Annotated in this window: 60 protein-coding genes and 3 pseudogenes (2 of these 63 running past the window's edge); 22 read left to right on the top strand and 41 right to left on the bottom strand. The window is 67.8% G+C overall.

Going from position 1 to position 54,810, the window contains the following annotated elements:
* Window positions 1-733: the 5' portion of a TetR/AcrR family transcriptional regulator C-terminal domain-containing protein gene (locus HDA39_RS36665; RefSeq protein WP_337926046.1), read on the bottom strand. 242 nt of this gene lie to the left of the window's left edge; the window shows 733 of its 975 coding nt (coding positions 1-733); its start codon is at window positions 731-733; the stop codon falls past the left edge of the window.
* Window positions 734-913: 180 nt separating this feature from the next.
* On the opposite strand from HDA39_RS36665, the gene HDA39_RS36660 reads away from it, so the two are divergent.
* Both HDA39_RS36660 and HDA39_RS36655 read left to right on the top strand, forming a co-directional pair.
* On the top strand, window positions 914-1,543 hold the full coding sequence (locus HDA39_RS36660; protein ID WP_184803163.1) for a GPP34 family phosphoprotein: 630 nt from the start codon (window positions 914-916) through the stop codon (window positions 1,541-1,543).
* 31 nt (window positions 1,544-1,574) lie between these two features.
* Entirely contained in the window at window positions 1,575-1,967 is a 393-nt protein-coding gene (locus tag HDA39_RS36655) for a hypothetical protein (RefSeq protein ID WP_184803161.1), read from the top strand.
* 15 nt (window positions 1,968-1,982) lie between these two features.
* Here HDA39_RS36655 and HDA39_RS36650 read toward each other — a convergent pair whose 3' ends face one another.
* Window positions 1,983-2,642, bottom strand: a complete 660-nt coding sequence (locus tag HDA39_RS36650; protein WP_184803159.1) for a trimeric intracellular cation channel family protein — start codon at window positions 2,640-2,642, stop codon at window positions 1,983-1,985.
* 49 nt (window positions 2,643-2,691) lie between these two features.
* Window positions 2,692-3,378, bottom strand: coding sequence for an alpha/beta fold hydrolase (locus HDA39_RS36645; protein WP_238356241.1), 687 nt, complete (start codon window positions 3,376-3,378; stop codon window positions 2,692-2,694).
* 131 nt (window positions 3,379-3,509) lie between these two features.
* Here HDA39_RS36645 and HDA39_RS36640 point away from each other — a divergent pair, with 131 nt between their 5' ends.
* Complete coding sequence (locus tag HDA39_RS36640) at window positions 3,510-4,160, top strand: GntR family transcriptional regulator (protein WP_184803155.1); 651 nt, start codon at window positions 3,510-3,512, stop codon at window positions 4,158-4,160.
* 115 nt (window positions 4,161-4,275) lie between these two features.
* Entirely contained in the window at window positions 4,276-5,019 is a 744-nt protein-coding gene (locus HDA39_RS36635; RefSeq protein ID WP_184803153.1) for an SDR family NAD(P)-dependent oxidoreductase, read from the top strand.
* Window positions 5,020-5,129: 110 nt separating this feature from the next.
* Here HDA39_RS36635 and HDA39_RS36630 read toward each other — a convergent pair whose 3' ends face one another.
* The gene (locus tag HDA39_RS36630) at window positions 5,130-6,101 is read right to left on the bottom strand and encodes an aldo/keto reductase (RefSeq protein ID WP_184803151.1); all 972 of its coding nucleotides are present in this window, start codon (window positions 6,099-6,101) and stop codon (window positions 5,130-5,132) included.
* Window positions 6,102-6,210: 109 nt separating this feature from the next.
* Here HDA39_RS36630 and HDA39_RS36625 point away from each other — a divergent pair, with 109 nt between their 5' ends.
* A complete protein-coding gene (locus HDA39_RS36625; protein WP_202893231.1) occupies window positions 6,211-6,810 on the top strand; it encodes a TetR/AcrR family transcriptional regulator in 600 nt (199 codons plus the stop codon).
* A gap of 5 nt (window positions 6,811-6,815) precedes the next feature.
* On the opposite strand, the gene HDA39_RS36620 is transcribed toward HDA39_RS36625, so the two are convergent.
* The 4 genes from HDA39_RS36620 to HDA39_RS36605 are packed head-to-tail and all read right to left on the bottom strand — an operon-like array spanning window position 6,816 to window position 12,448.
* A complete protein-coding gene (locus HDA39_RS36620; protein WP_184803149.1) occupies window positions 6,816-9,515 on the bottom strand; it encodes an apiosidase-like domain-containing protein in 2,700 nt (899 codons plus the stop codon).
* Between the two features lie 52 nt (window positions 9,516-9,567).
* Entirely contained in the window at window positions 9,568-10,338 is a 771-nt protein-coding gene (locus HDA39_RS36615; protein WP_184803147.1) for an ATP-binding cassette domain-containing protein, read from the bottom strand.
* Complete coding sequence (locus tag HDA39_RS36610; RefSeq protein WP_184803145.1) at window positions 10,335-11,363, bottom strand: ABC transporter permease; 1,029 nt, start codon at window positions 11,361-11,363, stop codon at window positions 10,335-10,337. Before HDA39_RS36610 ends, HDA39_RS36615 begins: the two co-directional genes overlap by 4 nt.
* Window positions 11,360-12,448, bottom strand: a complete 1,089-nt coding sequence (locus tag HDA39_RS36605) for a sugar ABC transporter substrate-binding protein (RefSeq protein WP_184803143.1) — start codon at window positions 12,446-12,448, stop codon at window positions 11,360-11,362. Before HDA39_RS36605 ends, HDA39_RS36610 begins: the two co-directional genes overlap by 4 nt.
* A 183-nt stretch (window positions 12,449-12,631) precedes the next feature.
* Between HDA39_RS36605 and HDA39_RS36600 the strand changes: the two genes are divergently transcribed.
* Together HDA39_RS36600 and HDA39_RS36595 are read left to right on the top strand one after the other, a co-directional pair.
* On the top strand, window positions 12,632-13,768 hold the full coding sequence (locus tag HDA39_RS36600; RefSeq protein ID WP_184803141.1) for a glycoside hydrolase family 99-like domain-containing protein: 1,137 nt from the start codon (window positions 12,632-12,634) through the stop codon (window positions 13,766-13,768).
* A gap of 10 nt (window positions 13,769-13,778) precedes the next feature.
* Window positions 13,779-14,813 carry a LacI family DNA-binding transcriptional regulator gene (locus HDA39_RS36595; RefSeq protein ID WP_184803139.1) on the top strand — a complete coding sequence of 345 codons (1,035 nt, stop codon included), beginning with the start codon at window positions 13,779-13,781 and terminating at the stop codon, window positions 14,811-14,813.
* Between the two features lie 382 nt (window positions 14,814-15,195).
* Here HDA39_RS36595 and HDA39_RS36590 read toward each other — a convergent pair whose 3' ends face one another.
* On the bottom strand, window positions 15,196-16,095 hold the full coding sequence (locus HDA39_RS36590) for a sigma-70 family RNA polymerase sigma factor (protein WP_337926045.1): 900 nt from the start codon (window positions 16,093-16,095) through the stop codon (window positions 15,196-15,198).
* A gap of 110 nt (window positions 16,096-16,205) precedes the next feature.
* Complete coding sequence (locus HDA39_RS36585) at window positions 16,206-16,814, bottom strand: flavodoxin family protein (protein ID WP_184803137.1); 609 nt, start codon at window positions 16,812-16,814, stop codon at window positions 16,206-16,208.
* Between the two features lie 172 nt (window positions 16,815-16,986).
* On the opposite strand from HDA39_RS36585, the gene HDA39_RS36580 reads away from it, so the two are divergent.
* The 4 genes from HDA39_RS36580 to HDA39_RS36565 all read left to right on the top strand — a co-directional run bounded on the left by HDA39_RS36580 (window position 16,987) and on the right by HDA39_RS36565 (window position 19,643).
* Window positions 16,987-17,973: an iron-containing redox enzyme family protein gene (locus tag HDA39_RS36580; protein WP_184803135.1), complete on the top strand. Its 987-nt coding sequence runs from the start codon at window positions 16,987-16,989 to the stop codon at window positions 17,971-17,973.
* Window positions 17,974-18,303: 330 nt separating this feature from the next.
* Window positions 18,304-18,816, top strand: a complete 513-nt coding sequence (locus HDA39_RS36575) for a pyridoxamine 5'-phosphate oxidase family protein (protein WP_184803133.1) — start codon at window positions 18,304-18,306, stop codon at window positions 18,814-18,816.
* Window positions 18,813-19,274, top strand: coding sequence for an SRPBCC family protein (locus tag HDA39_RS36570; protein ID WP_184803131.1), 462 nt, complete (start codon window positions 18,813-18,815; stop codon window positions 19,272-19,274). The genes HDA39_RS36575 and HDA39_RS36570 overlap by 4 nt, the downstream gene beginning before the upstream one ends.
* 150 nt (window positions 19,275-19,424) lie before the next feature.
* Window positions 19,425-19,643 (top strand): hypervirulence associated TUDOR domain-containing protein, encoded by a 219-nt coding sequence (locus HDA39_RS36565; protein WP_184803129.1) that lies wholly within the window; start codon window positions 19,425-19,427, stop codon window positions 19,641-19,643.
* 215 nt (window positions 19,644-19,858) lie between these two features.
* Here HDA39_RS36565 and HDA39_RS36560 read toward each other — a convergent pair whose 3' ends face one another.
* The 3 genes and pseudogenes from HDA39_RS36560 to HDA39_RS44175 all read right to left on the bottom strand — a co-directional run bounded on the left by HDA39_RS36560 (window position 19,859) and on the right by HDA39_RS44175 (window position 21,884).
* Window positions 19,859-20,692 (bottom strand): sigma-70 family RNA polymerase sigma factor, encoded by an 834-nt coding sequence (locus HDA39_RS36560; RefSeq protein ID WP_184803127.1) that lies wholly within the window; start codon window positions 20,690-20,692, stop codon window positions 19,859-19,861.
* A 512-nt stretch (window positions 20,693-21,204) separates the two neighbouring features.
* Window positions 21,205-21,387, bottom strand: a pseudogene (locus HDA39_RS41990) (DUF427 domain-containing protein); the annotation flags it as partial.
* 356 nt (window positions 21,388-21,743) lie between these two features.
* Window positions 21,744-21,884, bottom strand: coding sequence for a hypothetical protein (locus HDA39_RS44175; protein WP_420488807.1), 141 nt, complete (start codon window positions 21,882-21,884; stop codon window positions 21,744-21,746).
* Window positions 21,885-21,972: 88 nt separating this feature from the next.
* On the opposite strand from HDA39_RS44175, the gene HDA39_RS36545 reads away from it, so the two are divergent.
* The 3 genes and pseudogenes from HDA39_RS36545 (at window position 21,973) to HDA39_RS42815 (ending at window position 23,995) form a co-directional block, all read left to right on the top strand.
* The gene (locus tag HDA39_RS36545) at window positions 21,973-22,410 is read left to right on the top strand and encodes a hypothetical protein (RefSeq protein WP_184803125.1); all 438 of its coding nucleotides are present in this window, start codon (window positions 21,973-21,975) and stop codon (window positions 22,408-22,410) included.
* A 106-nt stretch (window positions 22,411-22,516) separates the two neighbouring features.
* Window positions 22,517-22,861, top strand: a pseudogene (locus HDA39_RS44170) (bifunctional DNA primase/polymerase); the annotation flags it as partial.
* 276 nt (window positions 22,862-23,137) lie between these two features.
* Window positions 23,138-23,995: a hypothetical protein gene (locus HDA39_RS42815; RefSeq protein WP_238356239.1), complete on the top strand. Its 858-nt coding sequence runs from the start codon at window positions 23,138-23,140 to the stop codon at window positions 23,993-23,995.
* Window positions 23,996-24,193: 198 nt separating this feature from the next.
* Here the strand turns inward: HDA39_RS42815 and HDA39_RS42810 are convergent, their stop codons facing one another.
* The 5 genes and pseudogenes from HDA39_RS42810 to HDA39_RS36520 form a co-directional block, all read right to left on the bottom strand.
* The gene (locus HDA39_RS42810) at window positions 24,194-24,466 is read right to left on the bottom strand and encodes a hypothetical protein (RefSeq protein ID WP_238356238.1); all 273 of its coding nucleotides are present in this window, start codon (window positions 24,464-24,466) and stop codon (window positions 24,194-24,196) included.
* Window positions 24,467-25,073: 607 nt separating this feature from the next.
* Window positions 25,074-25,466: pseudogene (locus HDA39_RS44165) on the bottom strand (AlbA family DNA-binding domain-containing protein); the annotation flags it as partial.
* Between the two features lies 1 nt (window position 25,467).
* Complete coding sequence (locus HDA39_RS36530) at window positions 25,468-25,749, bottom strand: hypothetical protein (RefSeq protein ID WP_184803119.1); 282 nt, start codon at window positions 25,747-25,749, stop codon at window positions 25,468-25,470.
* An 82-nt stretch (window positions 25,750-25,831) separates the two neighbouring features.
* Window positions 25,832-26,281 carry a hypothetical protein gene (locus tag HDA39_RS36525; protein WP_184803117.1) on the bottom strand — a complete coding sequence of 150 codons (450 nt, stop codon included), beginning with the start codon at window positions 26,279-26,281 and terminating at the stop codon, window positions 25,832-25,834.
* 54 nt (window positions 26,282-26,335) lie between these two features.
* Window positions 26,336-27,760: a hypothetical protein gene (locus HDA39_RS36520; RefSeq protein WP_184803115.1), complete on the bottom strand. Its 1,425-nt coding sequence runs from the start codon at window positions 27,758-27,760 to the stop codon at window positions 26,336-26,338.
* Between the two features lie 424 nt (window positions 27,761-28,184).
* On the opposite strand from HDA39_RS36520, the gene HDA39_RS36515 reads away from it, so the two are divergent.
* On the top strand, window positions 28,185-28,547 hold the full coding sequence (locus HDA39_RS36515) for a hypothetical protein (RefSeq protein WP_184803113.1): 363 nt from the start codon (window positions 28,185-28,187) through the stop codon (window positions 28,545-28,547).
* A 29-nt stretch (window positions 28,548-28,576) separates the two neighbouring features.
* Here the strand turns inward: HDA39_RS36515 and HDA39_RS36510 are convergent, their stop codons facing one another.
* On the bottom strand, window positions 28,577-28,813 hold the full coding sequence (locus tag HDA39_RS36510) for a hypothetical protein (protein ID WP_184803111.1): 237 nt from the start codon (window positions 28,811-28,813) through the stop codon (window positions 28,577-28,579).
* 373 nt (window positions 28,814-29,186) lie between these two features.
* Here HDA39_RS36510 and HDA39_RS36505 point away from each other — a divergent pair, with 373 nt between their 5' ends.
* Window positions 29,187-30,134 (top strand): hypothetical protein, encoded by a 948-nt coding sequence (locus tag HDA39_RS36505; RefSeq protein WP_184803109.1) that lies wholly within the window; start codon window positions 29,187-29,189, stop codon window positions 30,132-30,134.
* A 333-nt stretch (window positions 30,135-30,467) separates the two neighbouring features.
* On the opposite strand, the gene HDA39_RS41980 is transcribed toward HDA39_RS36505, so the two are convergent.
* The gene (locus tag HDA39_RS41980) at window positions 30,468-31,016 is read right to left on the bottom strand and encodes a hypothetical protein (protein WP_202893228.1); all 549 of its coding nucleotides are present in this window, start codon (window positions 31,014-31,016) and stop codon (window positions 30,468-30,470) included.
* Window positions 31,017-31,402: 386 nt separating this feature from the next.
* Here HDA39_RS41980 and HDA39_RS36495 point away from each other — a divergent pair, with 386 nt between their 5' ends.
* Window positions 31,403-32,566: a competence protein CoiA family protein gene (locus HDA39_RS36495; protein WP_184803107.1), complete on the top strand. Its 1,164-nt coding sequence runs from the start codon at window positions 31,403-31,405 to the stop codon at window positions 32,564-32,566.
* 69 nt (window positions 32,567-32,635) lie between these two features.
* Here HDA39_RS36495 and HDA39_RS36490 read toward each other — a convergent pair whose 3' ends face one another.
* The 13 genes from HDA39_RS36490 to HDA39_RS36430 form a co-directional block, all read right to left on the bottom strand.
* Window positions 32,636-33,121: a hypothetical protein gene (locus HDA39_RS36490; protein WP_184803105.1), complete on the bottom strand. Its 486-nt coding sequence runs from the start codon at window positions 33,119-33,121 to the stop codon at window positions 32,636-32,638.
* A gap of 374 nt (window positions 33,122-33,495) precedes the next feature.
* A complete protein-coding gene (locus HDA39_RS36485) occupies window positions 33,496-34,041 on the bottom strand; it encodes a hypothetical protein (protein WP_184803103.1) in 546 nt (181 codons plus the stop codon).
* Window positions 34,042-34,557: 516 nt separating this feature from the next.
* A complete protein-coding gene (locus HDA39_RS43960) occupies window positions 34,558-36,156 on the bottom strand; it encodes an MGH1-like glycoside hydrolase domain-containing protein (RefSeq protein WP_184803101.1) in 1,599 nt (532 codons plus the stop codon).
* 72 nt (window positions 36,157-36,228) lie between these two features.
* Window positions 36,229-36,405, bottom strand: coding sequence for a hypothetical protein (locus HDA39_RS36475; RefSeq protein WP_184803100.1), 177 nt, complete (start codon window positions 36,403-36,405; stop codon window positions 36,229-36,231).
* Between the two features lie 9 nt (window positions 36,406-36,414).
* Window positions 36,415-37,206, bottom strand: coding sequence for an ATP-binding cassette domain-containing protein (locus tag HDA39_RS36470; protein WP_184803098.1), 792 nt, complete (start codon window positions 37,204-37,206; stop codon window positions 36,415-36,417).
* Entirely contained in the window at window positions 37,203-38,171 is a 969-nt protein-coding gene (locus tag HDA39_RS36465; protein WP_184803095.1) for an ABC transporter ATP-binding protein, read from the bottom strand. The genes HDA39_RS36470 and HDA39_RS36465 overlap by 4 nt, the downstream gene beginning before the upstream one ends.
* 6 nt (window positions 38,172-38,177) lie before the next feature.
* Window positions 38,178-39,674, bottom strand: coding sequence for an ABC transporter substrate-binding protein (locus HDA39_RS36460; protein WP_184803093.1), 1,497 nt, complete (start codon window positions 39,672-39,674; stop codon window positions 38,178-38,180).
* A gap of 68 nt (window positions 39,675-39,742) precedes the next feature.
* Window positions 39,743-40,609: an ABC transporter permease gene (locus HDA39_RS36455; RefSeq protein WP_184803091.1), complete on the bottom strand. Its 867-nt coding sequence runs from the start codon at window positions 40,607-40,609 to the stop codon at window positions 39,743-39,745.
* On the bottom strand, window positions 40,606-41,535 hold the full coding sequence (locus tag HDA39_RS36450) for an ABC transporter permease (RefSeq protein ID WP_184803089.1): 930 nt from the start codon (window positions 41,533-41,535) through the stop codon (window positions 40,606-40,608). The genes HDA39_RS36455 and HDA39_RS36450 overlap by 4 nt, the downstream gene beginning before the upstream one ends.
* A gap of 28 nt (window positions 41,536-41,563) precedes the next feature.
* Complete coding sequence (locus tag HDA39_RS36445) at window positions 41,564-42,907, bottom strand: FAD-dependent oxidoreductase (RefSeq protein WP_184803087.1); 1,344 nt, start codon at window positions 42,905-42,907, stop codon at window positions 41,564-41,566.
* Window positions 42,904-43,590 (bottom strand): SDR family oxidoreductase, encoded by a 687-nt coding sequence (locus HDA39_RS36440; protein ID WP_184803085.1) that lies wholly within the window; start codon window positions 43,588-43,590, stop codon window positions 42,904-42,906. The genes HDA39_RS36445 and HDA39_RS36440 overlap by 4 nt, the downstream gene beginning before the upstream one ends.
* Window positions 43,590-44,369: a sugar isomerase domain-containing protein gene (locus tag HDA39_RS36435; protein ID WP_202893227.1), complete on the bottom strand. Its 780-nt coding sequence runs from the start codon at window positions 44,367-44,369 to the stop codon at window positions 43,590-43,592. Before HDA39_RS36435 ends, HDA39_RS36440 begins: the two co-directional genes overlap by 1 nt.
* On the bottom strand, window positions 44,263-45,285 hold the full coding sequence (locus HDA39_RS36430) for an ROK family protein (protein ID WP_184803081.1): 1,023 nt from the start codon (window positions 45,283-45,285) through the stop codon (window positions 44,263-44,265). The genes HDA39_RS36435 and HDA39_RS36430 overlap by 107 nt, the downstream gene beginning before the upstream one ends.
* A gap of 158 nt (window positions 45,286-45,443) precedes the next feature.
* On the opposite strand from HDA39_RS36430, the gene HDA39_RS36425 reads away from it, so the two are divergent.
* Together HDA39_RS36425 and HDA39_RS36420 are read left to right on the top strand one after the other, a co-directional pair.
* On the top strand, window positions 45,444-46,151 hold the full coding sequence (locus tag HDA39_RS36425; protein ID WP_184803079.1) for a UTRA domain-containing protein: 708 nt from the start codon (window positions 45,444-45,446) through the stop codon (window positions 46,149-46,151).
* A gap of 16 nt (window positions 46,152-46,167) precedes the next feature.
* Window positions 46,168-47,133 carry a phosphotriesterase family protein gene (locus HDA39_RS36420; protein ID WP_184803077.1) on the top strand — a complete coding sequence of 322 codons (966 nt, stop codon included), beginning with the start codon at window positions 46,168-46,170 and terminating at the stop codon, window positions 47,131-47,133.
* 51 nt (window positions 47,134-47,184) lie between these two features.
* On the opposite strand, the gene HDA39_RS43525 is transcribed toward HDA39_RS36420, so the two are convergent.
* Both HDA39_RS43525 and HDA39_RS36415 read right to left on the bottom strand, forming a co-directional pair.
* Window positions 47,185-47,313: a hypothetical protein gene (locus tag HDA39_RS43525; protein ID WP_273482677.1), complete on the bottom strand. Its 129-nt coding sequence runs from the start codon at window positions 47,311-47,313 to the stop codon at window positions 47,185-47,187.
* Window positions 47,314-47,354: 41 nt separating this feature from the next.
* Window positions 47,355-47,561 (bottom strand): hypothetical protein, encoded by a 207-nt coding sequence (locus tag HDA39_RS36415; protein WP_184803075.1) that lies wholly within the window; start codon window positions 47,559-47,561, stop codon window positions 47,355-47,357.
* A gap of 17 nt (window positions 47,562-47,578) precedes the next feature.
* Here HDA39_RS36415 and HDA39_RS36410 point away from each other — a divergent pair, with 17 nt between their 5' ends.
* Window positions 47,579-47,728: a hypothetical protein gene (locus tag HDA39_RS36410; RefSeq protein ID WP_184803073.1), complete on the top strand. Its 150-nt coding sequence runs from the start codon at window positions 47,579-47,581 to the stop codon at window positions 47,726-47,728.
* 70 nt (window positions 47,729-47,798) lie between these two features.
* On the opposite strand, the gene HDA39_RS36405 is transcribed toward HDA39_RS36410, so the two are convergent.
* Both HDA39_RS36405 and HDA39_RS36400 read right to left on the bottom strand, forming a co-directional pair.
* Complete coding sequence (locus tag HDA39_RS36405) at window positions 47,799-48,902, bottom strand: hypothetical protein (protein ID WP_184803071.1); 1,104 nt, start codon at window positions 48,900-48,902, stop codon at window positions 47,799-47,801.
* Window positions 48,903-49,152: 250 nt separating this feature from the next.
* The gene (locus HDA39_RS36400; RefSeq protein ID WP_184803069.1) at window positions 49,153-50,610 is read right to left on the bottom strand and encodes a hypothetical protein; all 1,458 of its coding nucleotides are present in this window, start codon (window positions 50,608-50,610) and stop codon (window positions 49,153-49,155) included.
* A 248-nt stretch (window positions 50,611-50,858) separates the two neighbouring features.
* On the opposite strand from HDA39_RS36400, the gene HDA39_RS36395 reads away from it, so the two are divergent.
* Window positions 50,859-51,617: a GntR family transcriptional regulator gene (locus HDA39_RS36395; protein WP_184803067.1), complete on the top strand. Its 759-nt coding sequence runs from the start codon at window positions 50,859-50,861 to the stop codon at window positions 51,615-51,617.
* A gap of 16 nt (window positions 51,618-51,633) precedes the next feature.
* Here HDA39_RS36395 and HDA39_RS36390 read toward each other — a convergent pair whose 3' ends face one another.
* From HDA39_RS36390 to HDA39_RS36380, 3 genes are read right to left on the bottom strand one after another with little or no spacing between them, the layout of a single operon-like run.
* Window positions 51,634-51,840, bottom strand: a complete 207-nt coding sequence (locus HDA39_RS36390) for a helix-turn-helix transcriptional regulator (RefSeq protein WP_184803065.1) — start codon at window positions 51,838-51,840, stop codon at window positions 51,634-51,636.
* Complete coding sequence (locus tag HDA39_RS36385) at window positions 51,818-52,210, bottom strand: hypothetical protein (protein ID WP_184803063.1); 393 nt, start codon at window positions 52,208-52,210, stop codon at window positions 51,818-51,820. Before HDA39_RS36385 ends, HDA39_RS36390 begins: the two co-directional genes overlap by 23 nt.
* 2 nt (window positions 52,211-52,212) lie before the next feature.
* Entirely contained in the window at window positions 52,213-53,181 is a 969-nt protein-coding gene (locus HDA39_RS36380; protein WP_184803061.1) for an ArdC-like ssDNA-binding domain-containing protein, read from the bottom strand.
* A 256-nt stretch (window positions 53,182-53,437) separates the two neighbouring features.
* Between HDA39_RS36380 and HDA39_RS36375 the strand changes: the two genes are divergently transcribed.
* Window positions 53,438-53,674, top strand: coding sequence for a hypothetical protein (locus HDA39_RS36375; protein WP_184803059.1), 237 nt, complete (start codon window positions 53,438-53,440; stop codon window positions 53,672-53,674).
* A gap of 282 nt (window positions 53,675-53,956) precedes the next feature.
* Here the strand turns inward: HDA39_RS36375 and HDA39_RS36370 are convergent, their stop codons facing one another.
* On the bottom strand, window positions 53,957-54,810 hold the 3' portion of the coding sequence (locus tag HDA39_RS36370; protein WP_184803058.1) for a DUF5753 domain-containing protein. The gene runs 4 nt beyond the window's last position; the window shows 854 of its 858 coding nt (coding positions 5-858); the start codon falls outside the window, past its right edge; it ends in the stop codon at window positions 53,957-53,959.

Raw genomic sequence — 54,810 nt, 5'->3', positions numbered from 1 at the left:
TCACCAGGGCGTGCAGGGTCATTGCTTCCCGCATCCGGATCTCGATCGGCAGGCCGAGTCCGTCGAGGGCCCGCAGGGTCCACTCGGTGTGCGCCATCATGTTCGGCGCGAGAGACGGCCGGGTGAACGACACCACCCGCGGCAGCCACAGGTGCCGGCGGCAGAGTGCCCACTGCGTTCGGGCGATCAGCTCGAGCCGGGACCGCCAGTGCTCGGATCCCGGGTCCGGCAGCACGTCCTCGCCGAACACGTGATCGGCCATCTGCGCGAGCAGGTCGTTCTTGTGCGCGACGTACCGGTAGAGCGACATCGGCCCGACCCGCAGCGCACCGGCCACCCTCCGCATGGACACGGCCTCGAGTCCCTCGCCGTCGGCGATGGTGACCGCTGCCCGGAGCAACCTGTCCCGGCTCAGGACCTCGGCTCCACGCGCCCGGCGGCCGGACGCTCTTCGGGGCCGGACCATGGGTGAGGGGCCGGTGCGCTGCGGCGTGACCGGACCACTGAGGGCCGGCTGTGCTGTGACCACCGTGCCGGAGCCGACGCGGGTGTCCACCAGGCCGGCCTCGCGCAGCGCGGTGATCACGCGCGTGGCCGTCGCGATGGCGACGCCCCACTGCAGGGCGATCTGGCGTACGGACGGAACCCTGTCGCCCGGGCGAAGCGCTCCCGAGCGAATGCGCTTCTCCAGCTCCGCGGCGATCCGCAGGTACGACGGCTCCGGGCGGGTCACGATCAGCTCCAAGGTGTACTAGTTCACTGCACGCCACACTAGTGCACTTTTCAGGTTCCTGCGCTCGTTTTGTCAAGAGAAAGCCGGTCGGCTGACTACGTTGTACGAGTACGCCGTACTGACCAGCGTCGGCCCACCGGCCGCGACTCGGCCGGGCACCACGACGAAAGGGACCAGCTCGTGTCACCGTTCACCGTCCCCGAAGAAGTCCTCCTGATCGCTCTCGACGGCAACACCGGCGGGGGCAGACTCCGCCTCGGCGTGGACTGGGCGGTCGCCGGCGCCGCGATCGTGGAGCTCGTCCTGACGCACCGCATCACCATCGACGACAACGACGTCGTCGCGGTCCTGGACAGTACGCCGACCGGCGTGGCCCACCTCGACGCGACACTCGCCGCGGCGGGGGCGGGCGCGAAGGTGTCGAAGGTGCTCCGCCGGACCCGCGGAACAGTCTGCCCGTTGACGATCAACGCGCTGGTCGACCGGGGAACCGTCACCCGCCGACGCGTCCTCGGGGTGCTCCCCCTGCACCGCTATCCCGCGACGGACCACCAGGCACAGGTCGCGATCCGCCGCCGGCTCGCCGAGACCGTGATCGGAGGAAACACCCCGGACGAGCGGACCGCCGCCCTGATCGGGGTCCTGGCGGCCGCGAAACTGTGGCGCAAGGGAGTCCCTGGCGGCGACCGCCGCCAGGTGAAACGGCGAATGACCGAGATCGCCGAAGGCCACGCCGTACCAGCCGCCGTCCGCAAGGCGCTCGTCCGCACCCGCGCGGCCATCGCCGCCATGGCCGCAAACAGCGGCTGACCAAGCCACCACCACAGAAGAGGAACGCACCATGCCAAAGACCGCAAGACTGTTCGTCACAGGCGCAAGCACGCTCGCCCTGGTCGCCGCGGCGGCCGTCGTCAACACCCCCGCCGCACACGCCGGCACCGACGAACGGATCACCGTCAAGGGCGGCACGGTGACCTTCACCCACGAGGGTGACTACATCGACGCCTACGACCTGGAGAAGGACGGCTACTGCCTGACCGCCGAACTGAAGGTCAGCGACTTCCTCCCGATCAGCAGCACCACGGCCTGCGGATACAACACCTACACGTACAAGAGTCTGTCGAACATCAACGAGAACGTCCCCGTCTGGCTCCGCGCGTGCTACACCCACAAGAAGAGCGGCGGCGGCTACACCCGCGTCAAATGCAGCAGCTGGCAGGGCGCCCACACCTGAGCCTGGCCCAGCGGATCAAGCCTGTCGCGGCGTCTTCGGGCGCCGTACGGCGAACTGCTCGGGGAAGGTCCAGTCGAAGTGGACGGCGGCCAGGCGTACGAGGGTGGTCGCGACGACGCAGACGAGGCCCGCGATCGGGATCGGCGTACCGAGTTCGGCGAGCAGCACCAGCAGTCCGGTGCCGGCTCCGGCGGCTACGGCGTACAGGGTTCCGACGTGCAGGAAGGAGAACGGCAGGCTCAGCATGACGTCGCGCAGCATCCCGCCGCCGATTGCCGCGATCACGCCGACCACCAAGGCCCCGGCCTCACCCACCCCGAGGGACAGCGCTTTCGAGGCGCCGATGGCCCCGAACAGCCCCATCACTACGGCGTCGAGCACCGTGATCGGCAGGTCGGCACGGGCCAGTACGGGGTGCAGGAGCATGCCGAGGACCGCCGAGGCGCCGGCGACGATCAGGTACCAGTTGCTCCAGACAACGACCGGTGGCTGGTTGAGCACGACGTCGCGGAGCAGGCTTCCCCCGAGCGAGACGGCCAGCCCGATCACGATCACACCGAGTACGTCGATGCGGCGGGCCCTCACACCCGCCGCGAACAACGCTCCCTGCAGCCCACCGAGTCCGGCGGCCAGGAGCTCGATCCAGAGCGTCACCTGGAACGGAATGACCGACATGTGGTTCCTCCAGGGACGTCGGTGATGACGTTCAGCAAGGCGACGCGGCTCAGCGGTCGGCGCCCTTCGCGGCCTCGTCGATGACGTCGGCGACGACGGCGGCCTGGGTGATGAAGAGGGCGTGGCTCGCGGACACGGTGGTGATCTTCGCGCCGGCTCGCTTGGCCATGTGCTGCAGCATCGCCTGGTCGAAGGACTTGTCCTCCGTGGCGATGACGGCCCAGGTGGGTTTGTCCCGCCAGGCGGCGTTCTTCACCGGGGCGTCGAACACCGACATGTTCACCGGGATCTGGCTGTCCCGCAGGAACGCGGCGTCCGCGTCGCTCGCGTCCGCGGCGAACCCGGCCTTGAACTTGTCGTGGTTCAGGAACCCGAACCCGTCGTCGACGACATCGATGACGAACTCCGGCGTCGCCGCGAACCCCTCGTACTGCTGCCCCGTCGTCCCACCGGCGTCAGGCGCGAGAGCCGAGACGTAGACCAGACCGGCCACCTTCGGATGCACCCCGGCCTCGGTGATGACCGTCCCACCCCACGAGTGCCCGACGAGGATCGTCGGCCCGTCCTGCCGCTCCAGCACCCGAGTGGTCGCCGCGACGTCGTCCTCCAGCGAGGTGAGCGGGTTCTGCACGATCGTCACCCGGTAGCCGCGCGCCGTCAGGTCGTCGTACACCCCACGCCACCCCGACCCGTCAGCAAACGCACCGTGCACCAGCACAACGTTCTTGATCGCCATGATCCGGTCCTCTCCTCCATCGCGAGCCGACGGTCGCCGTCTCTGATATGCAATATATTGCACCATCGAGACACCCACAAGACCCAGCGTGAAGGAGGCGTTAGCCCCGGTGATGGGTGCAATATGTTGCCATGCCGATTCCCGTGGGCACGCCCGCCGTAGACCGCACCCTCCTCCGCGACGACGTCTACCGCCGCCTCCGCGACGCCATCGTCGACGGCACGTTCCGCCCCGGCGAGCAACTCCGAGACGGCGAACTCGCCGAGTGGCTAGGAGTCAGCCGCACCCCAGTCCGCGAAGCCCTCCTCCGCCTAGGCGCAAGCGGCCTGGTCGTCGCCCTCCCCGGCCGCTCCACCACCGTCAGCGCCATCGACATCCAGGTCGTCCGCGACGCCAAGGACGTCGTCGCCGCCATGCACGAACTCGCCGTACGCCAGGTCACCAGCCGACTCACCGAAGACCACGTGGCCCGTATGCGAGAAGCCAACCGCCGCTTCGCCGCGGCCGTAGCATCAGGCGACGTCACCACCGCCCTCGACGCCGACGAGGAACTCCACAAGATCCCCGTCACCGCCCTGGGCAACCGGGCCCTGGAAGCAGTCCTCGAACGCTTCGACCCCCTGATCCGCCGCGCCGAACGCCTCCGCTTCGGCGTGGAGGGCCCCACCTCCGTCACCCGCCACGACCAACTCATCACCCTCATCGAGGCCGGCGACGCGAACGCCGCCGCAGCCCTCGCCTTCGACACCTGGCACAGCCTCCCGGCCGACGACACCCCCTGACGCATCGCGGGCAGACCCCCACAAGGTCGGCGCTCATTCAGTACCGCTTGGTCCGGAAGTGCTACAGTCTTAATTCAGTACCAATCGGTACCGAACTAAGAAGGAGGAACCGTCCATGGGTCAGTTCGACCACAAGACAGCGGTCGTCACCGGCGGCAGCAGCGGGATCGGCCTGGCCGTTGCCGAGCGCTTCGCGGCCGAGGGCGCTCACGTCTTTGTCACCGGCCGGCGCCAGGACGAGCTGGAGGTGGCGGTCAAGACCATCGGCTCGGCCACCGCCGTACCGGGCGACATCGCGAACCCGGCCGACCTGGATCGCCTGTACGACGCGGTCCGCAGCCGGGGCCGCGGCCTCGACCTGCTGTTCGCCAACGCCGGGACGGCAGCGTTCGCGACCATCGACGAGATCACACCGGAACACTTCGATCTCATCTTCGACGTCAACGTCCGGGGCACGCTGTTCACCGTGCAGAAGGCGCTCCCGCTGCTCAACCAGGGCGCGTCGGTGATCGTGAACTCCTCCGTCCGCGCCGACGACGGCATGGAGGCGTTCGGCACCTACGCGGCGTCGAAGGCGGCCCTGCGTTCGTACACCCGGACGTGGGCCAACGAGCTCAAGGGCCGCGGCATCCGCGTCAACGCGGTGTCTCCCGGCTCGATCGACACCCCGGCGGTCGCCGGCATGGTGGGCGAGGAGCGGGCCGCGGCGGTCAAGGCGGAGTTCGCCGCGAACGTCCCGGTCGGCCGGATGGGCTCCGCGGCCGAGGTCGCCGCGGCCGTGGCGTTCCTCGCCTCGGACCAGAGCAGCTTCGTCGTCGGCGCCAACCTGTACGTCGACGGCGGCGAGAACCAGCTCTGAACGGGAAACCGCCCGGCCGGTGCCACATCACGACACCGACCGGGCGGAGCCCAGGTCTCCCACTCGCTACAGCAGACGAACCTCGACGAGGTAGTGGACGACCAGCACGTTCACCGGTCGATGGCCGCCATGTTGCCCGGGTCGAACCGCTCGCCGACCGCCGGCCTCAGCGCGTTCAGCCGGTCGACCTGGCTCTCGGTGAGCCCGATGTCCGCCGCGGCCACGTTCTCCTCCACCCGAGCGGCCCGCGTGGTCCCCGGAATCGGCGCGATGTCGTCCCCCTGGGCCAGCAACCAGGCCAGCGCGACCTGCGCCGGCGTAGCGCCGTCCTCGTCGGCGATCGCCTTGACCTCGTCGACGATCGCCAGGTTGCGCTCGAGGTTGCCGTCGGCGAAGCGTGGGTTGGTCCGGCGCCAGTCGTCGGCGTCCAGACCGTCCAGGCTGCGGATGTTGCCGGTCAGGAAGCCGTGCCCCAGCGGGGAGTACGGCACCAGACCGATCCCGAGCTCCCGCAGTACCGGCAGGATCTCGGCCTCCGGGTCGCGGGTCCACAACGAGTACTCGGTCTGCACCGCGGTCACCGGATGGACGGCGTGCGCCCGCCGGATCGTCGCGGCGCTCGCCTCCGACAGCCCGAGGTGCAACACCTTGCCCTCGGCAACCAACTCGGCCAGCGTCCCGAAGGTCTCCTCGATCGGGACCTCGGGATCCACCCGGTGCTGGTAGTACAGGTCGATGTGGTCGGTCCCCAGCCGCCGCAGCGATCCCTCGACCGCAACGCGCACGCTGGCCGGACTGGAGTCCTGCCCCGGCCGGCCGGTGTGCGAGATCAGCCCGAACTTGGTGGCCACCACAACGCCGTCACGGCGTCCCTTCACCGCCTTGCCCACCAGCTCTTCGTTGACGTACGGCCCGTAGAGCTCCGCCGTGTCGATGTGCGTGACCCCGAGGTCCAGCGCCCGGTGGATCGTCCGGATCGACTCGGCCTCCGGACGGCCGGCGCCGGTGTAGAACATCGACATCCCCATCGCGCCGAACCCGATCCGCGAGACCTCCAGGCCTCCGAACGAGGTGCTCTTCATATCTGCCTCCACACGCTACTTAAGTTTCAATCGGTACAGAACAGTGATACATCGAGACCATTCGGTACACAAGTCGCGTCCTTTCTGTACCGAGGGGTACAATCGGGGCATGAGCAGTTCTCGTGTAATGGGTCGTCCCCGGGGATTCGACACCGACGAGGCGCTGGAGCGCGCCATGCGGGTGTTCTGGGAGCAGGGGTACGAAGGCGCGAGCCTGACCGACCTCACCGGCGCGATGGGGATCACCAAGACCAGCATGTACGCCGCCTTCGGCAACAAGGAGCAGCTGTTCCGCAAGGCGCTGGACCGCTACACCGAGGGCCCGTCCGCCTACGCGTTCCGGGCGCTGGAGGAGCCGACCGCTCGCGGCGTGGTCGAGGCCCTGCTGCGGGGATCGGCCCGGACCACCACCGAGCCGAAGACGTTCTCCGGCTGCCTCGGCGTCCAGGGGGCCTTGGCCTCGAGCGAAGCCAGTCGCCCCGCCCACGACCTGCTCGTCGACTGGCGCAACGACGGCGTCCTCCGCCTGGAGGAGCGGTTCCGGCGCGCGGTCGACGAGGACGATCTCCCGTCCGGCGCCGACCCGCGCCAGCTCGCCCGCTACGTGATGACCGTGGCCTTCGGCCTCGCCGTACAGGCCGCCGGCGGCCTCAGCCACGACCAGCTCGACGAGATCGTCGACACGACCCTGCGCGCCTGGAACCCGTAGAAGCCTTACTGCTGGTAGATCGCCAGGTCGTAGACGATCGGCGCGCTCCCGGTGCCGGTGAGGTAGAGGAGACGCGCCTTGGTGCCGGTGACGTCAGGGAACGTCACCGTGGTGGTTTCGCCTTGCTGGCCGAAGCCTCCACTGCCGGTGTACGCCGTCCGCCAAGCCGTGCCGTCCCAGTACTCGATCCGGTACGCCGTCGTGCGGTTGCCGTACTCGGAAACCGTGACCGTGTTGAACGTCGTGCTCCCGGGGAAGTCGACGGCCAGCCACTGGCCGGCCCAGCAGCCGTTGCAGGCTTGCCAGTTCGTGCCGGGGTCGTGGTCGAAAGCGTTCGCGGCGACCTGCTGGTCGTCCCAGGTCGAGCTCGCCGAGTACGTCCCGCCGGCGGTGAGGTCGGGCGCGTCGGTGCGCGGCTGCCGGTACACACCGAGCTCGGTGATCGCGACCGGATCCCTCCGATCCGGTACGACGGCAAATCGCACCTTCGTCGTGGAGATCCGGGGAAAGGTGAGCACGGTCCCCTGTCCGATCGGACCGATCCGCCCGGACCCCGTCGCCGCCGTCAGCCAAGCCTGCCCGTCCCAGTAGTCGACCCGGTACGCCGACGCACGGCCCGACCCGGTCACGATGAGCTTGTCCAACGAGGTCACGGCGCCGAAGGCCGCCTCCACCCAGGCGTCACCACCGTGCGGCCGCCAGCTCGTGGTTCGGTTGCGGTCGGCAATATTCTCCGCCGTGCCGGAACTCGCGGTGAGAGTCGAAGCCGCGGCCTGGTCCTGCAGCTGCTGCCGGAAGGTGACCGCCATCGCCGTACTGGTCTGACCTGATCGCGTTGCGACCGCGCGCAACTGGACGTCCATCGGGTCGGCGATCTGCAGCGGCCCGGTGGCGCTCGAGCTGGTCGGCGTACTGCCGTCGGTCGTGTAGTGGATCTCGGCGCGCGCGGTCGAGGTGGTGAGGCGCACCGGTTGCGCGCCCTGGTACGAACCGCCCGGCGGGTCGGCGACCGGTTGACGCGGCCGGTTCCCGATCGGCCCGCCGCGCTCGATCGACAGGACCCAGTCCTCCGCCGTCGGGCGGGCGGGGACGGTCAGGTTGCCGCCGGGCGCCTCGAGCCGGCTGCCGATCGGCGTACGACGCCCGGTGCGCGGATTGAACCACTCCCCGGTGTAGTAGCGATCCGGGTCGAGCTTCCGGAGCGTGCCGGTCGCCGTTCCCTGGCTGGTGAAGAGCGCCACGTACGACTTGTCGCCGTCGCTGGCCAGCAGGTTGTCGCCGCCGGCGCCGAAGTCGGACCAGGCCGCGTCGCCGAACCTGGGGACGAGCTTCCACCAGTCCAGGTCGCGGAAGAACCGCACGCCGTGGGTCAGCTGATCGGCGGTCTGCCGATTCGCGCCGGTGTACCACCACTGGTAGCGGGCGGGCAGTTCGTAGTCGGTACCGGCGTCGAGCGGTTCGCCGGGCGCGGAGTACACGTCGTTCCAGAGGCCGGCCACGCCGTACCCATAACCGCGAAAGCCCAGCAGATAGGCCTTGTAGAGAGCACTCAGCGCATGCCGGCCGTCGGTCCAGAAGTCCTCGTACGGCGTCTCGTAGGCGAGGCTCGGTTTGCCGGCAGCCCAGTAGTCGGCGGCCAGTCCGACGTTCCACCCGTCGGTGTACTGCAACTGCGCCGCGAAGCCGTCGTGCCAGGGTTCGGCGGCGAACCGGGAGTTCTCGACGGCGGTCTGCTCGACGTTCTCCTGGTGCGGCAGCAACGGCTGGTCGTACGCGTCAGCCGCGTCGAGCGCCTGGATCGCCGCTGCCCACGGCGCCATCGCGTCGCCGGGGTAGACCCCGTAGAAGTCGTTGTCGATCTCCTGCGCGACCGTCCAGATCACCGGGTACGCGCCGTACCGGGCGTTCCAGTACCGCGCCACCGACGCCATGTACTCCGGCGTCATCACGGCCGGATTGTCGTGCGGCTGCGCGACCCACGACACCATCGCGTTGGCGTGCACGAGTCCGGCATCGGCGATGTAGCCGAACTTCTGGTCCATCCGCGCGAACCCGGCCAGGTCGTCACCGGACAACCCGTCGGTGAGATCGGCGGCCGGCTCTTCGTCCGGCCGGTCGTGACTTCCGCCGTGCGGCTGCCAGATCGGCTCGGACTGGAAGACCGTGAAGCCCTGGTCGACCCGCTTGTCCACGACGTACTTGAACTGCGAGGCGACCCCTGGCGCGTTGGAGGTGTCGAAGCGTTCGTGCGGCAGGATCCAGTGCGTGTCGCCGAGGTAGAAGAACGGCGTCCCGTCGGCGTGCTGGAGGTAGTGACCATCCGCGCTCGGCCGGAGGAATCCGTGCTGGTAGACGGACAGATTTCCCTGGTACGGAACGGCTCGCACCGTCGCGGACACCCCGTTGAGCCCCGCGTCGGTGGTGTTGGTCGCCGAGGTGCGCATCGTCCAGGAGCCGACGGCCGGCGGCGCGAAGCGGACCTTCCACGTCGTACCGCCGTCCCAGAACGCCGGCCGCGTGATCACCTGCCCGCGCGGTCCGCGGAACGACGCCGTGACCTGGACGTCGGCGAACGGATTGCCGTAGGTCGCCGTCGAGGTCAGGGCGATCTCCACCGACCGCCAGGTCTCGACCGTGTACGACGGCGGCCGCGGGCCGGCTTCGGCGCCGGGGACGAGAGCGAAGGCGCCCAGCGAAAGGGTCACAAGGCAAGCTAGCAGCCGGGTGACGACCCGGCGGAGCGACAACGAGGGCATGTCAGATCCCTTCGACAGCATCGGTTGCGGGCGCCTCGCCGTACACGATCAGCTTGACGATCTCCTCGACCGTGCTGTCGGTACGGCGGCGGATGCCGGCCACCCGGCCCAGGTGCATGACCAGGATCCGGTCGGCGGTCTGCCACACCTGCTGGAGGTTGTGGCTGATCAGGATGACGGCCTTGCCCGCGTCCCGCAGGTCGCGGACCAGGCGCAGGACCCGTTCGGACTCCTGGACGCCGAGGGCGGCGGTGGGTTCGTCCATGATCACGATGTCGGCGCCGCCGATCAGGACGCGGGCGATCGCGACGGCCTGCCGCTGCCCGCCGGACAGCAGGTAGATCGGGACCCGGACCGACGGGAGCTGAATGGTGAGGCCGGCCAGGATCCGCTCGGCCTCCCGGTAGATCCGCCGCCGGTCGACGAACGGCCCGCGCCGGAACTCCCTGCCCAGGAACAGGTTCGCGGCCACGTCCCGGGTGTCGACCAGCGCCAGGTCCTGGTAGACCGTCGCGATCCCGGCCGCCGCCGCGTCCGCCGGTTTGCCGAACACCACGTGGTTGCCGCGGACCCGTAGTTCCCCTTCGGTCAGGTCGTAGACGCCGGAGAGGATCTTGATCAGCGTGCTCTTGCCCGCGCCGTTGTCCCCCAGGACCGCGAGCACTTCGCCGGGATGCAGGTCGAACGACACCTGCTCGAGCGCCCGGACGTGGCCGAACACCTTGCCGACGCCGTCCGCGCTGAGCACCGGTGCGGTGGATGTCTGGGTCATCGGGCCCTCCGCCGTTCGGCCGTCGCGCCGAGGACGACGGCGAGAACGAACACCGCGCCCCGGGCGAGTTGCTGGTAGTAGGAACTGACCGACAGCAGCGTCAGCCCGTTGTTCAGGACGCCGATCAGCAGCACACCGGCGAGCGTGCGCTGGATCCGCCCGGACCCGCCGGCCAGCCCGATCCCGCCGAGCAGGACCGCTGTCAGGACGTCGAACTCCGCGCCGTTGGCATAGTTGGGCCCGCCGCTGCTGGACGTCCCGGTGGTGATGATGCCGCCGATGGCCGCCAGGACTCCGGTGGTGACGAACACCCCGGCGTACAGGCGTTTCGTCCGGATGCCGGCGCGCAGGGCGGCGCTCGGGTTCCCGCCGACGCCGTAGATGTGCCAGCCCACCGGGGTGAAGGTGAGGACGACCCAGCCCAGGACGAACACCGTCACCAGGATCCACACGGTCGTCGGTACGCCGAGCGGCCGCAGCTGCAGGAACTCGGGCAGGGTCAGGTCGGTCAGCGGCTTGGTCTGGCCGCCGGTGCTGATCAGCGCGACGCCGCGCAGGACGATGCCCATCGCCAGCGTGGCGATGATCGAGTTGATGCCGACGCCGACCACGAGCACGCTGTTCGCCAGGCCGATCCCGACGCCGACCGCGAGTCCGAGGAGCACGGCGGCCGGCGTACTCCAGCCCAGGCTCTCGATCGCGAGCGACACCACGACGCTGGTCAGCGCGATGTTCGCCCCGACGGTGAGATCGAGCTGACCGGCGATCAGCGCGATCGTCATCCCGGCGGCCAGGACGCCGGTGACCGCCACCGCGGCTCCCACGTTCAGCAGGTTGCGCTGGGTCAGGAAGTACGGCGAGGCCTGGGCGAAGTAGATGACCAAGGCAACCAAGGCGACGTAGATGCCGAGATCGAGCAGGCGGTCGGAGACCCGGCGCTGCCCGGACCGGCCGGACGCAGGGGCCGGACGGCGTGGGTCCAGTACGCCGAGCAGGCCGGCCTTCGCGGTGGTGCCGGTCGTCATTTGGTCTTGTCTTCCGGGTAGAACCGGTCGACGTTCGCCGCGGTCAGCACGCGGCCGACGGCGAACTTGTCGAACGGCTTGCCCATCGCGGTGGCGATCGCGGCCTCGACCCAGTTCCAGCCCTCGGCGTACGGCTGGAAGTCGACGGCGGCGACCAGGACGCCGGCGTTGCTGGGGTCGCGCAACGCCAGCCGCGCGGCGCTGTCCCCGCCGTTGCTGACGGCAAGGATATCGCCTTCCCGGTTGGCCGCCTTGGCGGCGTTGATCGCGCCGACGACCGGCTCGTCGCCGTACGAGACGATCAGGACGGCGTCGTCCGGGTGAGCGGTGAGGAAGTCGTTGAACGTGGCTCCGGCCGACGTGGTCGGGTCCTGTCCCTGCGGGGTGAGCATGACGGTGTTCTCGGCCGGGATCCCCAGCTCGGTCCCGGCGCGGGTGAACGCGGCCTTCACCCGGGCGTCGCACGGTCCGCAGTTCGGTGAGGTCAGGCCGGCCACCAGGACTTTCTTGGTCTTCCAGGCTCCGCTCGTCTTGGCCTTCGCGGCGGCCTTCATCGTGTCCACCGCCAGCGCCCCGACCTGCTGGTCGTCGACGCCGAAGCTCGGCACGTCCTTGAACGAACCGTCGACCAGGACCAGGCGGACGCCGTCCTGCTTGGCCTGGTTGTAGGTGGCGTCGTTCATCGGCTGCGAGCCGACGACGTCCGGCAGCTTCACGGCGAGCTGCTTGTACTGGTCGAGCTGGGTGTCGTACTCGAAGTTCAGGTCGGCCTCGTCGAGGTCGACGCCGTAGTACTTGGCCGCGTCCTTCATCCCGTCCGACCAGGTCGCGAAGAACGGGTAGCTCAGACCCGGGTTCAGGAACGCCAGCCGGTACTTCTTCGGCAGCGTCTTCGGGACGGCGAACAGCGGTTTCACCTGGTAGGTCCCGGTGGCGGCCGCGACCTCCGCCGCGGTGTGGGTGGCCGTGGACGCCGTCGTACCGGCGGAGTCCGACGACCCTTCCTGGTCACCCGCCGAGCAACCGGTCACCACGAGGGTCGCGGCGAGGGCGCCGAGGGCCAGCTGGGTACGTCGCGAGCGCATGGACTCTCCCTTGGGCTTGTTGAAATGTTTCAACAAGCGGATGCTATGGAGGTCCCCGATCGCCGTCAAGACTTCGCAGATCGCCTGTCCGATGGCGGCCAACCACCCTGGACAGCGCTCCGGCGGGCCACCTAGGGTGACCCTTGAAATATTTCAACCAATGCTCTGCTGGGAGCGTGATCGATGGACAGGCCGAAGGTCCTCGCCTACTACTTCCCCGGGTGGCACCGCGATCCCCGCAACGCGCGGTGGTTCGGCGCGGACTGGGACGAGTGGGAGCTGCTGCGCGCGGCGGCACCCCGTTTCGAGGGCCATCGGCAACCAAGGATCCCGCTGGCCGGCTACGTCGACGAGTCGGCGGCCGACGCGGCCGAGGCCCAGATCGACCTCGCCCGGCAGTACGGCGTCGACGGCTTCCTGGTCGACTACTACTGGTACGACGACGGGCCGTACCTGCAGGCCGCCCTGGACGAGGGGCTGCTGTCCGCGGCGAACAGCGACGACGTGGAGTTCGCCCTGATGTGGGCCAACCACGAGCTGCTCGACATCTTCCCGCACGGCGATCCGGCACTCGGCACCCCTCGGGAGCTCAAGCGCGGCGCGATCGACCGCGCGGCGTTCGAGAAGATGGCCCGGCACGTCATCGACAACTACTTCTCCCGGCCGAACTACCTCACCGTCGAGGGCAGGCCGTGGTTCTCGATCTACGAGCTCGGCAACCTGATCACCGGACTCGGCGGCGTGGAGGCGGCGGCCGACGCACTGCGGTGGTTCGACCAGGAGACGCAACGGGCCGGCCATCCCGGCATCCATTGCGACGCCGTGGTCTGGGGGATCGGCGTCCTGCCGGCGGCGATCACGGTGAGCGACCCACGGGAACTCGTGCGGGCGCTGGGGTTTCGCAGCGCCACGTCGTACGTGTGGATCCATCACGCCGACGCGAACGACTTCGACTTCCCGGTCGCCGAGGTCGCACCGTTGCGGGAGGCGGCCTTCGCCGAGTACGAGAAGTACGCCGCGGAGCTCGACGTCCCGTTCTACCCGAACGTGACGGTGGGCTGGGACGCCTCTCCGCGGACCGACCAGTCGCTGCCCTTCGACCGTGGCGGCTACCCGTGGACACCGGTCTGGGACCCGAGTCCTTCGGACTTTCGGGAAGGCCTGCTGCAAGCGAAGGCGTTCCTGGAGCGGCACCGGCCGCCGTACCCGATCGTCACCGTCAACGCCTGGAACGAGTGGACCGAGGGGTCGGCGCTGCTGCCCGACACCCATCACCGGTACGGGTTCCTGGAGATGATCCGGGACGTCTTCGGGCACTAGGATGGGACGGTTGCCGGGCAGGCCGACGTACGGGGTGGTAGTGGCGAAGAACGTGACGATCAAGGACGTGGCGGCCCTGGCCGGCGTCTCGCTCGGCACCGTCTCGAACTACATCAACGGCACCCGGACCGTCTCCCCCGACGCCCGGGCGCGGATCGAACGGGCCATCGACGTGACCCGCTTCGTCCCCAACCGCGCGGTCCGGACCCTGCGCGGCAACCGCACCCACACCGTCGGGCTGCTGGTCCCCGACGCGGGCAACCCGTTCTTCACCGAGATCGCCCGCGGCGTCGAGGACGTCGCCCGCAGCCGCGGCGACGTCCTCGTGTACTGCGACACCGCCGGCGACTCCGAGCGCCAGGCCCTCTACATCCGCAGCCTGGCCGAGATGCGCGTCGGCGGCCTGATCATCTCCGCGACCGCGTCGATGCCCCCCGACCTCGGCGACCTGGAATCAGTCGGTACGCCGATCGTCGTGGTCGGCGGCGAAGGCATGGCGATGAGCACGTCCCGAGTCACCTTCGACCACCACCTCGGCGGCAAACTCGCGATGCAACACGTCCTGGAGCTGGGCCACCGCCAGGTCCTGTTCGCCGGCGGCCCAGGCGGCGAGCTCGTCATCCAGGCCCGCTACCAGGGCGCCCTGGCCGCCATCGAACAGCACGGCTCCGGTGCGGTCCTGCACCGCGTAGACGCCACCGGCCGCAGCCCCCGAGAACGCAGCGAACTGGCCGGCGAGATCATGGCGCTGAGCCCCCGCCCGACCGCGGTCCTCTGCGGCAACGACCTGATCGCGATCGCCATCGTCAACACCCTCATCCGCACCGGCTGGTCGGTCCCCCACGACCTGGCCATCGTCGGCTACGACGACATCACCGACGCCCAGCTCGCCGTCGTTCCCCTGACCACCATCCGGCAACCGGCGTACGAGATCGGCACGTCGGCCGCCGAGCTGCTCTTCGAACGTGCGGACAGCCCGGGCGCACCTCATCGCGAAATCACGTTCACCCCGGAACTCGTCGCCCGCGATTCCTCGCAGCCGTAGGCCTGGGTCACCCTGCGGTGGGTGCCGGTTGCCCAAAGAAGTCGGGGATTCGCCGTATACGGACCTGACGGGTGGGTACCCCCGGCCGGAGGTTCAGATGGCCATGAAGTCGGACCGGTGCCGATCCTGTCGCGGGGGCGGTACGGCAATCCACGGCGGGGCGTCTCGTCCACACGCCCTCTCTGGCCGGCGCCGACCGGCCGGACCATCCCGGAGTGCACCCACCCCAAACTGGCTCTCGGAGCCTGCGCGGTGAACAACGTGATGTCCGGCTCCGCCCGGGACGGATCGTGCCGATGGTTCCCTCACCGTCGGCGCGATTCCGCCCAGTACGGCGTACAGCAGGTAGCTCCCGGGAGACCCTCCCGGATGCAGAAGGCTGTCAAGCCACTGCGCCGGCCGGCTGCAGTCGTGCTCGGAGGCGGGTGAGGATCTTGGACAGCAGGCGCGAGACCTGCACCTGACTGATCCCCAGCTCACGCCCGATGTCGACCTGCCGCCAGTTCTCGACGAAGGCGAGTTCGAGAAGGCGCCGATCCCGCGCGCTGAGGTCGTCGATCAACGGGCCCAGCTGGTCGATCGTTTCGAACCGGCGCAGGCGGGGATCCTCTGTGTCCGCGACCAGGTCGAGCAGCGACAGCGCACCGTCCCCAGGGCCGGCTGGCCGGTCCAGCGAAAGCACGGTGAAGCAGCCCCTGGCGGCCTCGGCCTCGCGCACCTCGCCACTGTCCACACCGAGCCACTCGGCGACTTCTCCCGGTGTGGGCTGACGGCCCAGCTCCTGCGCCAGCAACGGCCGCGCGTGGGCGATCTTGCCTTGCAGCTCCTGCAACCGGCGGGGAATGCGGACCGCCCAGCCGCAGTCGCGGAAGAACCGCTTCACCTCGCCGCGGATCGTCGGTACGGCGTACCCGATGAACGGCACGCCGTCAGTGATCCGGTAGCCGCGGACCGCCTTCGTCAGACCGAGGCACGCGACCTGCTCGAGGTCGTCGTCCTCGGCGCCACGCCCCCGGAAGCACCGCGCGATCGCACGCGCGACCTCGAGATTGAGCTCGACGGCCAGCTCCAGCAGCTGCTGACGTTCGAGGTCGTCGGCCGCTTCGGCCCGAGCCCGCAGCAACTCCTGCGTCGCTGCTTCTCGCAGCGCACGCTGCCGAGCCGACGAACAGCTGGCGGGAACAACTGTTTGATCGAATTCTTCGCTGAGCACGGCTGTGGACGTCGCCACCGCGAGAGCGGCGAAACTCTTGCTGGTCTCGGTCGAGATCGTTGCCGGCACACAAGCCGCCTTGGGCACAGTCGAGGACGAACTGGCTGCCGAGGTCTAGGGCAACGTGCACTTCACTGCCTTCGAGAAAACCAGAAGGCGGTGCGTTGCACAAGATCGCGTCAGCTCGGTGGGTACTGCCGGTCTTTCAAGAGCCGCGCGAGATGAGCCGCGTTCGCCGCCAGCGTCTTGGTGGCCGCACCGGTGGTGTCCGGCTTGGGACCCGCCTCGTTGTAGTCGACCTTGCCCATCGCCTCACCGACCCAGTACGTCGAACCGCCGGCAGCGACGCTGAACCCCACGTCGTTCAGCCCCTGCAGCAACTCCGCCGTGACATGGTGAGCCCCGTCCTCATTACCGACCACCGCAACCGCCGCGACCTTGCCGAAGGTCAGCATCCGCCCCTCGTCGTCGGTCTCGGCCAACTCGGCATCCAGCCGCTCCAGGACAAGCTTCGCGACACTCGACGGCTGCCCCATCCAGATCGGCGTCGCCATCACCAGGATGTCCGCGGCGAGAACCTTCTCCCGGATCCCCGGCCACTCGTCCCCGTCCCCCTCATCGGTCGACACCCCGAACCTGACCGTGTGGTCGACGATCCGCACCACCTCACCATCGGTGTCGTGATCAGCCAGTGCCGCCAGCACCTCCCGACCAAGCAACTCCGAACTCGAAGGAGCCGGCGACTTCTTGAGCGAACACCCGAGAACCACCGCGCGAAGAGTTGTCATGAGTTCCTTTCCGAACCGATCGTTGCTGTCCGCACCCAGGTACCCGGTTTCCGTAGCGAATCACGCTCCCCTGGGGACGACCCGTCACAGAAGGGTTTGCTGGCCGACCGGTCCCCGCTCGAACGCCTGTTTCCGCACGGGTACCGGGGCGCTCGAACAACGAGGAGCGAACATGCGAGTACCACCTGCACGGGGACCCCTGAGTGGCTGGGTGGCCGGACGGCTCGGAGGCGGTCAAGAGCCACCTCCAGCGGTCGGACAGCTCGAGCCGTGGAACGACGCCGACTTCCAGCTGGCGTTGTGGTGCTGCTACGAGCTGAACTATCGCGGGTTCGACGGCGTCGCCGCGGAGGCCGAGTGGGATCCGGACCTCCTGGCGTTCCGGGCACAGCTCGAACGGCGGTGGTCGGACTGGCTCCGGCAGACCTGGTGGCCCCAGGCAACAGACGACCCGGTGTCGAAGCAGTTGCGCGCGTTGGTCGACGCCGATGACGGACCGCCGCTGGCGGCCCATCTGCACCGGCACGCGGATCTTCCACAGTTCGCCGAGTTCGTCATGAACCGCTCGGTCTACCAGCTCAAGGAAGCCGACCCTCACAGCTTCGGCATTCCTCGCCTGGACGGCGCCACCAAGGCCGCACTCGTGGAGATCCAGGCCGACGAGTACGGCGGCGGCCGTCCCGAGCGGATGCACGCCGAGCTCTTCCGGACGACGATGCGCTGGCTACGCCTCGACGACACCTACGGCCACTACGTCCCCGACGTACCGGCCGTGACCCTGGCGGTCTCGAACGTCATGTCACTCTTCGCGCTGCACGGCCGTTGGATCGGCGCACTGCTCGGGCACCTGGCCGCGCTCGAGATGACCTCGACCCTGCCGAACCGCCGGTACGCCGCCGGCGCGACCCGACTGGGCGCGCGACAGGACCAGGCCGGATACTTCACCGAACACGTCGAGGCCGACGCCGTTCACGAACAGATCGCGGCTCACGACCTGTGCGACTCCTTCGCCGCCGACCATCCGGACGCGAAGGCCGACATCCTCTTCGGCGCCGCCTGCTCCCTGGGCATCGACAACCTGTTCGCCACCCACCTCCTGACCACCTGGAACACCCTGCCCGACCATGCCGAGGCGCGCGGACCTGTCCGATCGGCGTGAGCGCGGGTACCGGAGGCTCCTTCAGCTCACTGGAGGTGTCTCATGTCGACCAATCCCATCCCACCGTTCCCTCCGGGACTCCCCGACCCGGACCCCGACAACCCCGATGCTGATCCCGCGGGCCCACGGCAACGACGCAACCTGTCGGTTACCGCTCGATGATGTCCGCGGCTCTGCGCGTCGGCGTACGCCACTGCGGCGTAGACCCCGACCAGACCGACCTGCTCGGACCGGGCGGCAGTCGTGCACAAGTTTCGGTCTCCGGCTTCGGTCCCTGGGGTACCGGGGCGCTCGAAGTCGAGATCACCGAAACGAAGAGGGTGCACCAGCATGGCCGAACACACCGAACAGGTCACTCGGGTTGCCGAGATGGTCGAACGAGCCCAGAGCTGCATGCTCACCACGATGACCCTCGACGGCCGGCACCACGCGCGGCCGATGGCGGTGCAGGAGGTCGAGTTCGACGGCGACCTGTGGTTCTTCGCCTACTCCGACTCGGCGAAAGTGGCCGATGCGCTGGCCAATCCGCAGGTGAACGTGTCGTTCGCCAACGACAAGGACGCCGAGTGGACCTCGATCACCGGGACCGTCGAGGTCGTCGAGGACCGCCAGAAGGCCGAGGAACTGTGGTCGGCGCCGCTGAAGATCTGGTTCCCGGACGGCCCCGGAACTCCCGGTCTGGTGCTGCTCAAGGTGCACGCCGAGGGCGCGGAGTACTGGGACGGTCCGAGCAGCAAGGTCGCGCGGATGTTCGGGGCGGTCCGTGCGGCTGTCTCCGGCGACCCGGACAAGTTCCCCGCCGACAACGAAAAAGTAGACCTGAGCGACAGGAGCAACCGATGAGCAACACCACCGAGTCCGTCGACGTCGATGTCGACGTCACCACCGCCTACAACCAGTGGACCCAGTTCGAGTCCTTCCCGCAGTTCATGGACGGCGTCGACGAGATCCGTCAGACCGACGACACCCACACGCACTGGAAGACGAGCATCGGCGGCGTGACCCGGGAGTTCGACGCCACCATCACCGAGCAGCACCCCGACGAGCGGGTCGCCTGGAAGTCCGTCGACGGCACCAGCCACGCCGGCGTGATCACCTTCCACCGTCTCGCCGAGAGCAAGACCCGGGTCACCGCGCAGATCGACATCGATCCCGAAGGCATCGCCGAGACGGTCGCCGACAAGACCGGCGTCATCTCGCGACGGATCAAAGCAGACATGACCCGCTTCAAGGCCTTCATCGAGGCTCGTGGTTCCGAGACCGGCTCCTGGCGGGGAGACGTCAGCCCGGGCACACGATGACCTCGCGACGGCGTGCGTGGTCCGCTCCCGGCCGGCCTACTCGCCGTCGCGCTCGCGCTGGCCGGTCCGACCGTCTGATCCCCGTTCTCTTCAGGGGCGGCGTGATCCTGGCGAAACGCAGCACCCGAGCGTCCACCGATGGGCCTCGCCATGGCTGACACCACGTTCCGTCGGGGCGACCAGGTCGAATGGGACAGTCACGGCGGTACGGCGCGCGGCACGGTGGAGAAGAAGCTCACCGAACGGACCCACGCCGGCAAGCGCACCGTCGACGCCTCACCCGAGGAGCCGCAGTACTTGGTCCGCAGCGAGAAGTCGGGACGGACCGCGGTCCACAAACCGTCGGCGCTCCGCCGCATCAGCGACTGAATCACCCTCCGGGCAGCCATCGCCTGCTCGGTTCGACAGTTCGATGTCGGCGAAGTCGGGGATACCGACCACCATCGCGTCGCCCTCACGTGGTCGCGAGATCGCGGCCACGTGAGGGCCTGATCCCCTGCCGCAAGTCGCGAACCAGGTCGTCATGCCGGCCCGTGCTGCCCTACCCCGCGTTCCCTTTCGATCGCGGGGCGACTCTCGGGTACTCAGGCCGCGTTTTCCGTCGAGCTCAGGCGTTCCCGCAAGCCGGCGAGAATCTTGGCGAGCAGTCGTGAGACCTGCATCTGGCTGATCCCCAGGTCCTGGCCGATGTCGACCTGGCGCCAGTTCTCGACGAAGGCGAGTTCGAGGATGCGTTGGTCCCGAGGGACGAGTTCGCTGACCAACGGGCCCAGTTGGTCGATCGTGTCGATCCGGCGCAGGTGCGGATCCTCGTCGTCCGCAACGACGTCGGCCAGGCGCAGCTCGCCGTCGTCGCCGCCGACCCGCCGGTCCAGCGACAACACGGTGAAGCAACCTCTCGCCGCGTCGGCTTGGCGCACTTCGCCGCAGTCCACGCCGAGTCGCTCGGCAAGTTCCTCCGTCGTGGGCTCCCGGCCCAGCTCCTGCACCAGCAACGGCAAGGCGCGGGAGATCCTGCCCTGCAGCTCCTGCAGCCGACGGGGAATGCGAACCGTCCAGCTGCAGTCGCGGAAGAACCGCTTCACCTCACCACGAATGGTCGGTACGGCGTACCCGATGAACGGCACCCCGGTTTCCGGGCGGTAGTTCGTGACCGCCTTCATCAGCCCGAGGCAAGCGACCTGCTCGAGGTCGTCGTCCTCGGCTCCGCGACCGCGGAAGCGCCGCGCGATCCCGCGGGCGATCTCCAGGTTGAGCTCGACGGCCTCCTCCAGGAGACGCCGCCGCTTATCGTTGTCATCGGCAACAGATCTGGCCTGCAGCAGCTCCTGCGTCGCTGCCTCCCGCAGCGCACGTTGCCGGGGCGACGAACAGTTGACGGGTACGACGGATCGATCGGCTTCTGGTGAGAAATGCACGAGCGTGACCTCTCGAGGTGTAAGTCACGGCGCGGCCGCATCTCCGGACCGCGGTCGAGAACCACAGGGGCTGCCGAGGTCTGGGGCAACTCTCGATAGTGGCCGTCCCGCAATCGACAGCCACTCCAGCCACCGTAGCCGAGCCGATCCGACAACGGGCGTTTGCATAAGTTTCGACGAAGTTCGCCGGCAGTCCCGGATGGATTCCGCTGAGCACCGGGACGTGCGACCGACCTGAGGGCCGGGCGGTGCCGCTGCGGCGTACGCCCAGATCAGAGAGCCGGTGAGGGGACTCGAACCCCTAACCCCCGCTTTCTCGGACCAGGCTTGTCATCATTGGGCGACAACACTCGTTGCCGCCCGTGACTTGCATGTATGCGCATCGAGGCATGCGGCCGGATGCCAGAAGTTGCTGCTGATTGCCATTGAAAGCGGTGAGTTATCCGGTGAGTGCATCAGCCCCGAAGGCCTGCACCGATCTCACGAGCGAGCCACGCGTTCGAGCATTTCGCTCAGCTCGAGGCTTGAGGGCCGGAGGCAACGATCTCGACGCCGTTGCCGAACGCGACCCGATCTTTGATCTTCCGCGCCAACGGCAGTGGATGACGGTCGGACCATGCGGCGTCGGCGTTGGTGGCGCCGTTCACCGTGACGCAGCAGTTCGACGCGATGCCCTTCCACGGGCACAACAACTTGGTCGACCTGGGCGTGACCTACTCCACCCGAAGCGCTGAGGCCGGGAAGTCGTAGTTACCATCGACGACCACGGGGTCGTCGCTCTCCGCGAGCACTGCACCGTTCCACAGAGCACGCATCATCATCCTTCGGCCACCCTCCATGCAGTCCAAGAACACAACGCCGGAACCCCTGGACGACCAGAAGACGCTCCCGAGAGCGCAGGATCAGGCGGCTCTCGGCCTGGTTGGATGCGGCGCTGGTTGTATTCGCAGGGGCCGTCGGATAAGGGCTTGCGATCGCGAGTGTCTGCTCGTCGTCGCCGATCATGGACAGGCCGCGGAGGGCGATGCCGAAGTGGGCAGCTTCTGGCGCGTCATACCGGTCGTCGTCGAGGTCTGTTTCCTGGACGATGCCGTCGATGGTCCACGAGGAGCGGATCGGTGAGGTCGTAGTGGCGCGGGATCGTTTCGAAGCTGCAGTCGTTGCCGTGGTGGCCGAAGTGCGAGGCGCGCATATCGAACGCGGGCGGCCCACGTCCGTTCGACATCCAGTCTCCGACGCGCGAGCTGCCGTTCTCGGCGGGGCAGTGGGACACTCTCGGCATGGTTCTGCGACTGATCCGGCGCGTGTCTGATCCCGAGGCGTTTCAGCCTCCGTTCGATGACCGCGCAGGTTTCAACGAGGACTGGTGGGTTTACCGGCAGGTGAACGGCGAGAGCAACGATTGGTGGTCGATCACCGATGAAACCGGCGAGGACGTTGCTCGGGCCGAGATCGACGTCGAGTCGACCTCCGGAGACGCCTATGGCGTCCACGCCCCACCCGGAGGCTTCACCGAGATCGAGTTCTTCGAGGTGCGTGCAGATCGGCGCCGCACCGGTATCGGCACCGGCGCGATCCACCTCCTCACCCAGGCCTACACCGACCGAACTTTCGCGGCGTTCTCCGAGGATGCCGACATATTCTGGGCCGCGCTCGGCTGGACTGGGTACGCCCATCCGACCGATCCGACCTACCGCACGCTGTTCATCAGCGAGTAGGTATCGCTCCCTGGGGAGCGGGCGGTCAGCGTTCCTCACGACCGGTCACTCCCCTTGGAGCCGGCTGGCAGCCACACCGACAGAGGCCGAAGTCCGCCACGTCTAGGTGCTCGGCTGGACGAGGTTGCGTGAGCACATACCCTCCAGATCGCCCCGCCCTTATCGCTCCTGCCCCGGCCGCCACGGCTCCGTTGACACTGCCGCGGTCCGGGCCGCCTGGCCAGCCGGAGCGAACATCGGCATCGCCTCCTGGATCGTCGGCATCGACCTGGACCGCCACACAGGTGGCAGTGCGGACGCCGGCGCCGACGGCGTGATCCGGTTCGACCACCTGTGCCGGCGGTGGGATCAGCGGCGGCCGGTCAGGCCCGAGGTGTGCACGCCGCAGGACGGCTGGCAACTGGTGTTCAGGGTCTCGCCCGGCCTGAGCGTTGCCTCGGTGGCCGGCGGCACCTCCCGGCTCAGACCAGGCATCGACATCCGCGGCCCCGGGCGCACTCGGTGGCTACCTCGCAGGTCCCGGATCGATCGTCGACGGCCGCGAGTACGTGATCGACGTCGACGTCCCGGTCGCGCTACTGCCGGCCTGGCTGGCAGCTCTCATCGGCAGTCGCTGATTCAGGGCGCAGGGCTGGTCGCCGTACACGAAACCTCATTGGGAAGGCAGTCTGTAACGATTCGTTGCGCTGGGCCGATACCCATAGGGCGGGACCTAGGGGGCCAGTTAATGAACAGCAAGAAGAAAAACGAGAAGAGCAAGAAGCAGCGAACGAAGGCAACTCGAAAACGGCGCAAGTGGCTGTTTGGCGGGGCTGGCGGAGCCGCCCTTCTAGCCATCGGGGCATGGGTAGCCGGAACACTTTCGGGCGCGTCGGAACAGTTGGTGCCGGTCGGCCCGGTGGTGGACAAGGTAGCTACCTCAGACGCCATCAAGGTTGAGAAGGTGTACTTCGACAGAGATTGGCCGATGGCGTTCGAGGACGTCAGCAAGGCCGAGAGGTTCGCGCAGCAGGTGAACTCCGGAAGCAACCGAGGAACCAGCCCGGTTCCTGACGGTGGAGTTCCAGCCGTTCGGACCAATCCAGCGGTCGTTTACCTGCGCGGGAACCGCGAGCAAACCATCACCATCACCAACATCCGCATCGATCCGATCGAGAAAATGCCCGCCATCACCAAGGCCCTGGTCTGCCCACTAATCGAGAAGGGCGGGGGCGGTGATCTCGAGCTGCTGGATTTCGATCTCGACAGCGCACAGCTCGTAGGGCATGTAATGACGGCAGACGGGAAAGCCACCAGCACTCCCTACTTCTTCAGGCGAATGGTGACTCTGGCCAAGAACGAGAAGCTCGGCTTCCTGCTGAACTTCCACACTGATGAACACCACGTCAGGTTCAGCGTGACCGTCGACTACCAGTACGGGTCCAACGAACGCGGCTCAATCAAGGTCGACGACCACGGCAAGCCGTTCGAATTCACCCCGCTCAAGCGCAAGGACTCCGCCCGCCTCTGGATCGTCGATCCCAGCGGTTCTCATGTCAACGAGGTCGACGCTCGCACCGATGACACTCCGGTGACGAACTGTTGAGCCCCCGGAAGGCTGAAGGATCAACAGCCGACCGCGCGAGCACGGGCAGCGCGCGTCTGCGGCTTGCTGGCGGCGCCGTACCAGACCGGAACTGCGCCCGATGCACCGCCCCGGGCGGGCGCGATCCGGCAGCTGTGCAGCGATCACCCCAGCCCGGGCAGCCGGCCGACTAGTTGGGGCTGCCCATGCTGTCTCGTACTAGCTACGTGGAGGGAATCGCAGTGGCGTGTAGAACGCGGCGGCGTTGAGACCACGGGCCAGACGAGTCAACAGGCGTAGCGTTACCTCGCCTGCCTCGTCGGCCAACTGTCCGGTGGTCGCCGTGGTCTGGCTCATGTATTCGCTGGCCTGGAAGCCGCGGAACGTCGACATACCGCTGTTCGTGGCGGTGGCCAGGCGGGTGCCGGTGATGAAGATGCCAAGCCGCCACTCGCCGCTGTAGCCGAGGTAGGTCTCGGCCAGGTGGGCCACGAGCACGCACCACGTGTGTACGAACCGGGCCCACGTGACTCTGCAGATCGATGCGCCCCGGATCTGCGGCTGATGGTGTCGTGCTGCGCACGTCGACCTCGCGGCGGCGCTGGTCATGCCAGTACGGCGGGGCGACGGCTGAGCCGCAGGCGACCATGACCGCCCCTTCGTTGCGCATGAGGAGCCTCAGGTGGTCTCGTTCGGTCACCGCAGGGTCCGCGGCTCGATCCCGTGTCGCGAGGAGGAGTCCGTCCGGGTGCGGCACCGATGTGCGGAGGCTCCGGAACGTCGGGGCTAGGTGGTCATGCTGAGGGCCGAGAACGGTGCGCCAGAGTTCGCCGGGATCGAGGTCGACGGCCGCGGTCTCATCGAGAGGCACCGGGACCCGCTCGGCGGCTGGCTCGGCGAGCAAGTAGAGGTGGCCGTTGGCTCGCTCGTCGGCGGGCCATGTGTCGAACTCCTCGTCCGCGAGCGCGCGGAGGCGCTGCTCGAAGTCTTCTGTGCGTTGGTCTCGATCACGCAGGAGGAGCCGGACGTACGAGTCGCCCATGGCCTGTTTACCCTGGGCGTTGCGGTGCCAGTAACGGGTATCGGCCATCTGCGGCGCGGTCTGAGACGCGGGGACCGTCACGACCAGGACTGCCCTATCCGGATCATCAGGATGATGGAACGGCGGCGCGATCGTGACCTGCAGTGGAGGGCTGATCCGGCTGCCAGCCACCTGGGTGATCCGGTCTGCGAGCCCCTTGAGCGGAGCTCCGACGATGTCATGGGTCTTGTCCTGGACACCGATGATCAAGACACCACCGTCAACGCTCAGTGAAGCCAGGTCGCGGGCCAGCTCACTGTTGGCCGAAGTCCCGGCGGGGACGTTTTCCTTGAGCTCGACCCACTGGTTCTCGTGGAAGACGCCCGCTTCGGCCGCCGTGACCAGATCACTCCAACTGGCGATCGATACTCTGGGCCGATTGGGGCCGAGGTAGAACGATCGGGACCGCATGTCAGCCATGGCTGCGGCGGTCGAGCCGAGCAGCGATGTGGGTCGGCTGGACGCGCATGGTCGCGGCGTACCAGAACTCATCGCAGGCGACGCGATCCCGCCGCTCCGCAGCGATCGGGCCGGTGTCGGCTCTGGCCGCCCCGTCGGCCTTGAAGAGGCACGTCCGTTCGTTGCTGATCGGCTCCCTGACCAGCTCGGGTTCGCCGTCGCGCGAGTCCGGTACGACGAAGTTGGCGTGCCGGACCTCCGGCGCTGCGCTCGCATCACTCGCGTACTCGTTCACGAGTGACGACCTTAACGGTCCGCCGCTGGCTGCCGAAGGGGTGACTCCCCAGGAGATGCGGCGGCGATCCGAAGCTGATCATTCAGTGCGGCAGCAGGCCCGATGGGTCGTTGCTGGTCTCGACGATCCAGGGCGCTCTCCGTACGGCAGACAGCCAGCGGGCCGGATCGGTCGGCGGCACCATCGTGACTCCCACCAGCCCGGTCTCGGGGCCGGCAACGTGCTGCTGCCACAGCTCCCGGATCGTCACCGCGCTCCCGAGCGAATCCGCGTCTCCGCTGTCTGCGGGCTGATAGGTCCGGGCGACCAGAGGGAAGGAGTCGGCCGCGGCCTCCGCCAGCTCCTGCGACGCCACGAATGCCCGGACCTGGCTAGCGATGTCTGTCGGTACGTCGACCGGCGCGATGAGCGCGGCCGTCGGCATCGGCGACAGCACGAGCGCGTCCGCCAGGCGCTGCGCGACCAGGTTCGCTTCGGTGCCGGGCAGCACGCTGACCGAGGCCACGACCATCGTCTGCCCGATGGCGGTCATGACGAGCACTTGTGGCCGCCCCCACGGACGAGACGCCCGCGCCGACGGCGCGGCTCAGTCGTCGTTCGGCATGATCGCTGTTCTGAGGAAGCTGTCGACCTGCTCGTCGGTGAGTTTGCCGTGGCTTAATGCGACCTTGAGGGTGTGGATCAGGTTGTCGCGGTTTGTCTCGTAGCGATCGTTCTCGCGCAGGATGTCCCCGACGAAGGTGTAGACCACCCAGCGGCCGCGGCGCGGGTCGTGGCGGATCAGCCAGTCCAGCATGGTGCCGGTGTCGTCGTCGATGTGATAGATCCGGGGCCGCGCGCGCATCCGGTCCTCTGCCGTCTCGTAGGTCGTGGTGGTGTACCAGCTGCGCAGTACCGCGCCGAGCATCGCCTCAAGTGTCGTTCGGGCGAGTTCGGAGAGGGGTACCATCTCGTCCAGGCCGGCCGCGATCGTGCCGCTGAGGTCCATGGCGACCTCTTTGAAGGACTGCTGATCGCGCCAGCGGAGGGCGAAGCGCGGCTTGAGTTCCGGACTACGGCTGAGGCGGGACAGGATCCAGTAGAAGATCTTCTCCCGCAGATCGACGAAGCCGACGTGCGGGCCCTCGCCGAAGTCCAGGCTTACGGCCTTGACCGACTCGTCGGTTGTGTAGGCGCGTGTCTCAACCCACTCGTTCATGACCGGAAGCGACCATTGCGGCCGGCCTCCCGTGACGAGTTGGGGATCGGGAACGTTGCCCTCGCCGCGGGAGATGTAGCCCCGCAGCGTCCCAGCCGTGATGCCGGCGACCGAGGCCGCTTGATTCAGGCTGAGGAGCTGATTCCCGGAGAGCTCGGGCGCGGTGATGTCGACAACGCACTGATCAAGCGGCAGACCGTCCTCGGGCCGCTGCTGTGCCCAGGCGGCCAGGTGGCGGAGCCAGTCGTAGCGATCCAACGGTTCGCCGTGGGTTTTCACGTCGTCCACGGTCAGAATGTCCGCGCCCTGGCCAGCATGCTGGCGCTCCAGGGTCTGTGCTGCGGAGACGGTCGCTGCCCCCGGAACAGGGCGCCTGATGTAGGCCTCGAGGGACAGGTCGAACAGCTGCAGCGGGCGTCGCCAGCCTTCGCCGTTCCACCAGTACCCGCCTGCCCGCCACAGCAGCGTGTCGTCTTCAAGATTCGCGTACAGCCCGGACGCGTCAGCATCGGCGATCAGGACGACGGTGCGGCCAAAGTCTGGGTGGATACGCACGAGCCATGCCAGGTCGTGACGATGGGGATCGGTGGTGAAGGCCTTGTCGCCGAACGGGAGGTTCTCGCTCGCGGTGCGCTGCAGGCACGGATCGGTCCGTCCCCACTGGCCCTCGCCCCGGTTGCGTCCGACCGCTTCGATTGCGTCCGGGTCTTCCACCGGGATGTGGGAGTCGTCGACGAACGGCAGGCCAGGGATCGGGTGATCGGTCCGCAGGCCGTTCGCGAGAATCTGATGCCCAAACACGCGCATGCTCATGCACCTAACTGTTGTAGGTAGACACAACACTTGAGTTCAAAGTAGCACAACGATCGCGCTGCATTGCCTCTTCCCGACTCGGCGGCCCGAGCACAGACAGATCGAGGTGACCTGTTCACGAGGCCGCCAACCCGGGCGGGCTGGCCATGGCCTGGGCGAAGTCTCGCGACCCGGGCGGGATCCTGAACGCTGGCGACGACCTCACCGCGCCGTCAACCTTCACCCTCACGATCGCCCCAGGCCGGCAGTAGACGAACCGTCGGGGCAAGGAAGCCGTGGGTGAGACAGAATTGCACGTGGAGTTGTTGCAGAAGCATCATGAAAGCGTCGTGAAAGCAGCGTGAAAGCTTGTCGTGATTGCCTGAGTGTCATTCACGATCCGATACGCCCGAAATATATTTGAACAATCGCAAAGGAGCGAGCAGTGAAAAAGAAGATCATGCGCGCTACGGCTGGCCTTGCTTTCGCCTTCACCACTGCACTGATTTCCTCCATCGGAGCTGCGAGTACGGCTTCTGCTGCCATCCCACCGAGGACTACTGAGGCACCGGCAACCCAGGTTCAGCACCCAATCGCTGAGGACGTATTCTTCGCTATTACCAAGGGAGAGCAGATCGGTGTCAGGCTGCCTAACGGGACAAAAATTCAGCTCTACTGCTACTTCGACAACTCGAGTGGCCGCTATTTCTTCGCAAAGATTCTCGAAGGTCGTTATGAAGGTGGCGAGGGGGACGTTGACTCTGCGTTTGTGAAGTTCGAAACCGTCGTCCCTGAGTGCAAACCCTGACGATCTCGAGCGAATCCGCGTCGCCGCTGTCAGCGGGCTGATAGAACCGGGCGACCAGAACGAAGAAGTCGGTCGCGGCCTCCCAGCTCCTGCGACTCCGCGAACGTCCGGATCTTGCTCGCGATGTCCGGCGGAACGTCGACCGGAGCGATGAGCGCGGCCGCCGGCATCGGCGACAGCACAAGCACGTCCGCCAGGCGCTGCGCTTCGGCGCCGGACAGCACGCTGACCGAGGCCACGACCAGCGTCTCCCGGCTGGCGGTCATGACGAGCACTCCTTCTCGGTGAGACTGCGGAGCGTTCCTTCCCCCACTGCGGACCTCAAGCGGCCCCTCAGGACGGCGAAGCACACTCTCCGCTAGAGCACCCCTCGGCTGGGTGTTTGGCCGCCATCGTGCACCGGCACAGAGCAGGGTCCCTGAACAGCGGACCGAAGCGCGCCGGACACTACGAGGCGTGCGATCGAATCGGCCCCTGCAGTGCTAGCCTCCGAAGCCGGGCAGCAGGGTGTCCGGTCTCCTGGCTCCTGACCTGGCTTTGCAGACAAAGTGCCGCGGACACACCCCCGCAACCATCTCAGTTGTTGTCAGGGTTTCACCCACGTTCACGGGCCGGGTCAGCGGCGACCGGAGAACAGTCATGACCATTCGCCACCGCGACCTCGCCACTCTTCGAGCCCGAGCGACCCTCGAGCCCTACGCCGCCGCGTGGGCGAAGGTCGCATCAGCGCCGGCAGGGAGCCCAGCGGTTCCCGCCCCGATCGAGTCCCAGGCCATCTTGGAGGGATTGGTCTTCCAGGCACTGAGGTGGCTGTACTGCCCGCAGGAAGACAGCCGGTTCGACTCCGCCGATCCTGGCGACGATTCGCATTGGGGTCTTCCCGGGGTGATGGAGACCGTCCGCATCCGTCCCGAGGCAGATCTCCTGACTGTCGAGATCGACCCACGGGCAAGACAAAGTGCCGTCACATTGGGGATGTACCTGCTGCCCGAGATCGATGAGTACGGCGAATGGGGCGAGGTCGGCATCCCTGCTCTCCGAGTGCGTGACATTGGCGATCAGCTCGAGTTTTATCGGATCGGCCACCGCGGGGCCGTTCGCTTCCGAGGTGTCAGCGCGGCCGACTTCTGGGATGCGCACCACTGGGCGCTCGACCACTCCCGGGGCTGCATTGCAGCGAACCATCCCCAGGCGCCGTCCGCGGTCGAGTGTGAGCGTCCGGAGATCTTCTCCCCAGGCCAACTCCGGACGACCAGCTCGATAATGCGCCACCTCGGACTTCTCATGGATCTGGGAGCAACGGGTATCGACACGTGGACCAACCCGCGCGACCGCGTCATCATCGAGGTCGAGTTGCGCACCCTGACCGAGGCGCGGTGCGCCAGGCTCATCGAGGACCTCTGCTCCCCAAACCTCTATCTGGGGCTGACGGCGGTCAAGAGGCCGATACCGCACCTGGACGGGTTGTTGCCGTGTCTGGTCCAGCTCTTCGACGGCTCGTCCAGAATCGATCTGCGTCTCACCCTCTCACGGCCCGAGGAGGCACCTTTTGAGGACTGGTGGCGCCGGCCTTCGCGGGTGCCCTGACCAGTCTGCGCCGGTTCCCAGCGCTCGGTCTGTGGCGATCGGCTGGCGGCGGCTGAACCGGCGCAGTATCAGCAGGCCGACCTGGTGCATGTCGGGGCCGGCCTCGCTAGCGGTCGCATTGGTGACGACCCAGTACTACATCTGTGTCTCCTGGCCGCCGTGCCAGGTGGTGACGTTGTGAACCGGAACGGCAGGCTGGTCACCGGCGTCGGCCAGGTCGTGCCGGTACCGGGTAGCGGTGACTGCTACCTCAAACTGGGTAGCGCCAGCCTGCTAACAACATCTCGCCATAGATCGAACAGGACTGACCTGCCTGCGGCGGCCAGCGCTGAGCTAGAGACCGAGGTCGTGCGAACAGAGCTGCCGGGCGCGATATCCACCGGAAACACCTTGCCCGGCAGCGACCCAGAAGGCTTCGGCGTCGCGATAGTGGCCCCCGGCGGTGTACCAGCTGAGGCCCGGGTGCCCGGCGCGCAAAGCCGAGAGCGCGGCGGTGGCCAGGCCACACCGGGTGTACCCGTCGTAGGTGTACGGCATCTCGACCCACCCGGCCCCGCAGCGGGCGCAGATGGTGTAGTCGACGGCGAACACTTCCTCGTCCCCGATGTACCCGGCCCGTTCCCGCCATCCCGGCCGCCCGTAGGCAGGGGTATCGCGCCACGGAGCGGTCAGGCCGTCCTCGAACTCGGGATTCCAGGTGCTGCGGCCGAATCGACCGCGGCTGATCCGGCGCAGAATCCTGGTCATCGGTGTGCAGCCGTCCGCCCGGCCGACGTGGGTCTCGGCCTTGCCGGCCAGGTCTCTGGCCGCGCGGTGCCGGGCAGCCGCCTCGCTGTCGGAGGTCGTCTGGTCCCGGGAGCTGGTCGGATCGTTGGACGTCACACGTGGCACCGTACGACTCGAAGACCTGCTCCGCGCAACCGGCCGGACGACCGTCGTCCGGACCCGCCGCGGGCGCGAAACCCGGTTATCCACAGCCCGGCTGTGTGTCAGCTCCGTGGCCAGTCGGTGCGCTACTCTGGTGAAGCCTCGAAACACCAAACTCACACCACACACAAACAAAGAATTTTCCCGCGCCCTTAAAACTAACGTGATCCGGGCCTCTGAGCGCCCCAGCTGACTAACTGATACTGCGCGGATTCTCTCTTCAACGACATCACACCAAACAACTTTCGTCGGGGCATCTGTCCACGCGCACGCGCGTCCGGCGACGGGTTGTTGATGTCTCCGTTCGGCATGCGCTGTTCCGTGTCGAAAGGGATGCCCAGATGTCGAAGGACTTGCTGGTGGTCGGCCTCGATCTGACTGCCGGCCGCGAAGTACACGTCAACGATCAGCCGCTCGAGCACTGGCGCCGCAAGGCCGCAACCGGTGATCGCAGCCTGGTGTGCCTATTCTGCTACCAGGGCCGGGATCGGGCCGAGCCCGCGACGGTGCCGGTCGTAGTGAAGGGCCGCCTCGGTGGCCGCCGGCGAGCGCACTTCGCTCACCCGCCTCACCAGGCTCCCCGTGGTGGTCACGGCCCCGAAACCAGATGGCACGCGGAGGCTAAACAGCTCATCGCGACCTGGGCGCGCGGCCTTCCTCAGGTCGAGGACGTGTCGGTGGAACAGTGGCTGGACGGCAACACCCGCCGCAGCGACGTGCAAGTGAGGCTCCGGGATGGCGCCCTGGTGGCGATCGAGCTGCAGCAGCAGACACTCACCGACGCCGCCTGGCTGGCACGCCACCGCGACTATGTCGCCGCCGGCGTGGTCGACGTGTGGCTGTGGCACCCGGCAACCGGCGTACCGCACATCGTCTACGGTCAGGAACTGCCGGGGTGGACGCTCGACCTGACCAGCTCCCGAATTGGGGTGCTATACGCCGAGGAACCGGGCCAGCGAAGCTGGTGGCCGCCCCGACCCGGCGACAAGATCTCGTCGCTGCTGGCACCCATCGGTGACTTCGACCTCGGGGCGGCCGGACTCAAGCCGCCCGGCGGTCTTCAGACGCGGATCAATGTTCCCGTCCCGGATCCTGAGAACGAACCCGCCCCTCAGACCGACCAGAAACCGGCCCTGGCCCCGAACGCCCTGGAGACGCCCGATCATCTCGCCGGCCAGGCCGCTGCGGCTGAACCGGCGATCAGCGGTCCCGCAGACCAGGGGCTGCTCGAGATCCAAACGGTCGATGCTCGTACCGATCAAACTGCGGCCTGGCCTCGGCTCATGCTGTTCCCGGGAGGCCACAGACCGCGCCGGTTGGTGTTCACGTTGGTCAGCCCACCGGGCAAGGGACACAGGATCTACCGGCCCGACGCGCTTCCGCCGTTCGCCAATGCGCCCGGCCCGGCCCGGCACGTGTGCTGGACCTGCGCGCAGATCATGCCCTCCGGGGAGGACCACCCCTCCCCACAACCCAATCCCGACGGGTCGCGCCGAGACGCGTAGCTGGTTCTCCGATGAGTGCTGCGGGCCACGCAGCCGCGTGTGCGCTGGCAATGAGCAGAGGTTGGGGTGTCAGTCGACCAGCCCGATGCTCCGCGCGCTGATGCAGATCCGGCCACCGAAGGTGCCCTCGGTGTCGCTCCAGATCGCGTCGGCCAACCCGCTGAGCTCCCGGTTGTTGTCGTCGATATCGACGCCGCCGACCACGACGGGGAGGTCGTCCGAGAGGTCGGTCCGGCAGGCGAGGAAGGCCCGCAGGGTCCCGATCGTCAGCGGTGTCGGGTTCTCGCGGGTGCCGGGCGTCTCGGGGGTCTGTGGAAGCCCTTCAGGGATCGATACCTTGCGGTCGCCCAGATGCGCGCTCTCGAGCAGCGCCCTGATCGCGACGGCGTTGTCCGAGGTCCCCATCAGGTAGGCCCCGAACATCAGTTTGTCGTGCCTGTTCTTCAAATGGGCAAGCTCGTCGTCGCTGAACTCGCCGTTCAGCTGATCTGTGCACGACCCGACGATGTTGCTAAGCCATTCGGCGATTGAAACCTTGACCGTTCGACCGGACACGAGGCCACCTTCCTCTCACCCTCCGCACTGTGCGGGCAGTGAGCGAATCTTTGACGAGAGGACCGACAGTTTCGGCTTACCGGCAATAGATCTGCGCCCGACGTGCCACCTTCACTGAGGAAGTGCCAGCTTCGCCGAGAACGGACAGCAGCCGAGTGCTGTAAGGAGTCGTTGAGACTTTGCACCTGACGAAAGGTAGCTTCTCGGCCACGAATCCGACCGCACCGGAAGCGCTGGCGATCGACATCGGCTGTCGATTGCCGAGTTTGTTGGCGGCTTGCCAGCCGAACTGGCGGACCTTGCCAACTACCTGGCGGCGTCCGGTCGCTGCCCGGCGACGCTGTAATCGGAGGCTCTCTACTCCGGGGGTATCGCTAGCGGGGCTCCAGGCGTGCGACGAAGGCGTACACAGCATCCCGTAGGCCGCTGCTGTTGAGGCAGCACCAAGTCGCGCCCAGATCATCGACGCCCGGCATCGGGTAGCGGGTGGTCTGCCCGTCCGGGGTCAGCTCGGCCATCAGGCTAATGAAGTCGCGTGCTTCGTTGATCTGCGGCGGGTCGAGGTGCCGCAGCCCGCCGGCCTTCGCGAGCCGGGTCCAGTGGGGTTCCAGGTGGTGGCCCCTCTTCGGAGACTGCCCCGCATGCGCCACCCATGCCGTCTTGAGCGCCACCTCGCATACGTGGTGAGCGGAGAACAGGACGGGGCGGGTCAACGCCCAGCCGTCCTGTCCACTGGCGGCCTTGTCCACGAGGTAGTCGAAGGCGGCGATGTGCTGGGCCAGCACCAGGTCCCACTGCCCGTGCAAGGAGCCATCCGGGAGTCCCGCGCAGTGGCCGCCGCCTTCGTGGTCGCTCGGGTCAGTCTTCCGGAAGGCAAGCTTGCTCAAGTCCGGAAAAGGGGGGAACGCCGCGGCAGTCATGACTGTAGTCAACCGTCGACGTGCGCCGGGTAATCCCAACACCTGTCAATGACAGGACTCCGGAACCGACCATCGCGCGCTCAGCGACTCGCCACATCGGCTGTCACGCTCGCCAACTACGCTGGCGTCAGCTGCGTCTGCGATCGGTAGGAAGCTGCCGAGCCAGTCCGTCGTTGGTCGCCTTGCCGGATCGCCGTCGCCTGGCCAAGGGCCGGAACCACTGATCTGCTGCTGGATCTTCTGCAGCATCTGCCGTGTCGACAGCATGTCCTTCACCGGAACGAGGTTGTAGAGGGTCGGGACGAGCGATCCTCGGATGGCGCGGTGTTCTGTGCCGTTGGCGAGTCCGAGCAGCGCGACCAGTTCAGCGGGGAGCGCGCGGTTGAGCGCGGCTCCGAGGTTGCGGAGATCGACGGCCGTCGCCGGACGGCGATACCTTCACCGGCGAGGTGACGATCAGTGGCGGCGGCACCTTCTCCTTCTCCTACTCCGGCTACCGCCGCGGGCTGATCAGGGTTACTCGCCGGTGAAGAAGGTGACCTCGCCGCGTTCCATCAGGGTGATCAGGCTCAGTAGCGCGCCCCAGGTCTGGAAGGGCTCGCTGTTGGGCTTGTCGCAGGCGCCGCCGTGGATGCTCGAGTAGTTCTCGTGCACGTGGCGGTGCTCGTTCCATTCCTTCAGTACCAGCCGCGAGCTGCCTTCGGCCAGCCATCGGGCCGCGTCCTTCTCCTCTGCCCGCAGCAGTCCCAGGTAGACGAGGAAGTTCACTGGCGGCCAGGCCCGCCCGGACCAGTAGCTGCCTTCTCGCGTGTCGATCGGCTCGCTGCGTGGGGACGTGGGCAGGATCCACTCGCCACCGAAGCCGTTGTCGGCGAGCAGGTGGTCGTCCACCATCCGGCGGGTTCGCTCGGCCGGGCCGACACCGGCGAGCATCGGGTAGAAGCTCATCGCCGACAGCCGCTCAGTCGGCAGTCCGGAGTCGGTACGACGGCTCCGGTAGATGCCGCTCGGCTCGTCCCACAGAGCCTCCATCGCCGCCACCACAGCCGCCTGCCGCTCGCGCAGCTCCGCGGCGGCATCCGACTCGCCCAGGATGTCCGCGATCTCGGCGAGGGCTTCGCAGTCGGCGGCGTACAGGCTGTTCAGGCCAACGTCGTGGGCGGCGAGCAGACTCTTGGACTTGTCGAACGGTACGTCGTCGAAGACCGGGTGACCGTCCCAGCCGGACTCGCAGGTCGCCCCGAAGTGCTGGTGGATCCGCGGAACGTCCTGCGGTGACGGAAACTCGGCATCGAAGTACGTCGAGCCCGGGCAGAGCAGCTCGCCGTCACGGCGGACCTGCCACCACCAGCGGTTCCAGGTCAGCAACGGTCCGAACGTCTCCTCGAGCAACCACCGGTCGCCGAAGCGCCGGTAGAGCTCGCGGACCACCAGCGAGCCGACCGGCGGCTGGGACCCGTCGTAGGTCTTGCGGCCGGTGCCCTGCTCGACGTTCGGCACAAAGCCTTCCGGCGTCATCGCGCGGAGCATCTCGACCGTGTTGACGTAGGCGAGCTCCTTACTCGACACCGCCGCCAGTAGCGCGTTGAAGAACGCGTCCCAGCAGAACAAGGCATATCCGCCGCGCTTGCCGACGTTCCACAGCCGGCTGACCGTGGTCACCACCCGGGACTTCGCCGGTTCGTAGATCGTGTTCCAGGAGATGGCGTCGCGGACGATCTCGCGATGCTGTGCGAGCGGGTCCGACCCGGCCTGCCCGATCGAGGCCGACGCGGCGGCGACGATCGCCGCGATCTCCGCCAGGTCGCGCGCGCGTCCGGTGCTGACGCCCACAGCAGTACTAAGGTCCAGGGCCAGGTAGGGGCCGTCGATGTCGACGTACGGGTCGTTCGCGTGCGGCGCGGTGCCGAACACGTCCACCGTCCTGCCGTCCGGGCCGACGGCCGTGATCTGGTGGTCCCCGCGGCTGACCGAGCCCGGCCGGTTCCACAGGTACCCGACCGCGACGGTCAGCAGCGCGCTCTTGGGCTGGTTGCCGGTCGGTGTCACCAGCGCCACCAGGTCGTCGCCGGCGTGCGCGGTTTGCACGCGGATCGTGATGCCCGCCCAGCGCACGGTCGTCTCGGTGTAGCTGCCGTCGTAGGCGTGCCGGCCCAGGGTGACGGTTTCCGCGCCTTCGGTCCGCCGTCAGATCTGCGTGGTCCGCAGTGACGTGCCCCGGTAGTACTCCTTCAGTCCGAAGGACAGGCCCAGCGCGTCCGGCAGGAGCACCTGTGTGAGCACGCTGCGCGTGTCCCACGTGTTCCAGCCCCGGGCGAGGGATTCCTGGATCCGGCCGTACGCCGCTTCGCTCTCGTTCGTCATCGCTTTCCTTCAGGTGCTCAGGTCGTTGAGTTCCAGGGCCGCGTCCAGCAGCGCCTGGGTGTACTCGTGACGGGGGTTGGAGAACACTGTGTCCGCGGGGCCCTGCTCGACGATCTGCCCTGCGCGCATGACCACCACGCGGTCGGCGATCTGGTGGACCACGCCGAGGTCGTGGCTGATGAACAACATCGACAGCCGGCGCGTCGCGCGGAGCTCGACCAGCAGCCGTAACACCTGCGCCTGCACCGACACGTCCAGTGCGGACACCGCCTCGTCGCACACGAGGAGTCGCGGTGACAGCGCCAGGGCGCGGGCCAGGCTGACTCGCTGGCACTGGCCACCGGACAGCTGGGCGGGGTACTGGTCGGCCACCTCGGCGGCCAGACCGACGTCAGCGAGCAAGGCGGCGATGGCGGTACGGCGTGGTCCGGCGGGCGCGGTGGAGGGGTGCGTGAGCCAGACCTCGTCGATGATCGCGCCGGCCCGCATCCGCGGGTTCAGCGACGACCGAGGGTCCTGGAACACCATCTGGATCGCCCGCTTCAGCTCCGCCGGGCGGCGGGCCGGCATCGGCGAGCCGTCGAAGGTCAGTACGCCGGCGTCGGGACGCTGCAGCCCGACCACGCACCGTGCGAGCGTCGTCTTGCCCGACCCCGATTCGCCCACCACGGCGACGATCTCGTTCTCGCCGACGGTGAGGCCGGCGTTCTCGACCGCCGAGAACCGTGCCCTGCGCAACGACCCCTTGATCGGAAAAGTCACCCGCAGCCCGTCGACAGCCAGCACAGGAGTGTCAGTCATGTCAGCACCTTCTCGGCTTCGTGGCAGGCGCTCCAGCGGCCCGGAGCGACCTCCCGCAGCGAAGGGATGTCAGTGCGGCATCGGCTGACGGCCAACGGGCACCGAGGGTGGAACGCACAACCGGACGGCCGTTGCGCGGGCACCGCCGACGTCCCGGGCAGCGGGTCGGCGATCGCGGTCCTGGTACGGATCGCGGGGACGCTGCGGACCAGTGCCTCGGTGTAGGGGTGTGCCGGCCTGTTGAGCACCACCGATGCTGCACCACGCTCCGTCACGCGACCGGCGTACAGGACGACGAGGTCCTGCGCGACGTGCGACATCACCCGCAGGTCGTGACTCACCAGGAGCATCGCCGAGCCCTCCTCGACCTGCAGCTTGCGCAGCAAGGCGAGAACGCGCGCCTGTACGGTCACGTCGAGCGCCGTCGTCGGCTCGTCGGCGAGCACGAGCGACGGGCCGGCGATCATCGCCATCGCGATCATCGCCCGCTGCCGGAGGCCGCCGGAGAGCTCGTGCGGGTAGTCCCGCGCGCGCCGGGCCGGCTCGGGAATGCCGACCCGGTCGAGCATGTCGATCACCCGCTCCCGGACTTCGGCCCGCGGCCGGCCCGTACGGCGCAGTACCTCGCCGACCTGGCGGCCGATCCGCTGCGTCGGGTTCAACGACGCCATCGGGTCCTGGAAGATCATCGACATCTCGTCCCCGCGCAGCGCGCGCAACCGGGCCTCGCCGCAGCGGACCAGGTCGGTCCCGCCGAACGTGATCTCCCCGGTCACCACCGCCCCTTCGGGCAGCAGGCCGATGATCGCCATCGCGGTCATCGTCTTGCCACTGCCCGTCTCGCCGATCAGCCCCACCGTGGTGCCGGCCGGGATGTCGAACGAGACGTCTTCGATCACCCGGACCGGACCATCGGCGGCGGGCAGGTCCACCGACAACCCGGCGATCCTGACAAGCGTGTCCATCACCGGTCAGCTGCCCGTCACGGCCGCTTGGGAGAAGTCCGGGTAGCCGAGGCCGTCCAGGGTGAAGCCGGACAGGTTCTTGTTCGAGACGTACGCGACCTTCGCGGTCAGCGGGAACATGCCCACCGCGTCGTCCCAGATGATCTTCGAAGCGCTCGCGTACAGCTTGGTGCGCTCGTCGCTGCCGGTGGTCGATCCGGCCTGCGCCAGCAGCTTGTCCAGCTCGGGGCTGCAGTAGCCGTTGCGCTTGGCCGCACACGGATACAGCCTGCTGAGGTTGGTGGCCGCGTCGTACCCGGCGGTGCCGAGCAGCTGGAAGTTCACGTCCCACTTCAGGGCCAGCAAGTCCTCGATGAAGACCGCCTGCTCCTTCTGCAGCAGGTCCGCCTTCACCCCGATCTTCGCCCACGACGAGACGACCGCCTGCAGGAACGGCTTGAACTGGGCCTGACCGAACTGCACCCGCAGCGGCTTGTCGAACGAGTAGCCCGCGGCCTGCAGCGCCTTCTTCGCCGCGTCCGGGTCGTACTTCACCGGCGTCTGCGGCGCGTAACCGAGCACCGTCGGCGCCAGCGGCGAGTCGGCGACCTGCCCGGTCACGGGGTACAGCTGCTTGGTGATCGTCGCGAAGTCGACCGCCTGCCACAGCGCCCGGCGTACCTGCGCGTCGGTCAGGCTCGGCGTGGAGGAATTGAACCACATGGTGAAGTTGCCGTTGCTGGGCACCGCCTGGACCTTCAGGTTCTGGTCGGATTGCAGGGCCGGGATCTGGTCGTCGGGCAGCCCCCACACCACGTCGACCTCACCGGTCTTCAGCGCGGCCAGCTTGGCGGCGCTGTCCGGGATGCTGCGGATCGTCAGCGACGGGATCCTCGGCGCGCCGCCCCAGTAGTTGGGGTTCGGCACCAGCTTGAGCTCGGCACTCGGCTTGAACGACTCCACCATGAACGGCCCGGACGCCACCGGCTTGCTGAAGTACGACGCGTCATCAGCCGGTACGCCGGACGGCAGCACGAACAGGGTCGTCAGCTTGCTCGGCAGTGCCGGGTCCGGCGCCGGCCCGGTGAACGTGACGGCGGTCTCGGACGCCGCCTTGGCGGTGACGCCCTTGAAGTTCGCGGCGGCCGTTCCCTTCAGTTCGATCAGCCGGTCGAAGGTCGCGACCACGTCCTCGGCGGTCAGCGGGCTGCCGTCGGAGAACTTGAGCCCACCGCGCAGCGTGAAGTCCCACGTCTTCACGTCCGGGCTGGACTTCCACGACTCGGCGAGGTCCGGCACCAGCTTGCCGGTGGGATCCGGCTTGAGCAGGCGGCCGTAGATCTGCTGGCCGGCCAGTTCCTTGCCGGCGGCACCTCCCTGGCCCGAGCCGGGGTCGATGTTGTCGACGACGAACGTCCCGCTGGCGACCACTCCCTTGCCTGCGGCACCGTTCTGGGCGCCGCCGTCGCCGACGGAGCACGCCGGCAGGGCCACCGCGAGCACCAGGAGCCCGGTGACCTTCATTGCTGCTGTACCACGCATTACTCACACTCCAGGAGCGAGGACTTGACGGACTTTGCTGTGGGTACTCATCACGACCTGGCGCGGCCGTACCGGGCGGTCAGGCTGTCGCCGAGCAGGCCGACGCTCACCACCAGGACGGCCAGAGCGAGTCCCGGCGCCGCCGAGATCCACCACGCCGAGCCGAGATATTCCTTGCCGTTAGCAACTGTTTGGCCCCAGGACACCGACGACGACGGCAACCCGATGCCGAGGAAGCTCAGGCCGGCCTCGGCCAGTACGACGAGGGCGAACTCCAGCGTCGCCATCGCCACCACCGGGCCTACCGTGAACGGCAGGATGTGCCGCCCGAGCAGGCGCGTCGTACGGACGCCGACCAGCCAGGCGGCGTCGACCCAGTAGCGCTCACGGATGCCGAGCACGACACTTCTGGCTACCCGCGCGAACGAGATCCAGCCGGTCACCGACAGGGCCAGCACGATGACCCACAGGTTCGGCGTGAAGACTCCCGCGATCACGATGGCCAGCAGGATTCCCGGGAACGCCTGAAGGACGTCGACCAGGCGGCTGAGCACGGCGTCCGCCACGCCGCGGTAGTAACCGGCGGCGAACCCGACCAGCAGGCCGACCACCACGCACACCGCGACGGTGGCCAGCCCGATGATCACCGACGTCCGGGCGCCGTACACGATCTGCGCGAGCACGTCGCGACCGAGTGCGTCCGTGCCGAGCACGGCCGTGCCGCCGCTCGAGGTGTGGGACCCCGGCGACAGCAACCGGTCTTCCAGCGGGGTCTGGACCGGGTCATAGTCGATCAGCATCGGACCGAGGACAGCGACGAACAGGTAGAGGCCGATGACCACCGCGGGCACCCGGCCGCTGCCGCGGCGAGTTCGCCGGACGGCCCGCGAGGTGATCAGGTCCGCGACGCCCGTCATCGGGCTGCCGCCGTCCGGATGCGGGGATCCAGCTGCGCGTAGAGCACATCCGTGGCCAGGTTCAGTACGACGATGATCGCGGCGATCGTCAGGGTGGCCGCTTGGACGACGGCGTAGTCGCGGTTGCCCACCGACTCGACGATGAGAGTGCCCAGCCCCGGCCAGGCGAAGACGTTCTCCACCACGACCGCGCCGCCCAGCAACGCGCCGACCTGCAGCCCGACCACGGTCGTGACCGGGATGAGCGCGTTGCGCAACGCGTGCCCGGTCAGCACCTGCCGCCGGGTCAGGCCCTTGGACAGGGCCGTCTGGACGTACTGCTCCCCCATCGCCTCGGCGATCCCGCTGCGCGTCACCCGGGCCACGATCGCCGTGAAGGGGAACGCCAGCGTCACCGCGGGAAGGATGAGACTGCTCAGCGACTGCGCCCCCGAACTGGGCAGCAGTCGCAACCCGACGGCGAAGACGAGGATCAGCATGATGCCGACCCAGAACGTCGGGAACGACTGCAGGACGATCGTCAGCGTCGTCACGAGCCGGTCCTGGCGCGAGCCGGCCCGGATGCCGGCCGCCGATCCCAGCACCAGCCCGGCGACGACCGAGATCACCGCCGCAGTGAGGGTCAGGTCGATGGTCGCGGGAAGCCGGGACAGCACCGCGTCGAACGCGGACGTCGCCAGCCGGTAGGAGTCGCCGAAGTCGAGGTGGAGGCTCCGGCCCAGGTAGTCCCAGTACTGCACCAGGATGGACTGGTCCAGCCCGAGCCGGATCCGCATCGCGGCGATCTGGTCGGGCTCGGCGTCCGGGCCCAGCATCACCACGGCAGGGTCGCCGGGCGCGACGCGCACGACCAGGAAGATCAGCGTGGCCGCTCCCCAGAGCACGAACACTCCGGCGAGCAGGCGGCGAACGATCAGGGTCAGCATCGGGCGACCCGATCGCAACAGGTGATGATCACTGCGAAACTCTCCCGTCGACGCGTGCGGAACTGGGTTGGTCGAGCAGCACGCCAGCTTCCTCGAGCGCGCGGCGCAGATCGGTGACATCCACGGCGGCAGGCGGGCGGCCGGACGAGGCCGCGAGGGCGGCCGCCGTTCCCGCCGCCTGGCCCATCGCCATGCACTGCGCCATCGACCGGACGGAGGCGTGCGCGTCGTGAGTGGCCGACAGGCACCGTCCAGCGACGACCAGGCCGGCCACGTCCCGCGGCAGCAGGCACCGGTACGGCACGCCGTACGTCAGGCCGGTCGGATCGGCGTCGCCACCGACGTACTGCCAGATCGTCGACGACCCGGCGGCGTGGTCCTCGATGGGCGCACCGCACTGGGTGATCTCGTCGGGAAAGCGACGCGCCGACAGCACATCGTCGCGGGTCAGCACGTACTCGCCGACCAGACGGCGGCTTTCCCGTACGCCGATGCGGCCGGAAACGCCTAGCAGGTAGGACTCCTCGTACCCCGGCACGCGCGCCTTCAGGAACCGCACGTACTCGTGCACCTGGCGGCGGCCTTCCCGCTCGGCCGCGGACAGCTCCCACGGGTCCAGCGGATTGACGTCGCTGACGCGGGTCATGTTCGTGTGCACGACGCGCGGGAGCACCGTGCGATGGGCCGACCCTTCGGTGCGCGGCAGGGCGAACTCCCCCGACGCGGCGGCTTCCCGCATCAGCCGGTGCAGTTCGGCCGTCGGAGTCGCGGCGAGATCCACGTTGCCCAGCCGGAAGGTCGCGGTCAGCGGCTGCACCCGCTGCTGACCGTCCGGCCGCTCCAGTGCCGCGCCCGCGCGCCAGGCGACCTCCGCGTCGCCGCTGGCATCCACCACCACGGACGCCGCGAGCCGCACACTGCCCGCCTTTGTCTCCGCGACGACCTCGGTGATCCGGTCGCCGTCCATCACGACCTGGCTGACCGTGGCGTGCAGGAGCGTCGCGACCCCAGCCTCCTCGGTGAGCTCGTCCCACACCAGCTTCAGCGCTTCGGGCTCGTACGTCACGCCGGTCCCCGCGCCATAGGTGTTGGGACGCTCGAAAGCCTGCTCCCGCGCGAAAAGGCGCTCGCACAGCTCCCAGCCGATCCCGCCGACCACGCGGTCGGACCGTCCCGGCGCGTAGAAGCCGTAGAAGGTGTCGAGCACTGCGGCGCCTGTGCCGCCCAGGAAGCCTGTCGCCTCGACGAGCAGGGTTCGCGCACCGGAACGCGCCGCGGCCGTCGCTGCAGCACAGCCGGCCGAGCCGCCACCTACCACCAGTACGTCGCCACGCCACAGCACCGGGATCTCCTGTACGCCGCTTGCGCTCATCGGAGGTGCCACCCGCCGTCGACAGGGACGACTGCCCCGGTCGTCCGGCCGGCCGCGGCCGACAGCAGCCACAGCACGACCTCGGCGACCTCCTGCGGCGTGCTGGCCGCTCCCCCGAGCGGCATCAGCTCAGTCATCCGCGCCGCGATATCCGGTGACTCCAGTGCGCGCCGCGCCATCGGGGTGTCCACCAGTCCGGCAGCCACCAAGTTCACCCGCACGCCGTCCGGCGCGGCGTCGTACGCCGCCGAACGGACCAGCGGAATCAACGCGCCCTTCGCGCTGGCGTACGCGACGGTGCGGAAGTCCCGGTCCAGCGAAGTGGCCAGCGCCGAGCCCACGACCACGACCGATCCGCCCCGCGTCAGCTTCGGAAGCGCCGCCCGCAGCAGGCGGAAGACGGATTCGTGGTTGACCCGGTGCACCTCCGCCCACGCCTCGTCGGTGCACTCGGCGACCGGGCCGTCGCCCAGCCGGCGTCCTGACATGCCGATCGCGTGGACGACCCCGTCCAGACCGCCGAGTACGTCGTACGCCTGAGCGACGGCGTCCTCGGCGCCCCCTGGCACGGTGACGTCGGTCGAGCCCACGTCGACGCCGTACGCCTGTCCTCCGGACGCGCGGATCGCGTCCCCGCAGGCGCTGCCGATGCCTCCGTCGGAACCTGCGACCAAGACACGCATCACCGGCCTCCCGCCGAAGCCGTGCGCAACGTACCGGCCGCGCGCCGGGCGAAGTCCAGGTACGCCGCCTCGAACAACTCCGCGCTGCGCTCTTCGCCGACCAGACGGGAACTGGTGATGACCGGGGGGACGATGCCGTCGGCGGCGAGCAGCCGCGCCGTACGGACCTTGATCTCGTTGACCACGGCAACGGCCGTCAGCGTGCTCACCGGGCCGATCGGCTCGTCCACGCCGTCCACGTGGCACAGCGCGTCCCCAACCGGCGAGCACAGGTCGATGACGACATCCGCATGGTCGGCAAGGCGGGTCCCGCTTGGATGACGTGGCAGGCCGGCGTTCGTCTCGGCCAGCGACGTCACGGCGATAACCGGCAGGCCTGCCTTGCGCGCACCCATCGCCAGCTCGATCGGAACCGCGTTCAGCCCGCTGACGCTGAAGACCATCATGCTGTCGTCGGGGCGGAGCCGGAAGTTCGCCAGGATCTGGTCCGCGAGCCCCTCCACGCGTTCGATGAACATCGCCTGCCGCTGCCCGTTCGCGCCGACCACCTGGTTGTGGAAGGTCATCGACAGCTCGACGATCGGGTGGAACCCGGGGAACGACCCGTAGCGCGGAAAGATCTCCTCGACCGGCATCCGGGAGTGACCGGTGCCGAACGCGTACACGACACAGTCACGCGCGATCGACCGCGCGGCCAGGACGGCGGCCTGCTCGATGGCTGTCTCCTGGGACCGCTGGACCTCTTCCAGTGTCCTCAGTGCCGCTGAGATCCAGGTCATGCTCATATCGGTTGTCTCCAGGGGTCGGGGATGCGGATGTGGGCGTCACCAGGAGCGCCGCACCGATGGCGCCGGCCCGGGCGCCCAGCTGGGCGAACCGGAGATCCACCGGGCCCACCAGCCGGGCGCGACCGGCCAACTGGGCCTCGACGGCCGGTCTCATGAACGCGAAGGCGGGGGCGACGCCGCCGCCGATGACGATGGACGTCACGCCGGTGTAGGCGATGACGTTGCTCAAGGTGGTGCCGAGCGCCTGACCGGCCTCAGCCAGGACAGTCCGCTCCAGGCCGTCCCGGTCGATCGCCGCCCGTACGACGTCCTGGGGTGTCTCGGCGTGGCCGCCACCAGCCCGGACCCGGGCGACCAGCGCGCGTCCGCCGGCGACGGTCTCGAGGCAGCCGTACGCGCCGCAGCCGCACGGGAGACCGTCGGAACGGCAGATCATGTGCCCCAGCTCGCCGACGACGTCGCCGCGAGCGTGCAGGATCCGGCCGTTAAGGGCGAGGGCGCCACCGATGCCCGTGCCCATCGTCACGAACAGGACGTCGTCGTACTCGCGTGCTGCCCCGAGCCGGAGCTCTGCGAGGGCGAAGGCGCGGGCGTCGTTGACGAGCCGCACGCGCGCTCCAGTCCTTGCCGAGAGCTTCTCGGCCAAGCGCAGGCCCGACCACTCACCGGGCAGGTTCGGCAGCAGACGGACAGCGCTTCGGTCGGTGGACAGGTGCCCAGGTACGGCGACTCCGGCGGCCTCCACCGGCACGCTGCGGATCAGGGCGGCGACCGCGGACACCACGTCCTGTGAGCCCGACTGAGGGGTCTCGCGCTCACCTTCGTCCACGATCCCGGAGGCGGGTGACCATCGCACCCACTTGATCCGCGTGCCACCGATGTCCACGCCGAGCACTGCGTCGCTCATGCTTCACCTCATCGCGGGCGGTAGTCCAGCCTGTCTAGACAGGTGACGGTAGACGGCGCCATGATCCGACGTCAAGAGCGTGATCCGAGCTGTTGCGGTCAGCGATGACCTGTCTAGACTGCCGGTATGAAATCTGCCGGAGATCCCGAGGTGGCGCGGTGACGACACGATCGATCCCCCGCCACGAAGCCGTGGAACGCCATCTGCGGAGCCGGATCGCCAGCTCGAAACCAGGCGATGCGCTGGAGTCGGACTCGGAGCTCACGGCTCTGTTCAACGTCAGCCGGATGACCGTGCGTCAGGCCGCCCAGCGCCTGGCCGACCAGGGCCTCATCTACCGCGTGCCAGGGGTGGGGACCTTCGTGGCAGAGCCCAGGGTCCATCGCGACATCGGCCGGCTCCGGTCGTTCACCGAGGAGATGGCGCGACGCGGAGCGGTCGCCGGTTCCAAGGTCCTGGTGGCGGCTCTGCGCGCCGGCACCGCCGACGAGGTGGCCGCACTCCAGCTGGCACCGGGGAGCAAGGTGACGCACGTACGCCGGCTGCGCCTCGCCGACAGCCGGCCCGTCGCGATCGAGAACGTCGTACTGCCGATGTCCTGCAGCGCCGTACTCGAAGGCGATCTCGAGCACGGGTCCCTGCACGACGCGCTACGAGCGCTCGGCGAGATCCCCACCAGCGCGTCGGGAACTCTCGTCGCGGTCAACGCTGGCGTCGAGGACGAGGAACTGCTGGCCGTCGAGCCGCGCACCGCGCTGCTGGTGGAGGAACGCCTCATTCTCGACCAGAGCGGCCGGCCCCTGGAAAAGACCCAGACCCGGTACGCCGGCGACGAGTTCGTGTTCGACGTTTCCCTGACCCGATGACGAACGGAGCCCGGCCTTGACCGAGGTCATGACGGTGCTCGGGCCGGTGGCGGCAGCCGATCTCGGATACGTCGACGCCCACGAGCACCTCTTCCTGCGCACCCCGGCACTGCCCGGTGACGAGTTCTGGGACGAGGACAAGTCCACGGAAGAGGCCGCGGCGGTCCGGGCCAGCGGGATCAGCGCAATCATCGACCTCACCCCGGTCGGCCTGGGCCGCCGACCGACCGCACTCGCGAAACTGTCCACCGACGCGGGACTGCACGTCGTAGCCGCCACTGGCTACCACCGCGCGGCCCACTACCCCGCCTGGCACTGGGCACGAGAGGTGTCCGAGGACGTGCTCCTCGACGTGCTGCTCACCGATCTCACCACCGGCATCGACGATCGCGACTGGGCCGGCCCGCGCCCCGTTTCGTCCACGATCAGGGCCGGCGTCGTCAAACTCGGCGCCTCCTACCAACGCATCACCGCCGACGAACATCGATGGTTCCGCGCCGGCGCCGAAGCAGCCCGACAGGTCGGCGTACCGGTAGCCGTCCACTGCGAAACAGGGACCGCGGCCCACGACATCCTCGACCTCCTGGCCGAGCTCGGCATCGCGGCACACCGGGTCCTGCTCTGCCACACCGACCGCAACGCCGACCTGGACCTCCACCTCGAGCTCGCCTCCCGCGGCGCGCACCTCGTCTACGACACCGTGGGGCGCATCAAGTACGGTCCCGACGCACGCATCCTGGACCTCATCGAAGGCATGGCAGCCGCGGGTCTGGCCGGCCAGGTCTGCCTCGGCACGGACGTCGGACGCCGCTCCATGCTCCGCGCGTACGGCGGCGGTCCAGGGATGGACGTCCTCGGGCGGACGTTCCTACCGCGCCTCGAACGCCGCCTTGGCCGCGACCTGGTCGACCTGGTCATGCGGGACGCTCCGGCGTCCCTCTTCTCGAGCACACCGCAGGCCGCTCGCGCCACGCCCGGGTAACAACAGGAGGAGGGTGGGCCTGCTGAGTGTCACCGCCCCCGCACCAGCGGGTCACACCTTGCGCGCCACGAACACGAACTCCCGCCCCGGCCGGTCCGGCGCCTCCCCTACGTCGACCGCCGCGAACCGCGCCCCCGCCAGCGACTCCTCGACCGCGTCCCGGTACCGGAACCGCGACATCGAGTCAGGATCCATCCTCACGGCGGCGTTTCACATAGTGCTCAGTCGCGCGGTGAGATGCGGGTGCTGTTGACGGCCGCGAGGAGAAGCAGTGCGGCGGCGGAGGCGAGGCTGACGCGCAGACCGGTGAGGAAGGTGCCGGGGTCGGCGATGAGGGCACCGAAGACAGCGATGGCAACCGCTCCGCCGACCTGACGGAAGGTGTTGAAGACGGCGCTGGCCGTTCCGGCGTCCCTCGGCGGGAACACCTTCGAGGACGACCCCCGTGATCGAGGGCATGGCCGAAGAACCGCCTGCGCTGACCGGGATGATCCACAGCGCGGTGATGATCGGCGACTCCAACGGTGCGGTGAACAACAGCGCCAGAAGGCCGGCGGTCATTGGACTAAGGCGTTACCTAAACTGCAGGTTCTGACTGAGCAAATTCACTGCAAGAACCCACGGGTGCCCAACCGACAACCGCACGGACACCAGAACCTCGTCGCTCAGAGCGCCGGACCCGAGGTCGTCGGGGGTTCCGGGTCGCGTGGCTCGATGGCTGGTCTCGCCGCGCGGAGGGTTGATTTGGTCCTTTTGAGCTGCTGAACCTCATGTGCCAGTGCCACAACATCCAAACCTAGGCGCCTCGAGATCCGCGCCAGCTCTTTGTCTTGCGCGTCAGCTGGCGACCGCAACACGACCCGGGCGATTTCGCGCAAGGTTGCAGCGCGGGTCATCTCCTGATGACCGGGCGCCCTCTTCTCCACCTCCAAGTCGATCACCAGGCTTGCCAGGGGCCGGCCGAACTGCAACGCATCTCTCAGAATGGACGGATCATCGTCGGCAAGGTAGGGCGTCCTTGGGTCCCGGTCCCGAGGTAGGTCCGCGACGGAAACCGTCGTGAATTCCTTGGCCAGCAGCGGCAGCATCCGTGCCGATGCCTGGCGGTCGGCCTGGCCGTTGCCTAGTGCAACGACTACCGTGTCCGAGGTGGCATAGTGCCGTAAGGACGCTGCTTGGAGTGGCGATAGTGATGTTCCGTGGACAGCCACACCCGCCCAGGCGCCGATCTCACCGATAGCTCTGAGGGCCAGTGCGGCCATCGGCCCGTTGACGATCACTGGGACTGCTCCGTCGGCCAACTCCTCTTGCTGTTCGGCGACGCCAATTAGTGTCTCCGACTTCCGATAGAACGAAGACTCCGGAGTGTCCAGGTAGGTCGCCTCTGTTCGGCGGCGGCCGACGAATCCGACTTCGGCCAGTACCGAGTCCCGTACCGCGAACATGAGACAGTCTCTGAAGCGATCGATCAGGTGCCCGCTGTCCGCAGCAACAGCAAGGCCCGATCCAAGAATGACCTCATCGCTGAAGGCCGACTGGCGCAGCCGCTCTACCAGCTGATCCGGCTCATCAGGCGCGTAGCCGATCCTCCAGCCGGCATCAGCCTTCCCCGCAGGGTCAAGTCCGTGCCGCTCGAGGTGCGCTGCAACCCACTTCCCGGGTCTCTCCATCAATCGACCGCGATAGAACACCTGCGCGTCACGGTACACATCCAACATCTGCAACTGATCGGGGATCGAACTCCAACGATCTGACACGGCGATCACCACCTCCGGCAACTACCTTCCGCCGGAAGCGGCTGCCGATGAACCCGGATCACGTCATCCAGGACACCCTGAACCAACTCCTCCACCCGGGCCCTCAGCCTGTCCAATCGAACGAGCTCCAGCACCGAAGGGTCCTCTCGTGACTTCGCGACGTTTCAGTTGCGTCTGCTGTTCATCAACGCCAAGGACCGTCTCGTGGGGCCTCGTCGTGGCAACCGCGCGCCCGGACGGCGGAGAATTTCCTCGCTGTCAGTCAGGTTTCTTGGTTGCGGTCGAGGCTGGCGATGTAGCTGAGGGCCAGGTCGAGGCCCATGGTGGATAGCAGTCTGCTGCGTGGCTGGGCGATGCCGCCGGCGCCGACCGCCGAAAGTTCGGTGCAGCGTTTGTGAAACCAGCGCCAGGGGATGTTGAGGTAGCCGGCGAGTGCCTCCAGGCGGCGGGCTGCCGTTGGCTGGTTGATGATCGAGTGGCTCGCGGCGGCTGCGGCGATTTCGCGGTAGACGGCTCGGCGTGACGGTGGGGCGCTGGCGTCGACGTACCAGACGCTGGGCGCGCGGAGCCAGTTCGCGACGATGGCTTCTCCGCCGAGGACGAAGTCTTCGACCTGGGCGTGGTCAGGGTCGGTGGTGACGTCGACGGTGATCTGGAACGCTTCCATCAACGCGATGGCGAGCAAGAGGGCGATCCGCTCGTACCGTGGCGAGTTCTTCACCTCGTGCTCGGGGAAGCAGAACGCGCGTCGATGATGCTTCAGGGCCTTGCAGATGGCTCCTAGGAATTGGATCTTGTGGGTCCAGATCAGCCAGCACGACGCCTCCTCGCCACGTTGCTCCCGGCTCCAGAACACAGGTGCCGAGGTCAACCGGTTGAGGTGGCGCAGGACATGATCCGCGCAGAACCGAGAACCCAGCCAGCGAGCCGAGAGTTCATGGAGGTCCGGCACCTCACCGAAGGTGAGACTGGAGGACGGGAGTTCGCCGTAATGGCTCAGATTGGTGCGGTAGTGGTCGAGCGCGTAGTCGTCGGAGAGCAGCGCCGCGTCGGTGTTGGTGATCATCCACAGGATGGCGACGGTGAGGTCGTCGAGGACGTTTGCCGATGGGAGGTAGCGCGTGCGGTCGGGCCCTAGCGGCTTCTGGCCGAACTGACGGCCGTCAGCGACGTGGTACCACTCCTCACCCTCGGCGCCGGTTACGGCGACCACGGTGGATCGTCTATCCGGCCGGATCGTCGCCTCGTCATCGAGCGAAGAGACCGCCAGCCGGTCCGGCCCCGCCCGTTCGGCCGGCCAGTAGTGCGCCTCGAGGTCGAGACCCGAGAACATTCGACCACCTGGCACCTCAAGCTGTCCGAAGTCGATCTGGCCAACCGAACCTGTGCCGTTCCGCTCGGTCAGGTCGGCCAACGCCATGGCCTTCGGCGCAGGAGTTCGGAGCTGAGCGGGCTCGCCTTCCGAAGCGCGCCGGTTCTCGAAGCCCAAGGCCGCGGCGTCGGAGGCACCAAGCACCTGGCAGAGAGCATCTCGGGCATGCTGCCCCGGCCAGGTGTACCAGCCTCGCTCGTAGTCAGAAATCGACTTCGCAGTGATCGCGCCGTACGACCCGGTCGCACGCAGGATTTCCTCGTTCACGAGCTCAGCCAGGCGAGCCTGCGAAAGCGCACCGCGCGCCTGCTTCAAGAGCAGATTGGGCCGGCGCGCGTCCCTGATCATGGCGCGCCAGCACCCAAAGGGTTCTGACCGCGGCCGGAGGCTGACCGGCCTGTGCCGAAACGTCGCACCGCCATCACATCTTCTTCTCTCACCGGATCGGATCCTGCTGATTCAAACGCTTGCTGTACCAGTCGATCCAGATTAACTGGCATCTACCACTGGTACAACCAGTTGTCTCACCACTGGTTAACCACCTATCGTGAGCTTGAGGAGTATCCGGTGCGCCAGTCCACGAGAAGGGAGTAGCTGTGGGCGAGAACAAGACGACGGCAGACAAGATGACGTACGAGCGCGTTGCCGACGTGCTGCGCGAGCAGATCAAGTCCGGCCAGCTTGCGCCTGCCACCGTCCTCCCGTCGGAGCGCCAGTTCGCGGAGACCTACGCAGTCACCCGCGAGACCATCCGGCGAGCGATCGCCCAGTTGCGCACCGAGGGACTCGTGCAGGTCCTCCACGGCAGAGGCGCGTTCGTTCGCCGCCCCGGAGACTGGCCGACGCAGACCTACTCCCGCACCATCACCGTCGACGGCGACGGCAACTACGTCGACAGCGAATCGACCGTCGGCGAATGGCGAGACATCCAACCGCCTCGCATGTACCAGACCAACGCTGAAGCCCCGTTGGCGCTCGCATTCGGTGTTGCCCAAGGCACCGTTTTCCACGCGTCCGACCGGGACCTGGAAAACCAGACGGGAACCCGAATCTTCGTCAGAAGCTACCTGCCTGACTTCGTGGCAACGCAGTTCCCCGACCTTGTCGACGGCGCCTATGTCTCAGCGCGGCAAACCTACGCGGCGGCCCGCAACGCCGGCATGCAACTCGACTTCGACGACTACGTCGCCGCCCGCAACCCCACCCCGGACGATGCGCACTCACTTCGCATCCCCGACGGCATACCGATGCTCATCACCCGACGAATCGTCGCCAGCGAAGGCAAACCGATCATCATGCAAGAGACCCACCGCAGCGGCGAGGAGACGCAACTCCACTACCGACCGAGCATCTAGCTTCGGCACGGCGCCATCAGTCTGCGCTGGCCTCCGCCTCTTTCAGCTCTTCCTTCCACGCAATGACATCGGCCGGGTCGTACCGAAGGTGGCGGCCCATCCGGACAGCCCGCGGCCCGTAACGTCGCCTCCGCCAGCCGTAGAGCGTCCACTTCGGGATCTTCAGGTACGCCGCAACGCGGTCGATGTCCCAGAGCGGATCACGGTCCAACTCGCTGTTCATCTTCGCCTCCCTGCTCTGAATCAGCAGACTGCCCGCGGCTGCGTCGCAGCACCCTGGCCTGCCGCGCTGGGGTGTGCGGCGAAGGCTCGTCAGACCTGATCAGCCGTCGCATCTCCTTGACCGGCAGCCCGAGAATCTCCGCGGCCGCCTCTGTCGAGCCGCAGACCTTCGAGAGCTCGACGGCCTCGCGCACCGAAGCCGCTTCGCTCGCCGCGACCTTCTCGTCGTGCCGCTCGATCGCGAGTTCCCGCGACCGCTTCGCTCGCTCCAGCGCGATCCCCGCCCGAACTGCGCGACCTGTCGCCGCTTCGATCCGCGCCTGACGCTGCCGCGCCCGCTTGAGCGCGGCGACTCGCTCGCTTCCACCCATGCTCAGATTCCCGGACCATCCGGCGCCGGCGCATCAGCACCGGGCACAAGACTCAGATGCCTGACCGGGGGCTTCCGTCCGGCGAGGACCCCGTACGACGAGGTCAGGTCGATCAGCTCTCGCGTCATCCGCAGAACTCGCTCGCCACTCCTTTGTACCACCCGCTCCGGGTGTGCCTTGTCAACCGAAGCAGCCCACCCAGCGACGTACGGGAAGCTGTCGCCGTCGGTCTCCAGACCGTGATGTGCCAGGAGAATGAAGGCGACCGACTCGGCCTCGACCTCGCGCATCCCCCGGCACATCACGCTGCCGGACGCCGCAACAGCATCCGGATCGTGCATCCTCATGTGCGCGACCTCATGCGCCAGAGTCGAGACTGCAGCCGCCTCACTGAGCGAATCGGACACCACGATCCGACGCGCCTCGAAATCCGTGAAGCCGTCGCCGACCGAGCCCTTGATCGGCTCCACCGAAAGCCGGAACCCCTCGCCTTCAACACAGGTCGCCAACCCCTCCCACAACCCTGTCGGCGCAGGACCAACCAGGCGCGCAGAAGCTGGTGGCTTCGGCAACGGCTCACCGTTGGTCTGCGACACATCCCAGACGTAAGCGACCCGAAAGCCGACCAGCCGTCGCCCAGGCCGCCTCTTCGCCGTCTCCGAGTCGTCGGCCAGGTCGAGGTCAACGCGCCTGGCGATCGCGCCCTTGTCGTCGACGACCTGCTTCGACCGGGAGAAGACCGGCGCGAAGACCCGGATCGCCTTCTCCCCCTTCGACACGTTCCGGCCGAGGTGCTTCCAAGTGCTCCACCCACCAACCAGAGTTGCATCGGGCCGCTGCGCCGCGATCAGAATCGCGTTCCGGAAGCTGTGCTCATGAAAGGCCGTCGCCGTCTTGAGCCACCGCTTCCAGTCATCCGCCGTACGGAGCTTGCGGATCTCCTCGATCAGCATCTCGTGCAACGAATCCACAGTCGATGCCGGAACCTCCGTCTTTCCTGAGTCTGCACTGTCCATGACAGCTCAACGGCCGGAGCGCGGTCGACATGATCACGGCGTCCCAGATCCGCAGAACAAGATCAGCTGTTCTGGCCATCGTGAACTGTCGGACGATGCTGTGCCGGGTAGGCACGGATGGCTTACCGCCGCGCACAGTTGAGTTTCGGTCCGCCGCTACCAACGCCGATGCGAGTCACGAAGCCGCAGGGCCGGGAGCATAGGAAGCCGCATGGGCAGTGATGACCCGGGCGCCACTCGCCCGCTCGAAGATGCTCTTCATCTGGACGGGCGCCCCGAGCACGGCCAGGTGCAGCACGCTCGGCAGGATGACCACGCGAACCTCGTCCCGGATGACGGCGCGCAGCATTCGCTCGAAGGCGATCGCCCCTACGGCATTCCGGCTGTTCCGGTATCGCTGCTCTGGCAGATCTTCCTCAACGAAGATGCCAGCGAGGTCGTGACCTGACTCCTCAGCGAACTCAGCGATCCGCTCCTTATTTCGATTCACTTCGGACTCGAAGAGGAGTAGATCCTTTCGCAGGTAGGCGTACGCCCGCGGTCGGCGGTCAGACTTCCCGTACTCTGGCGTGCAGATGCACGTCAGCGAGTAGCACGTCGCCGAGACGTGAACGCGCTGACCGTCCCTTGAGCGTGCACCTGTTGCCATGAGCCGACGCTATGAGAATCGGCATCGTGTCCTCGACGAACTTGCTCGAACTTGCGAGCGCCCACTGACTAGGAAGCCAGTCTATTCGGGTAAGTCGGCCAGTGCTGAGCTGATCAGGCTCCGGGCAGCAGGGCCGTACACGGCGAGCTGAGCAAGTGCCGTGAACGTCTCGCTATACATGCCGACTTCACGTGGTTGCGTAATCGTCAAGAAGCCCGAGACGAGTTCGACGTTTGCTTGAGCGTTGTCGAAGATGTAGAAGTCCTCGACCGGCCACCGCGGTGATCGGTCGACATCGGCGGGAATCACGCCGACGCTGACTGACGCCAGCCGCATCACCTCGAGGACGTGCCGGAGTTGTCCGCCCAGTACTACCGGGCCGCCGACTTGGTAGTGCAGGGCGGCTTCCTCCAACACGAAGGCGAAGGTGTGGCCGCCCTGCGTGAGGATGCGCTGACGGTCGATGCGCTCAGCAACGGTTGCGCCGATGTCGTCGACCGCAACGCGCCGGCGGTCACGGATCGAGGTCAGTACGGCGGTGGTGTAGTCCGGGGTCTGAAGGAGGCCGGGCAGCATGCTCTGGCAGTAGGACCGGTACTGCTTGGTGCGGTCGTAGAGATCGCGGACGGCGACGTTGAGATGCCGTAAACCAGTACGCTCGGCCCGCCGCCAATCCAGCCACATCGAGTCAACTGATCGCAGTTCGGCGATGAGTTCGGGCACGAGGTGGGAGGCTGAGCAGGTCGCACACCAACCGCGGATATCCGACTCGGACGGCTGCTGCTTGCCGTGCTCGATCTTGGAGACCTTGGCCTCATGCCAACCAGCGGCGGCGGACAGCGCTCGTGCGGACAGTCCTGCATCGAGCCTGATGTCGTGCAGTCGGTCAGCAAGCGCCTGACGGGCGCTTTGGGCACTTGAGGATTGCGAAGCAG

Source organism: Kribbella italica, from assembly GCF_014205135.1.
GTDB lineage: Bacteria > Actinomycetota > Actinomycetes > Propionibacteriales > Kribbellaceae > Kribbella > Kribbella italica.
Note: the sequence above shows the minus strand (reverse complement) of the source record. Positions and strands in the feature narration are given on the sequence as shown.

Excerpts from the sequence above, each read along its gene's own strand:
- HDA39_RS36655 (WP_184803161.1), top strand. The coding sequence starts at position 1,575 with ATGCCAAAGACCGCAAGACTGTTCGTCACAGGCGCAAGCACGCTCGCC.
- HDA39_RS36650 (WP_184803159.1), bottom strand. The coding sequence starts at position 2,642 with ATGTCGGTCATTCCGTTCCAGGTGACGCTCTGGATCGAGCTCCTGGCC.
- HDA39_RS36645 (WP_238356241.1), bottom strand. The coding sequence starts at position 3,378 with ATGGCGATCAAGAACGTTGTGCTGGTGCACGGTGCGTTTGCTGACGGG.
- HDA39_RS36640 (WP_184803155.1), top strand. The coding sequence starts at position 3,510 with ATGCCGATTCCCGTGGGCACGCCCGCCGTAGACCGCACCCTCCTCCGC.
- HDA39_RS36635 (WP_184803153.1), top strand. The coding sequence starts at position 4,276 with ATGGGTCAGTTCGACCACAAGACAGCGGTCGTCACCGGCGGCAGCAGC.
- HDA39_RS36630 (WP_184803151.1), bottom strand. The coding sequence starts at position 6,101 with ATGAAGAGCACCTCGTTCGGAGGCCTGGAGGTCTCGCGGATCGGGTTC.
- HDA39_RS36625 (WP_202893231.1), top strand. The coding sequence starts at position 6,211 with ATGAGCAGTTCTCGTGTAATGGGTCGTCCCCGGGGATTCGACACCGAC.
- HDA39_RS36615 (WP_184803147.1), bottom strand. The coding sequence starts at position 10,338 with ATGACCCAGACATCCACCGCACCGGTGCTCAGCGCGGACGGCGTCGGC.
- HDA39_RS36610 (WP_184803145.1), bottom strand. The coding sequence starts at position 11,363 with ATGACGACCGGCACCACCGCGAAGGCCGGCCTGCTCGGCGTACTGGAC.
- HDA39_RS36605 (WP_184803143.1), bottom strand. The coding sequence starts at position 12,448 with ATGCGCTCGCGACGTACCCAGCTGGCCCTCGGCGCCCTCGCCGCGACC.
- HDA39_RS36600 (WP_184803141.1), top strand. The coding sequence starts at position 12,632 with ATGGACAGGCCGAAGGTCCTCGCCTACTACTTCCCCGGGTGGCACCGC.
- HDA39_RS36585 (WP_184803137.1), bottom strand. The coding sequence starts at position 16,814 with ATGACAACTCTTCGCGCGGTGGTTCTCGGGTGTTCGCTCAAGAAGTCG.
- HDA39_RS36580 (WP_184803135.1), top strand. The coding sequence starts at position 16,987 with ATGCGAGTACCACCTGCACGGGGACCCCTGAGTGGCTGGGTGGCCGGA.
- HDA39_RS36575 (WP_184803133.1), top strand. The coding sequence starts at position 18,304 with ATGGCCGAACACACCGAACAGGTCACTCGGGTTGCCGAGATGGTCGAA.
- HDA39_RS36570 (WP_184803131.1), top strand. The coding sequence starts at position 18,813 with ATGAGCAACACCACCGAGTCCGTCGACGTCGATGTCGACGTCACCACC.
- HDA39_RS36565 (WP_184803129.1), top strand. The coding sequence starts at position 19,425 with ATGGCTGACACCACGTTCCGTCGGGGCGACCAGGTCGAATGGGACAGT.
- HDA39_RS44175 (WP_420488807.1), bottom strand. The coding sequence starts at position 21,884 with ATGCGCGCCTCGCACTTCGGCCACCACGGCAACGACTGCAGCTTCGAA.
- HDA39_RS36545 (WP_184803125.1), top strand. The coding sequence starts at position 21,973 with ATGGTTCTGCGACTGATCCGGCGCGTGTCTGATCCCGAGGCGTTTCAG.
- HDA39_RS42815 (WP_238356239.1), top strand. The coding sequence starts at position 23,138 with ATGAACAGCAAGAAGAAAAACGAGAAGAGCAAGAAGCAGCGAACGAAG.
- HDA39_RS36525 (WP_184803117.1), bottom strand. The coding sequence starts at position 26,281 with ATGACCGCCATCGGGCAGACGATGGTCGTGGCCTCGGTCAGCGTGCTG.
- HDA39_RS36520 (WP_184803115.1), bottom strand. The coding sequence starts at position 27,760 with ATGAGCATGCGCGTGTTTGGGCATCAGATTCTCGCGAACGGCCTGCGG.
- HDA39_RS36510 (WP_184803111.1), bottom strand. The coding sequence starts at position 28,813 with ATGACCGCCAGCCGGGAGACGCTGGTCGTGGCCTCGGTCAGCGTGCTG.
- HDA39_RS36505 (WP_184803109.1), top strand. The coding sequence starts at position 29,187 with ATGACCATTCGCCACCGCGACCTCGCCACTCTTCGAGCCCGAGCGACC.
- HDA39_RS36495 (WP_184803107.1), top strand. The coding sequence starts at position 31,403 with ATGTCGAAGGACTTGCTGGTGGTCGGCCTCGATCTGACTGCCGGCCGC.
- HDA39_RS36485 (WP_184803103.1), bottom strand. The coding sequence starts at position 34,041 with ATGACTGCCGCGGCGTTCCCCCCTTTTCCGGACTTGAGCAAGCTTGCC.
- HDA39_RS36475 (WP_184803100.1), bottom strand. The coding sequence starts at position 36,405 with ATGACGAACGAGAGCGAAGCGGCGTACGGCCGGATCCAGGAATCCCTC.
- HDA39_RS36470 (WP_184803098.1), bottom strand. The coding sequence starts at position 37,206 with ATGACTGACACTCCTGTGCTGGCTGTCGACGGGCTGCGGGTGACTTTT.
- HDA39_RS36465 (WP_184803095.1), bottom strand. The coding sequence starts at position 38,171 with ATGGACACGCTTGTCAGGATCGCCGGGTTGTCGGTGGACCTGCCCGCC.
- HDA39_RS36460 (WP_184803093.1), bottom strand. The coding sequence starts at position 39,674 with ATGAAGGTCACCGGGCTCCTGGTGCTCGCGGTGGCCCTGCCGGCGTGC.
- HDA39_RS36455 (WP_184803091.1), bottom strand. The coding sequence starts at position 40,609 with ATGACGGGCGTCGCGGACCTGATCACCTCGCGGGCCGTCCGGCGAACT.
- HDA39_RS36450 (WP_184803089.1), bottom strand. The coding sequence starts at position 41,535 with ATGCTGACCCTGATCGTTCGCCGCCTGCTCGCCGGAGTGTTCGTGCTC.
- HDA39_RS36445 (WP_184803087.1), bottom strand. The coding sequence starts at position 42,907 with ATGAGCGCAAGCGGCGTACAGGAGATCCCGGTGCTGTGGCGTGGCGAC.
- HDA39_RS36440 (WP_184803085.1), bottom strand. The coding sequence starts at position 43,590 with ATGCGTGTCTTGGTCGCAGGTTCCGACGGAGGCATCGGCAGCGCCTGC.
- HDA39_RS36435 (WP_202893227.1), bottom strand. The coding sequence starts at position 44,369 with ATGACCTGGATCTCAGCGGCACTGAGGACACTGGAAGAGGTCCAGCGG.
- HDA39_RS36430 (WP_184803081.1), bottom strand. The coding sequence starts at position 45,285 with ATGAGCGACGCAGTGCTCGGCGTGGACATCGGTGGCACGCGGATCAAG.
- HDA39_RS43525 (WP_273482677.1), bottom strand. The coding sequence starts at position 47,313 with ATGTCGCGGTTCCGGTACCGGGACGCGGTCGAGGAGTCGCTGGCGGGG.
- HDA39_RS36400 (WP_184803069.1), bottom strand. The coding sequence starts at position 50,610 with ATGATCAGGGACGCGCGCCGGCCCAATCTGCTCTTGAAGCAGGCGCGC.
- HDA39_RS36390 (WP_184803065.1), bottom strand. The coding sequence starts at position 51,840 with ATGAACAGCGAGTTGGACCGTGATCCGCTCTGGGACATCGACCGCGTT.
- HDA39_RS36385 (WP_184803063.1), bottom strand. The coding sequence starts at position 52,210 with ATGGGTGGAAGCGAGCGAGTCGCCGCGCTCAAGCGGGCGCGGCAGCGT.
- HDA39_RS36375 (WP_184803059.1), top strand. The coding sequence starts at position 53,438 with ATGGGCAGTGATGACCCGGGCGCCACTCGCCCGCTCGAAGATGCTCTT.